Here is a 57,671-nt window from a genome sequence, read left to right as displayed (position 1 = left end):
GAAAAACCTAAAAATATTAGCCTAGAAAAAATCGAAGAGGCTATAGAAAAAGAAGGACAAAAGTTTTTTTATTTTGATAAAGATAATACACACAAACAACTCATTGCCCTTGTAAATCATTTTGAAAAAAAAGGAGTAAGCATTTATCATAGAACCGTAAAATACGGACTTGATGATAATGATTTTATGTATGAGGTACATATTCTTTGAGTGCTAAAAAACTTTTTATCCAAACTTTAGGTTGTGCGATGAATGTCAGAGATTCTGAGCATATGATCGCAGAATTAACACAAAAAGAAAATTACGCACTAACAGAAGATATCAAAGAAGCAGATCTTATTCTTATCAATACCTGTTCAGTGCGTGAAAAACCTGTGCATAAACTTTTCTCAGAAGTAGGTGGTTTTGAAAAAGTTAAAAAAGAAGGTGCTAAAATAGGAGTTTGTGGATGTACTGCATCACATTTAGGAAATGAAATTTTCAAACGTGCTCCTTATGTGGATTTTGTTCTAGGAGCAAGAAATATTTCCAAAATCACTCAAGCTATAAAAACTCCAAAATTTATGGGCGTGGACATAGACTATGATGAAAGTGAATTTGCTTTTGCAGATTTTAGAAATAGTATTTATAAATCCTATATTAATATCTCCATAGGTTGTGACAAACACTGCACTTATTGTATAGTGCCACATACTAGAGGAGATGAAATTTCCATACCTTTTAACATCATCTACAAAGAAGCTCAAAAAGCTATTGAAAAAGGCGCTAAAGAGATTTTCTTGCTAGGACAAAATGTCAATAACTATGGCAAAAGATTTAGAAACGAACATAAAAAAATGGACTTTTCAGATCTTTTAGAAGAACTTAGCACTATAGAAGGTTTGGAACGCATTCGCTTTACAAGTCCACATCCTTTGCACATGGATGATAAATTTTTAGAAGTTTTTGCCAATAATCCAAAAGTTTGCAAATCCATGCACATGCCTTTACAAAGCGGCTCAAGTGAAATTTTAAAAGCTATGAAGCGTGGCTATACTAAAGAATGGTATTTAAATAGAGCTTTAAAACTTAGAGAACTTTGTCCAAATGTTAGCATTTCTACAGACATTATTGTAGCTTTTCCAGGGGAAAGTGAAAAAGATTTTGAAGAAACTATGGATATTTTGGAAAAAGTGCGTTTTGAACAAATTTTTTCTTTTAAATACTCCAAACGCCCTTTAACAAAAGCCGCAACCATGCCTAATCAAATCGATGAAGAAACAGCTTCAAGAAGACTTAGCACCTTACAAAATCGTCATAGTGAAATTTTAGATGAAATTGTAAAAAAACAAGAAAATAAAACTTTTAAAGTTTTATTTGAAGAATTAAGAGCAGGCAATAGCATTGCTGGAAGAACAGATAATAATTTTTTAGTTCAAGTTGAAGGTAGCGAAGAACTTTTAGGGCAATTTAAAGAAGTAAAAATAACTAATGCAAAGCGTATGGTTTTATATGGGGAAATCGTTTAAAATCCATTGCTTAACATATATAATTTTCATCTTGCAATGGCTTATTTTTTTAAGCTGTAAAAAGCACTATAAAGGTGAAAAAGTTGACCGTAAAGCTGGTGTGATACTTTTTTGGCATGGAAAATTAGCACTCATGCCTTTTGCGTTTAGACATTATAGACAAAAAAATAAAAAAGCCTATGTCATGATCTCCCACCATAAAGATGGAGAACAAATTGCAAAAATCATCAAGCTTTTCGGTCTTGATACTGTAAGAGGAAGCACTTCAAGGGGTGCTAGCAGTGCACTTAGAGCTGCATTTAAAGTTTTAGAACAAAATGACGATATAGTTATCACGCCCGATGGTCCACGAGGGCCTTATCATAGTATTTCAGATGGTTCTATCATTTTGGCTCAAAAAAAAGAACTAAAGATAAGAATTTTAAACTATGAAGCAAATCGTTTTTGGAAATTTAAAAGTTGGGATAAGATGATCTTGCCAAAACCTTTTAGTAAGATTACTTATAGTCTAAGTGAACCTTTGGATATTTTATCTTTAGATAAAGAAAAAGCTAAAGAATTTCTAATAAAACAATTTGATAAAATTAGCTTAGCTGATCAATTTAAGGAATGAAATGTTATTTTTACTTAAAAAAATATTTCCACAACTTTTTATTAGTATTATTTTAGAAGATAAAAAAAATATTGTAAAAGCTTCTATTTATAGAGGAAATAAACTAATCAGTAGCAATGAAAAAACTTTTGATAAAAGCGAAAATTTACTAGAATACATAAAAAATTTAAGCAAGCATTTCTTATTTTACCACACTGCTTTATTTTTAGATGCCAAAGAACAAGGATTAATACCTAGTACAAATATTCAAGATTGTGAGCACTTTAATATAGGAAAAATCAGCTTACAGCATATTTTGTTTAATAATGCCCTTGTTTATACGGCTACCGAACATGTGGAATATTATAGCGAGCTTTTTGAAGAATATAGAGGTTTAGATTTTTTATATTCCCCTTTTGCTCTTCTTTACTACAATATACAAAAAGAAAAACAGCCTGATGATCAAATTTTACTTTATGGATTTAAGCAAGGACATCTTTTGGCAATTATTGTTGCTAAAGGCAATACTATTTTATACGGTGATTTTAAAATATTTGAGCAAGAATTAGGTTTAGAGCTTGAACTTCCATCAGAAGATAATCAAGAAATTGAAAACAACAACAATGATACTGAAGTTACCCTAGATAACTTCAATGAAGCCTTAAATAATAAATTTGATCTACTTGATCAAGAAAATAATCTTGAAACTTTGAATAATAATGATAATTTTAATCTTGATGAATTAAATCAATTTAGCAATGATATGGAACTATGCCGTTATATTATTACGAGCATTGAAAAATTTTATAATGATGATAAATATGCTGGGGTATTTATCAATGGTATTTTATTATATAGTGAATCAGATATTAACATAAGTGCTATTGATTTTTTAGAAAGTGAAACTTTTTTAGAGATAAAAACGAAACAAATCAACACCTTAGATCTTATGATAGAATTGATGCAAAAGGAGCTTAAATGACTTATAGCTTCATACAGCCAAGAAAAAAACCTATTTTCACACTCTTTGATAAAATTTGGCTAGGACTTTTTGGTTTTAGTATATTATTTATCTTGCTAGTATATTTTACATATACAATAAAAATTGCATTAATCAATAGCTCTATCGATGATGAAAAACAACAAGTTATAGTGCTTCAAAATCAAACTAAGCAAAATGAAATGCTTTATGAAATTTTATTTGATCAAAGCCAAATAGCGAAAAATTTTAACACTCAAAATCAAATTGTTAAAGAAAGCTTAAGAAATCTATTTGATATTATTGTAAAAACTGATAATATTACTCTTGAAAGTGTTGAACAAGACGAATATTCCTTAAAACTTATCGGAGTCACTCCTACAAGAGAAATGTTTACTCTACTTTTAGAAACCCCTTTAAAAAGCATCTTTGATCAAAGCTATACAACCTATTATCGCTTAGATAATGGGTGGTATCGTTTTGTTAGTATTAGTAAACAAATTCCAGGAGTTGCAGATGAAAGATAAAAGTCTAGAAGAAATTGATTTATTAAAGCTTATCATTTGCGCGTTAAGTTTTATAAGCGTTTGCACAGCCTTGATCTTATTTTTACTTTTACCGACATTAAAAAATTACAAACAAGCAAATCTTAGAGAAAATTCACAACTTGCTATCTTAAAAGCCGCTAAATCAAAATTTGACTTTAGTGAAGATAAAATATCAACTCTAAGAAGCGAAAACAACAAAAGTTTAGAGCAATTTGAGCAAAATTTTAATATAGGAAATTTTGATATTTTTTTACAAAAATATTTTCAAAATGTAAAAATTCAAGAAACTAAGCCCGAAAAACAAGAAAAATATCTAAAAAACCGCTTAGCCATTAAAGCGACAATGAACAATCCTAGAAGACTTTATGATTTTATTGATGCTCTAAAAAACTATAATAACTTAATCAAGCTTGATTATCCACTTAATCTTAAAGCAGGAGAGCAAGGCATCTCTATAGATCTTACTCTCAAAGTTTATTCAAGCTAAACTCACATCTTCGCCTTTTAAAATTTGATTCATAGTATTCATTGCACACATTTTTCCACACATGGAACATGAGTTTAAATCATCAGGGCGACGCTCATTAAACATTTTTTTAGCCTTTTCTCCATCAATAGCAAGTTTAAACATTTTCTCCCAATCTATCTCTTGTCTAGCCTTACTCATCTCATCATCTCTTGCTCTTTCTTTTGGAAGTTTAGCTATATCTCCCGCATGAGCTGCAATTTTAGTCGCAACTATACCCTCTCTAACATCTTCTAAATTTGGAAGTCTTAAGTGTTCAGCAGGTGTTACATAACACAGCATATCAGCACCGCTAGCTGCAGCCACAGCTCCTCCAATAGCACCACTAATATGATCATACCCTGCGCCAATATCTGTTACCAAAGGTCCTAAGACATAAAAAGGCGCTCCTTTGCATAAACGCTTTTCTAATTGCATATTTGCCTCTATTTCATTAATAGCCATATGCCCTGGACCTTCTATCATTACTTGAACCCCAACATCCCAAGCTCTTTGAGTAAGGAGTGACAATTCTATAAGCTCTGAAATTTGCGCCCCATCACTTGCATCGTGAGTAGAGCCAGGACGCAAAGCATCGCCCAAAGATAAAGTTACATCGTATTTTAAACAAATGTCAAGCAAATCATCATAATACTCAAAAAAAGGATTCTCAGCATCTTTCATCATCATCCAAGCATAAAGCACAGAGCCTCCTCTTGAAACTATATTTGTAAGTCTTTTACTTTGTTTAAAAATATGCGCTGCGCGAGAATTAATACCTGCATGAATTGTCATAAAATCAACCCCACTTTTAGCATGATGATATACAACATCTAAAAAGTCTTTAGCACCAATTTGTTTTAAATCTTTTTCTAAAAATCCTACCGCATCATATACAGGAACTGTTCCTATCATAGCTTTTGAAACATTAACAAGCTCGTCTCTAAAACGACTTGTTTTGCCATAATTGCTTAAGTCCATAATCGCTTCTATGTCAAATTTATGAGCAAGCTCTACTTTTTTCATTTCCTCGCTATAATCAACGCAATCATTTGAAACTCCTAAATTTACATTAACCTTAGTACGCAGTCCAAAACCTATACCATTTGGATCAAGACTTTTATGATTAATATTTGCAGGGATAATAATTTTACCGCAAGCAATATTTTCAAGCAAAAAATCTTTACTTAAATTTTCTTTTTGTGCAACAATCTGCATTTCTTTAGTAAAAATACCTTCTTTCGCATAATTCATTTGAGTTTTCATAAATTTATCCTTTAAAAAATTTGGATAAATGAAGGGTGAGTATAAATTTTTAAAGTATTGAAATTTATAAATCTTCCCGACGCTGGCATTATCCAGATCCGGTTCGGTCTAAGCTTTTAGCTTACTCTCAGCCTGTTACACAAGCTCCCGTCATTTATGTTTTAATTATACACTTTAAATATTTATTTTTGCTTTATGCGTGGCAGTCTTTGTAAAATTTATAAGTTCTTCTGTAGTTTTTATATGATAGGGAAGTTTTCCAAGGCAATATTTCAAAATTTCAGCAGCTGCCAAAGCATCATCTAAAGCCCTATGATGCGTATTTTCCACGCCCAGAAATTCTTTCAAAACCTCTAGTTTATATTTTGGACTTTCTATACAACATTGTGCAAATTCTATAGTACAAATACGACGATTAAGTAAAATGCCAAAACCACACTCATTTAAAGCCTTAGAAATAAAACTATAATCAAAACGCACATTATGTGCTACAAAAATACTGTCTTTTAAAAAAAGCCTAAAATCACTTAAAACCTTTGTTAAACTTGGAGCATTTTCCACCATCTCATAAGTAATACCCGTAAGTTCGGTTATATTTTCTGGAATTTCTTTTACTTTAACAAAACTTTGAAAGCGTCCAATTTCTTTAGAATTTTGAATTTTTACTGCTCCAATTTCTAAAATTTCCCCCTTACTTACACCGCCAGTACTTTCTATATCTACTATACAAAAAATTTCATCTTTAATTTTTGTTGTGCGTGTTTTAAGGATAAAAATATTATCTTTATTCAAAGTTAAGCCCAAACCCAAAAGCTCAAAAGTTTCCAAATCTAAATCAAAATTTTTTAATTCTTCAACTTTGGCAAACTCTTGCATCACCCAATCATAAGGCTTGCTTTGCTTGTTTAATATAGAAATAATCTGATCAATTTGCTGTAAACTCAAAATTCAAGCTTTAAAGATGAAATTGCAGTTTTATAATCATTAGAAGAAAAAATATAACTTCCAGCCACCAAAATATCAGCTCCGGATTCCTCTAAATCGCTAGCATTTAAACCATTAACACCACCATCAACCTCTATAAAAACTTTAGCATTTTTTTTATCAATCATTTGGCGTAATTCTTTGATTTTTTCATGTACCAAAGGTAAAAATTTTTGTCCACCAAATCCAGGATTAACACTCATTAAAAGCACCATATCTACAAATTCTAGCATGTGTTTAATAGAATCAATAGGAGTGTGTGGATTTAAAACAATAGCAGGATGGATTCCTTGACTTCTTATATATTCACAAAGCCTTATAGGATGAACTTCGCTTTCCATATGAAAAGAAATGAATTTTGGTTTCAAAGGGATAAAAAGATCTATAAATTTACTTACATCTTTAACCATCAAATGCACATCTAATGGCAACTTACTAATAGTTGAAATTTTTTCGATCACGCAAGGTCCGAAAGTCAAATTTGGAACAAAGTGTCCATCCATTACATCAATATGTAAAAGATCTGCACCTGCAGCTTCAATAGCTTTAACTTCTTCTTCTAATTTCAAAAAATTTGCAGACAATAAACTTGGAGCTACATACATGATCAAAACCTTAAACTATATATAAATGTGATAAATAATATTTTATCGACTTATATATTAAAAAAACTATAAATTATGGAATATTTTAAGCTTAATTTTGATAGAATCTTCATTTAAAAATTTTCATAAGGACAAGAAAATGGCAAGAGTATGTCAAATCACAGGCAAGGGTCCAATGGTGGGTAATAATGTCAGCCATGCTAACAATAAAACAAAAAGACGCTTTTTACCTAATCTCAGAACAGTTCGTGTAACTTTAGAAGATGGCACCACGAGAAAAATGAGAATCGCAGCTTCTACTCTGAGAACTCTAAAAAAACAAAATTCTAAATAATTTTGAGGATTTATTCCTCAATTTTAAAATTTCCAATTTAAAAATAAACTTTAATAAATCACTTATATAACACACATTTAAAAATTATTATTAATTTTATTATTTTTTAAGCCAAAAATATCTTTTAATAGTGTAAAATACCTTGTTAAATGAATTTTAAATTTCACTAATACAAGGAGAGTTTATGCTACATGAATATAGAGAATTAATGTCAGAGCTAAAAGGTAAAGATGCTCATTTTGATAAACTATTTGATCGTCATAATGAACTTGATGACATGATTAAAGATGCAGAAGAAGGTAGAACTTCTCTTAGCAGCATGGAAATTTCAACTTTAAAAAAAGAAAAGCTTCATGTAAAAGATGAACTTAGCCAATATCTAGCAAATTATAAAAAATAAGGCAAAACAATGTTTGGAAGTAAAATAAACCATTCTGATCTTCAAAAACTTGAAGAAGAAAATAAAAATCTTACACATAAAATTGAAAAATTTCAATCGGAAAATTTAGAATTAAAAAATAAAATTACATCATTAGAACAAGCGGCTTTAGAGTCTAAACTTAAAACAGATCTTTTAAATGTTTTATTAACTGGGGTTTTAAAAAATATTACTATTATTCAAGGCGATATGTTAGAAAATGTAAATAAGGCAGAAGTTATCTCTAGCTATTCTAAAACTTCTCTTGCTGAAATGGATGAACTTAACCATATTGCTAATTCTATCAATGCCTCTTTGAGAAATATTACAGAATCAGCCAATAAAACAAGAGATGTTGCAGGAACATTGCATAGAAGTGTAGATGAAATTACTAATGTAATTAATCTAATTAAAGATGTTTCCGATCAAACCAATCTTTTAGCTCTTAACGCTGCCATAGAAGCTGCACGCGCAGGTGAACATGGGCGTGGTTTTGCTGTTGTTGCCGATGAAGTAAGAAAACTAGCTGAAAAAACACAAAAAGCAACCACAGAAGTTGAAATGAATATCAACCTTCTAAAGCAAAATGCAAATGAAATGTATACTCAAAGTGAGCAAGTTGAAAAAATTTCTATAGATTCTAATGCTCATATTATGAGTTTTTCTGAAAAATTTACTCACTTGGTAAATGAAGCGCATTCTACTAATTCAAATGCAGTTGGTATCGCTTCAGAAGCTTTCGTATCTTTAGCAAAACTAGATCATATAGCTTTTAAATTAAATGGTTATAAAGAAATTTTTTCCAAATCAGGAAAGCAATTAGCCGATCATACATCTTGTCGCTTAGGAAAATGGCTTGCTAGCACAGGAAAAGAAAGATTTGGGCAAAATAAAAGCTTCTTAAAAATTAACGAGCCACATGAAAAAGTTCATGAAAATATGAATAATGCTATAACAATAGCAAATACAGAAGATATTAGCAAAGATATTACTCAACACAGCATAATTAATAAATGCGAAGTTGCTGAAAATGCATCACTTGATCTTTTCAATGTATTTAAAGAAATGCTTGATGAGTCAGATCATTAAAATCCCAGGTTGAACCTTTTTAAGGTTTAACCTAAATAATCTTTAATTTTCCCCACTTTTCCTTTAAAAACCACATATAAGCAAAATCAAGCAAAGGCGTTCTTATCATATTTTTACATTTTTTTTCAAAATCCTGCACCTTAACATAAACAGCTTCAATCTCTTCATCATCAACTCCACCTCCAGAAGAAATTTTATCTTTTTCATCAACTTCTGCGAAATAAAAGCTTTGCTTGCTTACACCTGAACCAAATCCTGTATAAAAATCTCCTATTTTTTCTAAATTTTTAGGAGCATATCCTAGTTCTTCTATACATTCTTCTTTTGCTATTTCCTCTAAAGATAATTTTTTATCCACAAGCCCAGAACAAAGCTCTATAGTATAGCCCATATCATCATCTTTTACATAATCTTTATCATGCATTTGATGATACCAAAGTGGTATACGAAATTGGCGTACAAAAATAAAACTTTCTAATTCTTTATGATACAAAAGCACTGAAACACTATCTTTAGATTCTATAAAATCCCAAGTGCAAAGCCTACCATTACTTTCATAAGCAAATCTCTTAGGCTTAATATAATTTGATTTTTCAAAAGAAAGTTCTTTTAAATTTTTAAACGCCATAATAAAACCTTTTATTTATTTTTCACATTGTACTTTATTTTTGCTTTTTTGAAAACATAAAGGTGATTAAAGCCTTAAAAAATTAAAAATCATATTTATAACTTAACCAAAAACTTCTTCCTTCTGTATAGTCTTGATAGCGATTTGCATATCCAGCAGGATTAGCCCCATCCCATCTTGTAACTTGCGGATCAAAGAAATTTTTATCAAAAAGATTTTACACTGCAAAACTTAAGCTAGATTGCTTATTGATTTTATAATTTATCCCTAAATCTACTATATAAAAAGGCTTATATTTTTGCCATGGCAGACTACCATTACCGCCACCTTTTGCTTTAGCTATAGTATCAAGTCTTGCTCGTGTTTTTATATAGGAACTAAATTTACCTCGCTCATAGTTTAATTTTAACATTGCTATATGTCTTGGTAAATTTTCTATTCTATCACCACCAAACCAATTTTTTGACCATCTTTGTAGCGATTATCCATAAAAGTATAACTTGAATTTAGGCTAAAACCATTGTAAGTTTTGGTATTAATGCAAATTCTATACCTTTAGTCTGCGTTTTTCCAAGATTAATAGGACGCTTACAAACAATGCCATTGCTACAATTAATATCATTATTTTGCATACCTGTTAAATCTTCACTACTGATTTGATTTGTAAAATCAGTAATAAATCCTGTAGTAGAATAATGCGCAAAATCAAATACCATAAAATCAACACCCAATTCATAATTTATACTTTCTTCTGGTTTTAAGTCAGGGTTTCCAAAATAAGCATTATTATTGGCATAATTATAATATCCATTTGTCAACTGCTTGGCAGCAGGAGTTTTATAGCCTTTTGAAACACCTCCTTTCAAGGCTATATTATCATTTAAGTGATAAACCAAATAAACCCTAGGCGTAAATTTAGAATCAAACAAATCGCTATAAATATAACGCAAACCTGTAGTAAAAATCAAATCATCGGTTATAAAATACTCATTTTCCCCATAAAGCGCAACCGTGGTTTGATCAAGATTTTTACCTCTTATTTGACTACCTGCGCTTGCTTGATCATTTTTTAATATCTCATAATCAATCCTTGCACCAAAGGTATTTACTAAATTACCGTATTGACCTAAATTCCAAGGTAAAACAACCTTACCTTCTCCTACCCAAATTTGGCTATGCAGCTCCTTATCCTTAGTGCTACCATATTGTAAATATGAGTTAGTTGAACCAAAATCATAGTTACCATCATGATTTAAAACAATATTATCCTTAAAAAGTTGTCTTTCACTTTTAATAGCCCTACTACTTGTAGAATTCACTGAAATTTCATTAATATATCGTTCTATATCAAAATATATATTATTTTTATCATCTACTGTCCAATTAAGCCTAGAACCAAAACCCAAGCTAGTAAAAGCACCTGGGCTATGACTAGCAATTTGATAATTATCAGGTCTTTGATTGTTATTATTCCAAACCGGTGTAGGCCATTTTAAATCAGAAGCTGCCTTATCATAATACTTCAACCTTGCAGAAATTGATAATGTATCTTCAATCAAAGGGGTTGCTACATAAGCATTAAAACCGCCCGCATTGCCATAGTGATTAGAGTGCTGTTGTAAAAGAGTATTAAATTCTATATTTGCTTCGATTTTATCAGGATTTTTCTTAGTGATAATATTTATCACACCGCCTACAGCATCACTGCCATAAAGTGTAGAAGCTGGACCACGTATAACCTCAATACGCTCTATCATAGACAAAGGTGGCAGATATCCTGACTCACTGCCACTAAAACCATTATCATAAAACCCATTTGCAACACTTTGACGTTTTCCATCAATTAAAACTAGAGTATAAGAACTACCAAAACCTCGTATGCTAAAATCATAAGTGCCTGTTTTATTCATAGTCACATCTACACCTGGAATATCTCCTATAGCCTCTCCTATATCCTTAATTGGCTTTTTTCAAGCTCTTCTTTTGTAATGATAGAAATACTAGCAGGCGCATCAACCAAATCTTGTTCAAAACCACTAGCACTAACCACAACATCATTAAGTTGATATTTTTCTTCTGCTTTTAACAAAGCTCCAGATAAAATTAAAAAACACAGTAAACTTTTTTTAAATTTTATATTTTTGATTTGAGTCAAATTAATTCCTTTAAAAATAATTATTTTGATATTTAAAATCATTTTTGAAGTATAAAAAAAGAATACTTTTAATTAACTTAATTTTGATAACAATTATAAATAATAAAATTATTTAAAAAAGCGAAGTAAAAGCCTAAGCCTCTTGATAGGCTCCAAGCTTTAAAATTTTCTGCATACGATTTGCAGAAAGTTCTCGTACATCAATATTTTCAAGTTCATTTAGAGATTTTTTTACATAATCAGCAATAGCTACTGCTGCAGCCTCTTTATTGCGATGTGCACCATTTGTAGGCTCATCTATAACATCATCAATTAAACCTTGAGATTTTAAATCATCAGCCGTTACCTTCATAGCCTTGGTTGCAGCTTCACTTTTTGCAGGATCATTCCAAAGTATTGCAGCACAACCTTCAGGAGAAATTACTGAAAAAACAGAATTTTTCATCATTGCAAGTTTATCTGCAACCCCTATAGCTAACGCCCCGCCACTACCGCCTTCTCCGATAACTATAGCAATGGTCGGTATTTTCAAATCACTTAATTCATATAAATTTCTAGCGATAGCTTCACTTTGTCCTCTTTCTTCAGCACCTATTCCAGGATAAGCACCTGGAGTATCTATCAAAAATAAAATAGGAATTTGAAATTTCTCTGCAAGTCTTGCTACTCTTAAGGCTTTGCGATATCCTTCAGGATGTGGCATCCCAAAATTTCTAGCGATTTTATCTTTTGTTCCACGTCCTTTTTGCTCACCAATTACAATTATTTTTTTCTCTCCTAAATAACCCATAAAACAAACAATAGCAGGATCATCTCTAAAGGCACGATCACCATGTATTTCGTGAGCGTCATTTAAAATAAGTTCAATATAGTCAAGAGCATAAGGGCGATCTGGATGACGCGCTAATTGCAAACGCTGAAAATCACTTAAATTCTTATAAGTTTTAGAAATTTCTTTTTCAAGATTTTTCTTTAAAATCGATACAGCTTCAGTATCTCCTTTAATCTGAGCATTGATAATGTCCTCGTCAATTTGCTGAATATTTTTTTCAAAATCTAAATAAGAAGCCATATTAATCTACTTTTTTAAATACAACACAGCCATTTGTGCCACCAAAACCAAAAGAATTACTCATCACCACTTTTAAATCTACTTTTCTTGATATATTTGGAATATAATCAAGATCACATTCATCATCTTTTACAAGCTGATTGATTGTAGGTGGAACTACCCCATCTCTTAAAGCCATAACACTAACAACTGCTTCAATTGCACCTGCAGCACCCAAGCAATGACCTGTTTGTCCTTTGGTGGAACTTATAAGCGGGATATTATTGCCAAAAAGCTCTTTAATTGCTGCTGTTTCATTTTTGTCATTTACAGGGGTTGAAGTTCCATGTGCATTGATATAATCTACCTTTGGATTCCCTGCCATATTTAAAGCTTTTTTCATAGCTCTTAAAGGCCCATCTAAAGTTGGTGAAGTAATATGATGCGCATCTGCACTTTCTCCAAATCCAATTAATTCAGCATAAATCGTAGCACCGCGTTTTTTAGCCTCTTCATATTCCTCAAAAACTAAAGCTCCAGCACCTTCTCCCATGACAAAACCATCTCTTTCTTTGTCAAATGGTCTTGAAGCATGCTGTGGATCTTCATTTCTAGTTGATAAAGCTTTCATTGAAGCAAAACCACCTATACCTACAGGACAAATCGCAGCTTCTGCACCTATGACTAACATCTTTTTAGCATTTCCCAAAGCTATACTTTTATAAGCTTCTCCTATAGCATGAGTTCCTGCTGCACAAGCTGTAACACAAGAAATATTTGGCCCTTTAAGTCCATGCTCTATAGAAATCAAACCTCCTAACATATTTACAAGTGCTGAAGGTATGAAAAAAGGGGAAATTTTACGCGGACCTCGCTCGGAACAAATAATGGAATTTTTTTCTATGTTAGGCAAACCTCCAATACCAGAAGCCGAAACAATGCCAAATTCTTCTTTATCTAATTCTTCACTAAATCCAGCATCCTGCATTGCTTCTCTTGCTGCTTTAATTCCAAGTTGTATGAAACGGTCAATTTTTTTTACTTCTTTGCCATCAACAACCTCTAATGGATCAAAATTTTTAACTTCAGCTGCAATTTGAACAGGAAAGTCCGTAGCATCAAAAAGAGTAATTTTATTTACTCCGCTTTCTCCATTGCAAATTGCTTTAAATGAACTTTCTTTATCTAAACCAAGGGCATTGATCATACCAATACCTGTAACTACAACTCTTTTCAAGAATAAGCTCCTTGCAAGAAAAAAAATTATTTTTTTAGATTGTCAATATAATTTACAACATCTTCAATTTTAATTAATTTTTCAGCATCACTATCTGGAATTTCTACTTCAAATTTTTCTTCTAAAGCCATAATAAGCTCTACAACATCTAAAGAATCAGCACCTAAATCTTCAATAATTTTTGATTCCATTTTAACTGCATCTGCATCAATACTTAATTGCTCTACTACTACTGCTTTTACATCATCAAATGTTGCCATTTGTTCTCCTTCAAAAAATTAAAATAAAGCGTATTTTACTATAAAAAGCTTAAAATATTTATAGTTTTTCATTATACTTGAAAATAAAATATTAAAACATAAAGGAAAAATGATGCTTTTCTCTAATTTAATCAAAGAAAATCAAAAAATTTGGGATGCTTATCTACATCATGATTTTGTTAAAAAATTAGAAGATAAAAGCCTAAAGCAAGAAAATTTTCTTTTTTATCTCAAGCAAGATTATATTTATTTGCTTAATTACGCAAAATGCTACGCAAGGTTAGCACTTAACTCAAATACTGCAAAAGAACTTCGTTTTGCTATGAAATTTCAAAATTATATAGTTGAAGGAGAAATGGAGCTTCATCGTGCAATTTTATCTCTTGGCATTAATGCAGATGAACTCGATATAAAAGATGAAAGTTTAGTCAATATAGCCTATTCGCGTTATATGTTAAGCGTAGGTGAAAATGGAGATTTTTTAGATATGTTAGTTGCTCTTAGTGCTTGCGCTATAGGCTATGCAAAAATAGGTGCTGAAATTATAAATCGTTTAAAAAATGAAAATTTAAAAGATCATCCTTACAAGGAATGGATTTTGACCTATGGAAGTGAAAATTTTCAAAATGAAGCTAAAGAATTTGAAGATTTTGTTAATTCTTATACTTCAAGTGTTAGTGCACAAAAATTCCAAAAACTCAGCGAAATTTTTCATACTGTAACACGCTTGGAAGTGGCTTTTTGGGAGCATTCTTTAAGAATGGAATTAAATCTTTAAACATGGGCTTTTTGCCCATGTTTTTATGCAATTTTACTTGCATCAATAATATTATAATCTAAACCAACCGTTTCTTTAGAAAGTCCTAATGCAAGTCCTACTAATTGTGATAAATGAATAATAGGCAATCTTGCTTTAGAATTAGTATAATCTTGAAATCTTTCTTGATAGATATCAAGCTGCATTTGACAAAGTGGACAAGGTGTTACAACACAATCAGCTTGATTTTCACTTGCATTATTGACAATTTGACTAGACATTTTTTTCACAGATTTTTCTGCAGGATAAGAAGCATGAAAACCACAACAATCAAGGCGTTTTTCAAAAGGAACTATTTTAGCCCCTAAAACTTCTACTACACTTTCAAAACTTTTTGGATTGGTTGAACTTTCTTTTTTACCGAAAGTATCTTCAGGTCTTAAACTATGGCAACCATAAAATAAAGCTACTTTTAAATTTGAAAGCGGCTTTTTCACCTTGCTTTTTAAATTATCCAAATCCTCATAAAGCTCCCACAAAAGACTTGTAATAGGCGTTGAACCTTGATATTTCATTCCACCTTTTGCTAAAAAAGTATTGATGCGTTCTTTTGCACCCTTATCAAGAGTATTTTTTGCTTTAGCTAAAGTTAGCATACAAGTACTACAAGTTGTAAGCATTGGCATTTTCATCTCTTCTGCTAAAGCAATATTTCTTGCATTAGCTACCAAAGTCGCAATAGGATCAACACACTGCGCTTGAGAAGCCCCACAACAACTCCACCCCTTAATTTCATTCAACTTCCAACCCAAAATAGGTGCAATAGCTTCAAGTGAAATTTTAGATTCTTTTGCAGCTTGAGATAAAACACAACCTGGAAAAAAAGCGTATTCTTTTTGCATATTTTACTCCTTAACAGCAGCTTCTTGTGCCGCCTTTATCATTTTAACCAAATCTTTATGCCATTCTATTTCATCCTCGCCAAAAACATGCATAGGATTCATTTTTCCTGCACGCATAAGTTTAAAAGCTATATCTGTTTTACCCATAGAACCTATAACACCCTCAGAACGCAAAGCAAGATAAATTTCATTCAAGCGTCCTGAACCTTCAACTAAATCTTTATAAAAAGCTTCAGCATGATCAGACCCTAAGCCTTCATTTAAACCTTTTTTAATCGCCATCACTCTTAAATTTGCTATATCACTTACTGAACTTATACCCTTTGGACAACGATCAGCGCACTCTTGACAATGAACACAAAGCCAAAGTCCATTCATTACGCTGGGTTTTACATGCAACATAGGATCCTTACCTCGAGAGTCCGCCGCTGCACGCCAAGCATGAGTAAAAACAAAAGGTTGCATATAATCGCTACTATCTGCTTCTAATTTATTACACTCTGAAGCACAGCTACCACATAAAATACAATCCCATTGCTTGCTAATACGATCAAATTCTTCTTGACTTTGTTTACAGTCCTTTTCCGCTGAAAATTCATTTTTTGCCACCATGGCAGGACGAATTTTTCTTAAATTTTCTATAGAAGGCTCCCAATCCACAATTAAATCAGAAATTACTCTAAAATTTCCAAGCGGAGAAATGCGTATACTTGAAGGATTATCATATTCTTTTAACAAATCTTGCATTTTAGTATCACAAGCAAGATAAGAATGCCCATTCACACGAACTGCACAAGCCCCACAAATTGCAGATTGACAAGAGGCGGTAAAATTTAAAGTAATATCTTTTGTTTTTTTGATAAAAAGCAAAAGAGAGAGCAGAGTTTTTCCTTGTATATCCTTATCATCAATATCATAACTTTGTTCATATTTTTCCTTGCCATTAAAACGATCTATGATAATTTTCATTGTACTCTTCTTCCATCAAGTGAAAACTCAGTTACCACGATATCTTTATAACTAAGTTTTAATTCATCATTTTCTAAATTTACAATGCTATGTTTTAAGAAATTTTTATCATCTCGCTTTGGATAATCTTCTCTAGTATGAGCCCCGCGGCTTTCAAGTCTATTTCTAGCTGCTAAACAAGCACAGCGAGAAAGTAAAATCAAATTACCAAGCTCTACATAATCTGTAAAAGCAGTATTCATCACTTCATTAGGATTTGGAATACGAATTTTTTCATATCTTGCTTGTATATCTTCTAAATTTTTTGCTAGAAGATCGAGTTTTTCTTGAGTTCTAAAAATCCCCATATTATCCCAATTTTGACTTCCCAACTCTTCTCGCAATTCATACATTTCTTGACCATTTCCGCCATTATTTGTAATTTCTTTAAATCTAGCCTGCCATTTTTGAGCAAGTTCATGAGTTTTTGCCCCTTTTTCAAAACTTGCATCTTTGGCATAATTTGTCGCACCAATGCCTGCTAAATGCCCCGTTACAACTGCATCGGCTAAAGAATTTCCCCCTAGTCTATTAGCTCCATGTATAGAAATACAAGAAGCTTCTCCACCTACATAAATTCCAGCAATTTTAGTACTCATATCTTCAAATTTAGCCACTTCAATTCCACCCATAGAATAATGCGCCGTTGGACGGATAGGTACAGGAGTATCTACTAAATCAATATTTTCAAAAAGCATTGCAGTGTGACGAATTTTTGGTAAATCTTTTAAAATTTTTTCTTTTCCTAAGTGGCGTACATCGCACAAAACATAAGCTCCAAGTCCCTCGCCATAACCTCTACCTTCACGAATTTCTGTTTCTATAGCACGCGCAACCACATCTCGCGGTGCAAGCTCCATTTTTTCATGGTAATTTTTCATAAAACGCTCACCACGATTATTTAAAAGATATCCCCCTTCACCGCGCGCCGCTTCTGTAATAAGAGTTCCACCATTTGCAACTCCTGTTGGGTGAAATTGTATCATCTCAGGATCTTCAAAACCAAGTCCTGCTCTAAGAGCAGCTGCCACACCATCTCCTGTGGCAATAAAAGGAGTTGAAGTTCTATTATAAAATATCCTTGTGTATCCCCCTGTAGCAATCACCAAAGCTTTGCATAACACAGGATAAATTCCACCGCTTTGTATATCTCTTAAAACGACACCCTCGCATTTTCCATCCACAACACCTATATCCAAAAGTTCATGATCCATTAAAAATTTCACACCACTACTAATAGCATCATCCAAACAAGAATGCATTAAAATATGACCTGTTTTATCTGCAGAATAGTTACAGCGTTTCTTAGAAGCTCCTCCCATTAAACGCTGAGCTACTCCACCTTGCTCATTTCTTGAAAACAAGGTTCCTATAAAATCCATATTAAAAATAGCCTTTCCAGCTAATTCGCAAAATTTTAAAGCCGCGTCTTGATCTACCAAATAAGCTCCGCCTTTAATAGTATCATAAGCATGTAATTTATAGGAATCTCCATTAGAAAAATCAGTAACTCCATTAATTCCACCCTCTGCCATACAAGTTGCGTTACGCGATGGCATCATCTTTGTAGCTACTACAACGCTTAATTTTGGATTTTCTTTTCTCACTGCGGCTGCAGCACGCAAACCTGCTCCACCTGATCCAATTACCAAAACATCGCAAGAAGGTAAATTTGCATCTTTATCCATCTTAGATGAATCATCTAAAGCATAAACTCCACTTGAACTTGCAACTAAAGCTCCTACACTAATACAGGCTGTTTTTATAAAATCTCTTCTAGAAAATTCACCCATATCATTCTCCTTATTTAAAAAAATTAATAATAATTTTTAATGTAAGTCAATCTTACATAACCGCATGCCAAAAATCCAAAAACAAACTCTCCTTTCAATATAAAATGGATTAAAAACAAATTTATAATTTAGTAAATATAAAAAAGCATAAGATAAATAATCAAAGAAGATAGATGAATATAATAAAATAAATATTAAAAAATGTTTGCAATATATCATAATCTATTCCTTGCAAATTAAACGGAATGATTATACCTTAAAAAATAACAAAAAGTTAATATTAATTAAGATAATATTTATCTTAATTAATATATAGTTAATAAAATTATCAAATCATTAAGCCTTAAAAAGCTTAAATTCTCCATTCATAAATTGCATTCTAGCGCTTAAATGATCAAGATAAAAAACTTCAAATTTTGGATTTTGCGGAGTTTCATAAAGATTTACAAGATAAGGATATTTTTTAAACATCATTTTTTTAACTTCTAAATTTGGTTCAAAAACCGCATTAGCTCTAAGTCTTAAAAAAGTCCCATCTTTTGCACAAGAACAAAATTCAATACCATTATAATTTTTTATATGCTTAAAAAGTCCTTTTGTATTTGCTGTGCAAAAATAAATTTTATCTCCCACAAGCAATGGACTTTGTATAGGACGCACTCTAGGATTTCCACAAGTTCCTAAAGTGGCTAAAAATGCTGGTGCATTATCATCTAAAAATTGTGCTATTTCTTTTAAATCCATCATTTCTCCTTACATATATAAACCACCATTGATCTTAAGCACATCGCCTGTCACATAAGAGGCATAATCACTAAGTAAAAACGCTACACAATTAGCCACTTCTTCAGGTTCTGCAAAGCGTTTTAAAGGGATATTGTCTTGATAGGTTTGTTTGATTTCATCACTTAAAACTTCAGTCATATCGCTTTTTATGAAACCTGGAGTCACACAGTTAAAGCGTAAATTTCTACTTGCTCCTTCTTTAGCAAAAGATTTAGTCATAGCTATCATTCCACCTTTACTAGCAGAATAATTTACTTGTCCAGCATTACCCATTTCTCCGACAATAGAAGCGATATTTACAACAGCACCAAAGCGTTTTTTACTCATGGTTTTTAAAGCTTCTCTACAACCTAAAAAAGCTGAGCTTAAATTCGTATCCACAACGCCACTAAAGTCCTCTAATTTCATTCTTAAAGCAAGTTTATCATTTGTAACGCCTGCATTATTTACAAGATAACTTAATTCTCCATCACTCTCAACTATAGTTTTTACACCGTTTTCAAACTCATCTTCTTTGCTTGCATCAAATTTAATCACAGCAGCAACGCCACCACTTGCAATAATTTCATCTTTTAAAGCATCTGCAAGTTCAGGTTTTGAACGATAATTGATCCAAACTTTAAGTCCAAAACCCGCCAAAGTTTTTGCGATAGAAGCACCTATTCCCTTACTTGCTCCAGTAATTAAAACATTTTTTCCACTAAATTTCATTATCTATCCTTAATAAGTTTAATTTTAAAAATTGCAATCTTAACAAATTTCTTATAAAAAAGGCAAACAAACTAAAATAAAGCCTCATTCATTTCTTTTGGAATTTCTAAGTCTAAAATTTTAAGCACGCTTGCAGCGATATTGCTAAGCCCCATATTATCTTTAATCTTTGAAACTCCCTTTGCTTGCACAAAAACAAAAACATCAAAAGTGGTGTGATTGGTAAGCAAATTTCCTTTTTCATCTTGCATAGCCTCGCAATTTCCATGATCACTTGTAATGATAAAAGCATAATCATGCTTTTTTGCACATTCTATAATCTCGCCCAAACAAGTATCCACCGCTTCGACAGCCTTTATAGCAGCATTAAAATCACCTGTATGTCCAACCATATCTCCATTTGCAAAATTTACCACTATAAAATCCTCACCCTTTTCTATGCCTTTTTTCACTGCATCACACACTTCAAAAGCACTCATTTGGGGTTTTTTATCATAAGTTTTTACCTTGGGGCTTGGGATTAAAACCCTTGTTTCATTTTCTAAAAGCTCTTCTTTTCCGCCATTAAAAAAGAAAGTTACATGGGCGTATTTTTCGGTTTCTGCGGTATGAAGCTGACTAAGCCCTGCTTTAGAAATCACTTGCGCTAAAGTATTTTCAATTTTTTCTTTTTCAAAAAGCACAGGGAGTTTAAATTTATCATCATAAACACTCATAGTAAGTAAATTTTCAAAGATTTTTTCGCGTTCAAACTCTTTAAAATCCTTAGAATTTAACACTTCAATAAGTTGTTTCATTCTATCATTTCTAAAATTGATAAAGATAATGCCATCTTCTTCTCTCATGCCCTTGTAATTCTCATTTTGAGCTGCTTTAATAAACTCATCAGTAACATTTTCATCGTAAGATTTTTGTAGGTATTCTAATAAATTTGGCACTTTATAAGCCTTACCTAACAAGCACTCATAATACTCTTTTACCCTATCCCAACGCTTATCTCTATCCATAGCATAAAAACGCCCACAAAGCGTAGCAAAATGCACGCCTAAGTTTTCACAAAATTCTTTTAAATCTTTTATGAAATTTAAGCCACTTTTTGGACTTGCATCACGCCCATCAGTGATTGCGTGAGCAAAAACTTCATTGCCATTTTTCGCACAAATTTCAAGCATGGCTTTAAAATGCGTATCCATAGAATGCACCCCGCCATCACTATAAAGCCCTATAATATGCACTCTTTTACATTTTGCTAAAAGTTTTTGCAAATTCTCATTTTTTTCAAGTTCTTTGTTTTCAATGGCTTTATTAATACGCACTAAATTTTGATAAATAATACGCCCACCTCCTATACACATATGCCCTACTTCACTATTTCCCATCTGCCCTTCTGGCAAACCTACAGCTAAACCACTCGTTTTTAGTAAAGAATTTGGGACTTCCTTAAAAAGCTTTTCATAACTTGGTTTTTTAGCTGCTTCAAAAGCATTAAACTTACTATTCTTATTATACCCTATTCCATCTGTAATAATTAAAACGCATTTTTGCTTCATTTTTCTCTCTTTTATAAGAATTTTTTTGGTTAGATTTTACTAAAATTAAACTTTTAAAAACCAAAAAGAAGGCTAGGTTTTGTATTATCTTTCAGATTTAAGTCATTATGCTTTTTTTACTTATATTAGTGTGCGTGCAGGATTTGCATTTTTTATCGCTTTATGTTTGTCTTTATTTTTAATGCCTAAATTTATTACTTGGGCAAAAGCTAAAAATGCTAGTCAACCTATTTACGAATACGCCCCAGAAACTCATAAAACCAAATGCCATACTCCAACCATGGGTGGGCTTATTTTCATCAGTTCTGCAGTAATCGCAAGTTTATTTTGTATCAAATTTGATAATATTTTTGCTATAAGTGCTTTACTTTGTTTGATACTTTTTTGTTTGATAGGACTCATAGATGATTTAGGCAAAGTTCTAAAAAAAGATAATCATTCAGGACTTAGTCCAAGAATGAAGCTTTTAGCACAAATCATCGCTGGACTTATCTGCATCTTACCTTTATATTTTAGTTCAGAGCTTAGCACGGAACTTTTTATACCTTTTTATAAACACCCTCTTTTTGATATGGAAATTTTTGCCATTGCTTTTTGGATTTTGGTTTTAATTTCTAGCTCTAATGCTGTAAATTTAACCGATGGACTTGATGGCTTAGCTACAGTTCCAAGCATTTTTTCTTTATCTACTTTAGGGATATTCTTATATTTGAGTGGAAATTTAAATTATAGTGAATATCTACTTTTGCCAAAAATTCAAGGACTTGGTGAAGTAGTGATTATTTGTGCAGCGCTAATTGGTGCTTTAATGGGATTTTTATGGTACAACTGTTATCCTGCACAAGTTTTTATGGGAGATAGTGGAAGTTTAGCTTTAGGTGGCTTTATAGGATTTTTAGCCGTTATTAGCAAAAATGAAATTTTACTTTTACTCATAGGTTTTGTTTTTGTTCTTGAAACTGTTTCTGTAATTTTACAAGTTGGAAGTTTTAAAATTTTTAATAAAAGAGTATTTAAAATGGCGCCTATTCATCATCATTTTGAAAAAGTTGGCTGGATGGAAAATAAAATTATAGTGCGTTTTTGGATGATAGCCTTACTTTCAAATTTGCTTGCACTTGCATCAATAAAGCTAAGATAATGAAAATTTCACTTTTTGGATACGGAAAAACCACACGTGCTATTGCTGAAAATTTAGTAGATAAATTTGGACCTTTTGATATTTATGATGATCATTTTACAGAAACAAAAAAAGATACACTAGGAAATTTACTTTTAAATCCTAATGATTTTGATGATAATTTAAGCGACATTGAAATTCCTAGTCCAGGTTTTCCACCAAAGCACAAACTCATTCAAGAAGCAAAAAATTTACAAAGTGAATATGACTTTTTTTACGATGTCATGCCAAAATCTGTTTGGATAAGTGGAACTAATGGAAAAACAACCACTACTCAAATGGCTACACATTTATTATCACATATTGGTGCTGTTATGGGTGGAAATGTTGGAACTCCTTTAGCAGAGCTTAATCCTTATGAAAAACTTTGGATACTTGAAACTTCATCTTTTACCCTACACTACACTCATAAAGCTAAACCTGAAATTTATGCACTTTTACCCATCAGTCCTGATCATCTTTCTTGGCATGGAAGTTTTGATAATTATGTTCAAGATAAGCTAAGCGTTTTAAAAAGAATGAATGAATGTGATGTAACAATACTGCCTAAAATTTATGCAAATACTCCAACAAAAGCTCATAAAATAAGCTATGAAGATGAAAAAGATCTAGCTGTTAAATTTGGCATTGATACGGAAAAAATTTCCTTTAAAAGTCCTTTTTTACTCGATGCTATCATGGCTTTAGCTATAGAAAAAATTCTACTTGATACTTTAAGCTATGAGCCTTTAAATAGCTTTGTAATGGAAAAAAATAAACTCGAAGAGATTAAAGACAGTCAAAATAGGCTTTGGGTAAATGACACTAAAGCCACAAATGAAAGTGCAGTAATGGCTGCGCTTAGTCGCTATAAAGATAAAAAAATCCATCTTATCATAGGGGGAGATGATAAGGGTGTAGATCTTAGCAATTTATTTGATTTTATGAAAGGATTTGATATAGAACTCTATGCTATAGGTATTAGTACCGAAAAAATGCTTGATTATGCAAAAAAAGCGAATTTGAAAGCCTATAAATGTGAAGTTTTATCTAAAGCTGTAAATGAAATTTCAAATCACTTAAGAGTCAATGAAGTAGCTCTTTTAAGTCCCGCTTGTGCAAGTTTAGATCAGTTCAACTCTTACGCAGAGCGTGGAAAAGTCTTTAAAGAATGTGTGAATAAAATTTAATTTATTTTACTTTTCATAGAAAATTTTAAATTTTATCCTTCTAGTATTTTCAAACCCCTAAAAACACCCTATTCTCTCTAAAAACCCTAACCAGCAGCAAACTCTTTTTTAAACACGATTCTAAGTATCATCTAAAACAACAATAAAAATAAACATAGGATTTATATATAAAGTAAGTAATGAAGACATTTAACAAGTCCGCAATGAGCTACTTTCCCCCTGCCAGTAAGGCGTAGTATCATCACCCACGATGTGCTTAGCTTCTTGGTTCGGGATGGAGCAAGGCGTTTCCACATCTGTATAATCACGGACATTGTTATTTAAATATTCTTTGAAAGATTGAATTTAAGAATAAAACTTAATCTTTTATTCTCTTTCTTCTTTTCTTATCTTTTATCTTTGATAAGTTTTTATATAAAATACTTAAAAAACAATGTTAAGAGCAAGTTCTAATACAAACTTTACTTGAAAGATTTCTATTAAACTCTAAATATTATCTATATTCAAAGTCTTCTTAAAAACCTTAACAAGGAAGTGATGCTTTATTAAAGATAAGCCAAACGCTCTATTAGTACTGGTCAGCTAAAGGACTTTCATCCATTACACACCCAGCCTATCAAACTAGTAGTCTTCTAGAGAGCTTAGAGAAGATTCATCTTAGAGTTGGCTTCACGCTTAGATGCTTTCAGCGTTTATCCTTTCCAAACTTAGCTACGCTGCGATGCTCTTGGCAGAACAACAGCTACACCAGTGGTTTGTTCAACCCGGTCCTCTCGTAATAGGGTCAAATCTCTTCAATCTTCTTACGCCCACGGCAGATAGGGACCGAACTGTCTCACGACGTTCTGAACCCAGCTCGCGTACCGCTTTAAATGGCGAACAGCCATACCCTTGGGACCTGCTCCAGCCCCAGGATGCGATGAGCCGACATCGAGGTGCCAAACCTCCCCGTCGATGTGAGCTCTTGGGGGAGATCAGCCTGTTATCCCCGGGGTACCTTTTATCCTTTGAGCGATGGCCCTTCCACACAGAACCACCGGATCACTAAGACCGACTTTCGTCTCTGCTTGACTTGTATGTCTTGCAGTTAAGCTGGCTTATACCTTTATACTCTACGAACGATTTCCAACCGTTCTGAGCCAACCTTTGTAAGCCTCCGTTATTATTTGGGAGGCGACCGCCCCAGTCAAACTACCCACCAGACATTGTCCCACTTGAGGATAACTCAAGCTGGTTAGCTACCCAAATAAGAAAGAGTGGTATCTCAACAATGGCTCATATACAACTGGCGTCATATACTCAAAGCCTCCCACCTATCCTGCACATTCTTATCCAAGTAGCAGTGTCAAGCTGTAGTAAAGGTCCACGGGGTCTTTCCGTCTTGCCGCGGGTAGGAGGAATTTTCACCTCCACTACAATTTCACTGGATCCCTCTTTGAGACAGCTCCCATCTCGTTACGCCATTCATGCAGGTCGGTATTTAACCGACAAGGAATTTCGCTACCTTAGGACCGTTATAGTTACGGCCGCCGTTTACTCGGGCTTCGATCAAGAGCTTCGCTAATGCTAACCCCATCAATTAACCTTCGAGCACCGGGCAGGCGTCACACCCTATACATCCTCTTACGAGTTAGCAGAGTGCTGTGTTTTTGGTAAACAGTCGGGAGGGACTCTTTGTTGTAAGTTTCCTTGCTTTCGGAGTAAATCCTAATACAAAGCTAACCACACCTTATACCGAAGATACGGTGCTATTTTGCAGAGTTCCTTAAAGAGAGTTCTTCCACGCGCCTTAGAATACTCATCCCACCCACCTGTGTCGGTTTACGGTACGGGCAACATTAGCTAAACTTAGAAACTTTTCTTGGCTCGACGGCATCAGGGGTTCTTCTATCCATCCGAAGACTTCAAAAAGCCTTTCAGTTCTCGGAGTATTGTTATACGGATTTGCCTGTACAACCTCCTACGACCTTAGACTAGCACTTCCATCCGCTAGCCCCCTTAGCCCTAAGCGTCCTTCCATCGCACACTAATGTTGGTATTGGAATATTAACCAATTTGCCATCGTCTACCCCTTTCGGACTCGACTTAGGACCCGACTAACCCTACGATGACGAGCATCGCGTAGGAAACCTTGGGTTTACGGCGTTAATGATTCTCACATTAATTATCGCTACTCATGCCTGCATGCTCACTTCTATTCGCTCCAGCACTCCTTACCGGTATACCTTCGACGCAAATAGAACGCTCTCCTACCACTTAGTAAACTAAGTCTACAGCTTCGGTACTTACTTTAGCCCCGTTATATTTTCCGCGCAAAATCACTAGACCAGTGAGCTATTACGCTTTCTTTAAAGGATGGCTGCTTCTAAGCCAACCTCCTGGTTGTTTAAGTAACTTCACATCGTTTTCCACTTAAGTAAGATTTAGGGACCTTAGCTGGTAGTCTGGGTTGTTTCCCTCTTGACGACGGATTTTATCACTCGCCGCCTGACTGCTGTGATTACATATAAGGTATTCGGAGTTTGATAGGGTTTGGTACATTGGTGTATGCCCTAGCCCATTCAGTGCTCTACCCCCTTATATTACGACACAACGCTATACCTAAATATATTTCGGAGAGAACCAGCTATCACGAAGTTTGATTGGCCTTTCACCCCTATCCACAAGTCATCCCGGGGCTTTTCAACGCCTATGGGTTCAGTCCTCCACTAGTTCTTACACTAGCTTCAACTTGCTCATGGATAGATCACTTCGTTTCGGGTCTGCAGCATCTGACTAAGCGCCCTATTCAGACTCGCTTTCGCTACGGCTTCGCGTTTGCTTAACCTTGCCAGACACCACAACTCGCAGGCTCATTATGCAAAAGGCAGTCCATCACCCTGTATTGCTACATAGGGCTCTGAATGATTGTAAGCAAATGGTTTCAGGTTCTATTTCACTCTGATCACCTCAGTTCTTTTCACCTTTCCCTCACGGTACTTGTGCACTATCGATCTGGTATTAGTATTTAGGGTTGGATCGTGGTCGACCCGGATTCAGACAGGATTCCTCGTGTCCCGCCCTACTCAGGATACTGCTAGCTAAGGTTTGTTTTTCGCATACGGGACTATCACCCTCTATGGTTATACTTTCCAGAATGTTCTGCTAAACTTACCTCTTGCACATTGCAGTCCTACAACCCCCAGTGCAAGCACTGGGTTTGCCCTCTTGCGCTTTCGCTCGCCGCTACTGACGCAATCTCTATTGATTTCTTTTCCTGAGGGTACTAAGATGTTTCAATTCCCCTCGTTCGCTCCTATATAGGTAATGTATATCTCTATACATTGGGTTGCCCCATTCGGAAATCTACGGATCAAAGCTTCTTGACAGCTCCCCGTAGCTTATCGCAGTCTAGTACGTCCTTCATCGCCTTTACCAGTCAAGGCATCCACCATTCGCTCTTAGTAGCTTACCTTTTTTACCTTTTATTATTGATTCTAAAACGCATCACTTCCTTGTTAAAGTTTTTATGATAAGACTTCTTTATCTTAAGACGGAAAGCATTCAAACACTTAATATAAAACTAAATGATTTAGTCTCAACTAAGCAGTGAGTTTGAAACTTGTCTTTAATTTATAATCCTTAAATCTAATATTCTCTTTATTCATAGAAGAGAAGACAGCTAAAAGTTAAGTTAAACTAAAGAAAAGATAAATAGGTTTTATCCTTTAACAAGTCCTGTAAAATTGTTTTTATTAAAACTTGCTTGTGACTCTTAACAATGATAATTAAAAAGAACATTTAGGTTTAAAACCTAAAGGAAGTATATATATTAACATAATCATTATAAATATAAATGCATAATGTATATGCTACTTATATCTATTAAAGTATATTCTTTTATAGTTAAAGATAAAAATAAATCTAAGTATAGAGTTTATATTTTATATTTAATCTATTTTATATACTTGCTTTAGATTTTAAAGCTTCTTTATTCAAATCTTTTTTATGGTGGGCCTAACAAGACTTGAACTTGTGACCTCACCCTTATCAGGGGTGCACTCTAACCAGCTGAGCTATAGGCCCTTAATAAATGGTGGAGAATAGCGGGATCGAACCGCTGACCTCCTGCGTGCAAAGCAGGCGCTCTCCCAGCTGAGCTAATTCCCCATAAACAATTAGCTTTATCATCAATCTTTGAAATCTAAACAAGAATCAATTGAGTTTATATATTGAAGTAATAGTTGTGAGACTTATTACTTTGTACTCTAGAAAGGAGGTGATCCAACCGCAGGTTCTCCTACGGTTACCTTGTTACGACTTCACCCCAGTCGCTGATTCCACTGTGGACGGTAACTAGTTTAGTATTCCGGCTTCGAGTGAAATCAACTCCCATGGTGTGACGGGCGGTGAGTACAAGACCCGGGAACGTATTCACCGTAGCATGGCTGATCTACGATTACTAGCGATTCCGGCTTCATGCTCTCGAGTTGCAGAGAACAATCCGAACTGGGACATATTTTATAGATTTGCTCCACCTCGCGGTATTGCGTCTCATTGTATATGCCATTGTAGCACGTGTGTCGCCCTGGGCATAAGGGCCATGATGACTTGACGTCGTCCACACCTTCCTCCTCCTTACGAAGGCAGTCTATTTAGAGTGCTCGGCCGAACCGTTAGCAACTAAATACGTGGGTTGCGCTCGTTGCGGGACTTAACCCAACATCTCACGACACGAGCTGACGACAGCCGTGCAGCACCTGTCTCTAAGTTCTAGCAAGCTAGCACCCTCTTATCTCTAAAAGGTTCTTAGGATATCAAGCCCAGGTAAGGTTCTTCGCGTATCTTCGAATTAAACCACATGCTCCACCGCTTGTGCGGGTCCCCGTCTATTCCTTTGAGTTTTAATCTTGCGACCGTACTCCCCAGGCGGTACACTTAATGCGTTAGCTGCATTACTGAGATGACTAGCACCCCAACAACTAGTGTACATCGTTTAGGGCGTGGACTACCAGGGTATCTAATCCTGTTTGCTCCCCACGCTTTCGCGCCTTAGCGTCAGTTGAGTTCCAGCAGATCGCCTTCGCAATGGGTATTCTTGGTGATATCTACGGATTTTACCCCTACACCACCAATTCCATCTGCCTCTCCCTCACTCTAGACTATCAGTTTCCCAAGCAGTTTAATGGTTAAGCCATTAGATTTCACAAGAGACTTGATAATCCGCCTACGCGCCCTTTACGCCCAGTGATTCCGAGTAACGCTTGCACCCTCCGTATTACCGCGGCTGCTGGCACGGAGTTAGCCGGTGCTTATTCCTTAGGTACCGTCAGAATTCTTCCCTAAGAAAAGGAGTTTACGCTCCGAAAAGTGTCATCCTCCACGCGGCGTTGCTGCGTCAGGGTTTCCCCCATTGCGCAATATTCCCTACTGCTGCCTCCCGTAGGAGTCTGGACCGTGTCTCAGTTCCAGTGTGACTGATCATCCTCTCAGACCAGTTAAGCGTCATAGCCTTGGTAAGCCATTACCTTACCAACTAGCTGATACTATATAGTCTCATCCTACACCGAAAAACTTTCCCTACTCAACTTGTGTTAAGCAGGAGTATAGAGTATTAGCAGTCGTTTCCAACTGTTGTCCTCTTGTGTAGGGCAGATTAACTATACCTTACTCACCCGTGCGCCACTAATCCACTTCTAGCAAGCTAGAAGCTTCATCGTTCGACTTGCATGTATTAGGCACGCCGCCAGCGTTCACTCTGAGCCAGGATCAAACTCTCCATAAAAATTATAGATAGTTTAATCTTTTTCTTCAAAGAAAAAGTTATGAAAGATTAAAAGAAAAACTTTTAATCTTTTTAATTATTAGATTGAATAGATTTTACATAATTACTTATGCCTAAATCTTTCTGGCTCAATCGATCACTTATTTAGATTTCAAAGATTGACTAATAAGATTTGAATAACAATACTAAGTTAAAAGAACAAAACAAAAAATCATTTTTAAAAGAAAAGTTTTTAAATTAAAAAACAAGATTTATAAAAAAGCTTTTAGTTTATAAGACAAAAACCAAAAGAGTTAATTTATAAAATCTACTAAGCTAGTGAAACTTTATAATTTAAAAGATTTTAAGTCCTTTTTTCAAAAAAAGGAAATGAAAGTATAACCAATTAAACTTAAAAGTGTATTAAACAAAGGATTAAATAGTATAAATATTTGTGTAAGTATTTATATAAGTATTTGGTGGGTTTAAAAATGGGGGGGGGGTTATATTTTAGAGCACTCGTAATTTTTATTTTTTATATTAACAAATTGACTTTTAAGTGTTTTAAAATCTGGAATATAAGCATAACCACTAAGCGTATCTATAACGATACAAAGAGCATGCTTTTTTGATAACAAACGTATAATGCAATCTGAATTATTCTTTGCTAAAGTTTTTTCATAGGTATAATTGGCATTTTTTAACGGAGAATATACTCTGCCCATTTCATCAAATACTAATCTAGTAAATCCTGAACAAGATCCTTTGAATTCAACCTTTTCTATTCCGAATCTTTTTGTAAGATTAAATCTTTGTGTAGTTTTTTCATCATCTTTACTAATAACTCCACTTTGACCTGAATTCATTAATTTGTTATGATTGATTACATCAACAGCAATTTCTCTATCTATATTGATTTCAGTTTTACCTAAATTAGCATTTCCATCGCCATTTTTATCCAAGAAAATAGTATATGTTTGATCATAACCTGTGGCAGCTGATTTTATAAAATAAATCTGCCACCTACTTTTAAACCACTCTCTTTTTGCGATAGCCAACTCATCAACTCTTATACCTTCTTGCATCATGGCTAAACTTTGGGTATATTGGATATCATTAAGAATTTGTATTGCGCCTTCTAGTAAATTGTCTTTTTTTAAGTAAAGACTGCCTAAATTAAAAACTATACCTAAAATAAGAATTATAAACACAAATTCTAACAAACTGAAAGCTTTAATCATAGTTTAAAATCTGATATACTTTTTCATATTTTCCAAGTTTTACTTTAACAATTTTTTTGTCCATATCATACTTATCGGCTTGTTTTAAAGCTTTTAAATAAAACTTATTGCTATTTTTTATTCCATAAAATCGCAATCTTTTTTGCAAACTTGGGGCTGTTGCAAGCTCTAAAACATCTTGTTTTTTTAATGCTAGCGCCAATTCTTTAGCAAAATGATAATTATTGGCAAAATGACGATTTGGATTGTTTATAAAATAATACAATAATTGATTAGCGACGATTAAAAAGTAACAAAATATCAAAAAAATTATAGAACATTCTATAAAGATTTTATACCTTAATCGAAAAACTGGTAATCTCACCCTATAACTTTGCATTAAAGTTTTTATAAGCAAAGGAGTGCAAATAACACAAAAAGGCAAAAAATCATCTAAAAAAAGTTTTTGTCTTAAAGAAAGCAACAAACAAAATACAAATGTTACGCTCATTAAAAACCATAATAAATTTTTATATTTCTGAAAAGTCAAACGATAAATAGTATAAAAAAAATACACAAAAACCAAAGGAGAAAAACATGCAGCAAAAATTCCTAAAGTATCTAAAAAATAACCTCTTGGACGACCACCTGTATCAAAACCATAAAAACTGATACTTGCTCCAAACAAAACAAGAGATAAGGTAAATAAAATAGCATTTCTTTTATAAATCCCAAAAAAGAAAAAAGTTAAAAATAAAATATTAAAAGATTTATCAACAAATAATACTATAATCAATAATATATAAAAAAGCCATTTTTTTTCATATTCGTAAGCACATAATATAGCAAGGGTTAAAAAAATCACCAAAGATGCGGCATTAACCAGTAAAGCACTTGCAACAGTACCCGGCAATAAAACAAATAACAATAAAGAAAAAAAAGCATCAATTTTAGTTTTAGTATATTTTAAAGCTAGCAAATACAAAAGCAAACAACTTAAAAAATGAAAAAATAAAAAAGGAAGCCTTAAACCAAAATCATTTTGCCCAAAAATAAAAGTTCCAAAATGAGATATATAATAAAGCAAACTATGGGAAAAAATAAGTGATTTACCCTGCTCACCAAAATAAATATCAGCTTCATCAGCACTAATACTCAGTGTTGAAATTCCATAAAGCAAAGCCAACAAATCAAGACTAAGTAAAATGATGATAAGTTTATAATTTTTGATTTTTTCCATAATGAAAATTTTACAAAATTAAACTTAAAATATCAATGCAAATCATACAAATATCAAATATCTTAAAAATTAACATCAAATTGATTTTAGTTTTTATAAGTATAATTTTAAACAAAAAAGGCAAAAATGCAAACTATTGATCAAATTTTTCAAACACAAATCGATATTAAAAAATCTACTTTCTTATCTTTTCTTTGCCCTTTTAAAGATTTTAAATTTTTAATAGAAACACTAAAAAAAGAACATCCAAAAGCCGTTCATTTTGTCTATGCTTATCGTGTTTTAAATGATTTTAATCAAATTGCAGAAGATAAAAGTGATGATGGAGAGCCTAAAGGAACTTCTGGAATGCCAACTTTAAATGTTCTAAGGGGCTATGATCTTATCAATGCGGCTTTAATCACTGTAAGATATTTTGGCGGTATAAAACTTGGTACAGGGGGACTTGTAAGAGCCTATAGTGATGCGGCAAATGCCGTGATCAATAATTCTTCTTTGCTTTCATTTGAATTGAAAAAAAATATAACCATTGCTATTGATTTAAAAAATTTAAATCGTTTTGAACATTTTTTAAAAACTTATTCTTTTAATTTCACAAAAGATTTTAAGGATTGCAAAGCTATATTACATATCAAATTAAATGAAAAAGAGGAGCAAGAATTTGAAATTTTTTGTAAAAATTTTGCACCTTTTGAAATAGAGAAATTATAAATTCTTGCAAGTAAATACAAAAGCTCCAAAATGGAGCTTTTGATTAAATTGCGTTCAATAAATCATTTAACAAAGTATTATTCTTACTTTGTTCATTTGCACCTTGTTGCGCAAGATCATTGTGAACGCTAGCACTTTGAGCTCTCATAGACAACTCGCCTTCATTTTGTCTAAAACGATAAGCGTAAACATTTGACATTTGAGCATAATTACTTAAATTTGAATTTGAGTTTTGCGCATTGCTTTGAAAACTATTGCTAGAATTTAAAGCATCTCCGCTTGACTTCTCATTCGCCTTATTTAATATATCCATAAAATCAGAATTTCCAGATGAAGAATAATCTTCAACCTGTTTATCCACCTGTTTATACTGACCACTAATAGCATCGTATTCATACGAGCTGATCGTTCTATAATTTACCTGCATAGCTTTCTCCTTTCAAAATATGCAAAAACTATACAAGCAAAAAGTATTCCTTTTTTTATGTAAAAATTAATGTTTTTCAATCATGATGAGTAGGCAAATGCTCCACATCAAGCTCATTATTGGCTATAAATTCTTCCTTGGCTTTTTTACAGTTTTCATCACGCATTTTGCGGTATTCATTGCGAATCGTGATTTCTTTATCGCTTAGAGGTCTATCTTCTAAAAAACTGATATGAAAATAAGTATCATCGCTCTTTGAATAAGTTTTATAAAAATCTATATAATCAAAATAATCCTTGCCATTATCAAACTCTACGACTTCTTCTATATAAATCGTAGGCCCAAAACCCTTGTGATTTTGCGTATAGTGCCCAAAACCTGCGCTGTATTGAATTCTAAATTTAGCCATCATTTTCTCCTAAAAATTCTTGATAAGTTCCACGAAAATCTGTAAGCTTACCATTTTCTAAATGCCAAATTCTATTAGCAAAAGCAGAAACTAACTCCCTATCGTGGCTGATACAAAGCACTACACCTTTGAAATTATACAAAGCTTCACCTAATGCAATAATACTTTCAAGATCTAAATGGTTATCAGGTTCGTCTAAAAGCAAGAAATTCGGACGCTCTAGCATTAAACGAGAAAGCATTAAACGATGTTTTTCACCCCCACTTAAACTTGCTGCCATTTTTTCTTGATCGCTGCCACTAAAAAGCATTCTACCTAAACACTTGCGGATTTCATCTAGATCTTTAAATTTTTCACTCATCAGCCATTCATAAAGTTTCAAATTTTCACAAATTAAATTACTTGCATCTTGAGGAAAATATCCAAGCTCTATAGTTGCCCCAAGATGTATAGATCCACTATCTGGATTTATAGCATTGGCGATGATTTTTGCCAAAGTACTTTTGCCCACACCATTTGCCCCGATCAAAGCGATTTTATCATTTTTTTCTATTTTTAGCTCCAAATTTGAAAACAATTGTTTATCATAAGCCTTGCCTATACCTTTAAATTCTAAAACTTCATTACCTATTTCACGATTGGTTCTAAAAACTATGCTAGGATCTCTACGGCTTGAAATTTTAATCTCTTCAAGCTCTAGTTTTTCAAGTGCCTTAGCACGGCTTGTGGCTTGTTTTGCCTTAGAAGCATTTGCGCTAAAACGGCGAATGAAATTTTCTAATTCTTCTCTTTCTTTTAAGGTTTTATCACGTTTAAGCTCAGCTTGTTTTGCCAAAAGCGTTGAAGCCATATACCAATCATCGTAATTTCCCGCAAAATCACGAATTTGTTTAAAATCCACATCTAAAATCCTTGTGCAAATTTTATTTAAAAAATGTCTATCATGAGAGATAACAACCAAAGTTCCTTCATGTCTTAAAAGCTCATTTTCAAGCCAAAAAATCGCCTCTAAATCAAGGTTATTTGTAGGCTCATCTAAAAAAAGCACATCCGCACCCAAAAACAAAACTTGAGCTAGTAAGACTTTAAATTTATCCGCACTTTGCAAGGTGCTCATCAAAGCATCAAAATCTTTAATCTTTAAAGAACTTAAAATTTTTTCACAACGCGTTTCACAATCATAATTTGGATCTTCTTCAGCCGTTATTATCTCAAGCTCACCTAAACGCTCATTGATCTCATCTGTAAATTCCTCGCTCATATAAAGCTTTTCTTTTTCTTTTAAGGCCTCATATAAACGCTTATTTGCACACATCACTGCATCTTTGATGGTGTAGTTTTCAAAAGCAAATTGATCCTGTCCTAAAACTGCGATTTTTAAACCTTCATCAAATACTATTTCACCACTACTCGACTCAATTTCTCCTGAAAGAATTTTCAAAAAAGTCGATTTTCCCGCACCATTAGCACCGATAAGTCCGTATCTTTGTCCTCGAACAAGTTTTAAATTAACATTTTCAAATAAAAGCTGATTTGCAAAACGCATAGTAAGATTTTTTACTTCAACCATGATTTTCCTTAAATTTTTTACTTATAAAAATTTTTAAGAAATTGTATCAAAAAAAAGACTTGAAATTAATTAAGTATAAATTTTATATAGACAATGAAAATAAAATTTCATTGTCAAAATAAATTAATAATCTAAAAGTTCTACAAAAACTTGCTTTTTATCATCACTAAATCTAGCACTATAAGAAATTTGAGTTTCGTATTCCCCTCCATCAAATAAAACTCCTTTTAAAGTACCTCTTGAATATTTTTCTCGCATTTCATTAGGCATTTGTGGATAAGTAAATTTTAACTGACCCATACAAAAACTAGTTTTTTTATCCTTGCTATCTTTGGTTATAAAACTTTCAAAAGAAGTATAAACCACTTCATTGGCATAATCTTTCAAATCAAGCAAAGGTTTAAAATGCGCCCTTAAAACCCCAAGCGTATCTGTAGATAATGCAGCCTCTAAATCCCTTATATCCATACCATTAGAATTTATCCTTAACGCCCTTAAGGATTGTTCATTTAAACCGTATTCAACATAAACCCATTCATCATTATCCAAAATACTTTTTAGTGTAAGCTTAACATCTTCATCATCGCATTTTGGCTTATTGTTAAAACATCCTGTAAATAAAAAAACAAACATCAAACTTAATAAAATATTTTTCATTATTTCTCCATTATTATTTTAATAAATTCTATGATTTCATCATTTTTAGCACCATCTTGCCCCAAAAGACTTTTTAGTAAATCCGAGCTAAGCTGTGGAGGAAATATAAGATAAGAATTTATTGGAAAACCATTTGATTTTAAGCCTATGCAAAATTGTTCATCTTTATTTGTGTATGCTTTTCCTGCAACAATTTGATAGGTATCTTTCTCATAAAGTAAGGTAGGCTCTACTTCAAAAGGTGTATATTTTTCACTCATTTTCATCTCCATTCTTTCATTGGTTTTAAAATAAAATAATCATCACTGTATGATATTTGCAATTTTTTCATAATTTTGTTTGCGAAGTTTTTTACCTACTAAAAACATATCTACAATCCACCAAATAGTCCAATTGACTATCACTAATATATATGCTATGTTCTGCAAAGATTTACTTGCAACAATATTAAAAATTATTGGAATAATCACAAATGCTAAACGCACAAAACCTAAAACCATATCACCTATCATAAAACGCCCTACTCCAAAAGGGCCAAATAAAAAAGTTCCTACCCAAAACACCAAAGTAGGGCTTTTTAGTTTAAGCATAGGAAGTTGATTTAACACATCTTTTTTTTCTTTCTTCGCTTAAGCGTTCAAATTTTTCTTTTAGCGTAATTGCCGCTAAACCATCTCTTGGTAACTTATCGCCAATATTAGAAAGAACTGAATTAAAATCCATAACTTCTCCTTGAAAATTAAAAAATATCTCGAATTATTCCATACTATAACTTAATTAATATTGAAATATTAAATATATTTTATATAAAAGATTGAATATTTCAAGTGTTTTTAATAAAGAAATTTTAATGTAAAATTTTTTAAAGGCTAAATTTTTAAGGTAAAAAATGACAAAAAAGAGCAAGCGTGATATGGCATATGAACTAGACATTGATGTTAGCACTTTATATAATTGGAGAAAATATAAACCCAATTTATATCGTATTGTTATGCTTGGCTTTAAATTTGATGAACTTTTAGAAAATAGCAAAAAAACTCATGAAGAATTGCTTCATATAGAACAAACCATACAAGATGAAATTGCTAAATTTAAATAAAACCCGCTTTTAAGCTTTTTTCTATACAATTATCACTTTTATTAAAATCAAGGATTTGAAATGTTTTTATTAGATTTTTTAATATCATTGAGTTTTATTTTTGAAATTTCAGCTCTTGTGCTATCCTTTTACTTTAAAAATTCAAAAATTTTCTTTTTGACTTTAGTATTACTAGGAGCTAAGCTGCCTTATTTTTATACAAGTTTTTTTCAAGCTAATTTATTTGTGGCTTTGTTTTTACCTATGATTTTTACTCTATTTTGCCTTGGAAAACATCATGTTTTAATTTTAAATAAAAAAAATATCGCCTCAATTACAACCCTTATTTTCATAGGCGTTTTAAGCATCATTTTACCTAGAAATACTACTTTCAATAGCGCTGGTTTAGAATTCCATTTTATTACATTAAATTTTTTTAAACCTGTGAGTGAATTAGGATTTTTATTTTTTTTAGTCGGCTTAATACTCATTTTTATCAAAACTTTTAAAACTAAAGAATATTATCTTCTTATCGCATTTTTTGCTGCATATTTTCAGTTTTTATTCCAAGAAGGAACAGGAATAAGATATTTTGAATTTGCAAGTTTGGTTTTTTGTTTTTATCTTTTAAATCACGCTTATAGGTTAGCTTTTTTTGACACCTTAACAAAGCTACCCAATGAAAAAAGCCTTACACGCTTTACAAAAGGAAAAAACAACTATATCATTGCCTTGCTTCATTTTAATGAACTAAAAGATACCAAAGAAAGCTATACCAAACTCATTTTAAAACAAATTGCAAAAATTTTAAAACGCTTTAGAGCAAAAATTTTTATCGTAGAAAATGATTTTATTTTAATTTTTAATGATAAAAATCAAGCTTTAAATCATCTTGCTTTTTTAGAATCCACCTTGAAAAACACGGAATTTAATTTAGAAAATGAAAATTTTAAACCGGATTTTAAATTGATTTGGCAAGAAAGTGAAGAAAATTTGGATAAAAATTTACAAAGTCTAAGAGCAAGACTCTTAGACTAAAAAATTATTTTTCGTTCGCTTCAACTTCGATATTTAAATTAATATCATCACTTAAAGTAATAGTTGAAGTACTTGTTGCAAATTTAAAATCAGAGCGTTTGATTTTTCCATTTAAAGAAAATCCTATTTTTTCTTTTCCATCTTTGCCTTTAGCTACACCGCCGATTTCAGCATCTAAAACGATATCTTTAGAAACTCCAGCTATAGTTAAAGTTCCTGTCATTTTGCCTTTTTCATTATCGATTTTTTCATATTTTTTCATTGTAAAAGTCATATCAGGATATTTTTTTACTTTGAAAAAATCATCTTGTTGTAAGTGATTATCTCTTGTTTGATTTTCTGTATTTACAGATGCGATTTTTATAGTTACATCAAGCTTTTTAAATTCAGCACTCGCAGGATCAAAATCAATCACCGCAGAATAATCTTTGAAATTTCCTTTTACATTGCTAATTTGTAAATGTTTGATTTTAAAACCTACATCTGTATGTGCTTTATCTAAAGTATATTCTTTAGCAAACAAACCTGTGCTTAACAAAGACACCGCAACCAATGAACTCAATAAAACTTTTTTCATTTTTTTCCTTTTTTATAGTAATTTTCAATATAAAAATTTTATTAGATAAAACATAACAAATCATTAATAAAAATCAAAAAATTTTACTATTTAAAAATTTTACAAATTCTTCAAATTTAGGCAAATCAAGCTTTATTGTTTCTCTTTGCTGTTTTCCCCACATACACTCTGGAAAAAACGCATCTTCTTTAAATCTTGCCATAACATGAAAATGCACCCTTGGCACATAATTTGCAAAAGAGGCGATATTGATTTTTTCAGGTTTGTAAAATTCTATCATAGCCTTTTCACAAAGTAAAATTTTTTCAAAAAGTTCCTTTTGCAACTCTAAAGGACAATCGCTAAATTCTTTATAAATTTCTTTAGTAAAAATTTTAAGCCAAGGCACTTGAGCCTCCTCTTTCTCTATATAAATCAAATCATTTTCATAAATCATTACATTCCTTTGAAATTGTATTTATGATTATTTTACAAAATTTATCAAATTTTTAAGTCAAAATGCGTTAAAATTCCTAAAAATTTAAAAAACAAAAAGGAGGATAAATGCAAATTAGTTCAAGTTATAACTCTTATGATTACTACTCTAGCAAACCTTCTTTTGATAAAACAAATCAATCTGATTCCACTCAAAAAGATGAAAAAAATCTTAGTGAAAATAAAGATGATAAAGAAAAAAATGGCGAACAAACCCAAATGGTTAATGGCGTAGAGCTAAGCCAAAAAGAAGTAGCTCAAGTTCGCGAACTCCAAAGTATCGATAGAAATGTAAAGGCTCATGAAGCTGCGCATCAAGCAGCGGGTGGCGGCTTAGCAGGTGCTGCAAGTTTTACTTATACAAGAGGCCCTGATAATCAAATGTATGCTACAGCGGGTGAAGTTCCTATCAGCATGCAAAAAGGAAACACACCAGAAGAAACTATAGCCAATGCAAGACAAATCGCAGCAGCAGCTATGGCTCCTGCTGATCCTAGCCCACAAGACTATAAAGTTGCAGCAAATGCTGCAAAAATGGAATTTGAAGCAAGAGCTGAAGCAATGAAGCTTAAAGCCGAAGAAGCCAAAGAAAAAGAAGAAGAAAATAAAGAAAAAGATGACAAAAATTCAGAAAATAGCTTAGAAAAAACAGATAAAGATTCAAAAAACAACGATAAAAATTCAAATTTTGATAAAGACTTTAAAAATTTTGTTGCTAGAACTTATCAACAAAACTCACAAAATAACGACATTAAATTCAATATCGCATCTTAAAATTCTTAATTTAAATAAAAAATTTCCTTATAAAAACGATGACTTGAATTTGTATGTTAAGATATTTAACATTTTTTCTTTTTTATAATTTAAATTTTTGCATTTTCAAGCTTTTATATCTATACTTTTTGGTGCAGAATTTAAAGAAAGAATTTTATTAAATTCTCCTGCATCATCATCACTAAATTTCACACCAAAAAGAATTTCTAATTCTTTGCTAGTGCTAAATTTACCTTCTAATAGTTTTTTTACAAGCTCGTTTCTTGTATTATCATCTTTGTAAGTTTCTTTGTTTTTACTTTCTGCTTGTATAGGTTTGAAAGCTTCTTTGTCTTCTTTTTGATTGTTTTTATTAGTTAAGAACCTATCTATATCTTCTTGAGTAAGTGGCTTACCAAGTTCATTAAAGAATTGTTTTTCTCTTTGTGCCCTTTCAGCACCCCATATTTTCTCAAATTCATTCATACTTGTAAGAGTTTTTAAAAGATCAACTTTTCGTTTATGAAGTGCGGACAAATCTACGCCTTCTGTAAGATAGTCTGTGCCAAATTTATTAAGTATTTTTATTTCATCCTTGCTTAGTCTATCTTCCATATATCTTTTATATAAAGAGTTTTCTACTTCTTTTACATCAGGAGATCCATTATAGCCATTTTCTTCTTTAAATTTTTCAAGATCTCCAAATTTTTTTATTATGGATTCATAATAAGCATCATCATCATTTTTAAGCACAGTTTTTTTATTGCTTGTGTTATTATTTGGATAATTGATATTTGTATATTGAGTATCAAAATTTACCATAGAAAACCCTTTTTTTATGATATTTTATTAAAATAATCTTGGATTCCAACCACCAAGAGCAGACTACATTTGCCTTTTTGTATAATTGTAGTTTAAATAAGAATTTACACCATTAATCATTTTTGCCTTCCTTGATATTATACTATATCGGAAGAAAATTAAAAATTTATAATCTTGAGAGTTTTCAAAAACTCTCAAGTTATTATCAAGCTAAGCTTTTTCCACTTTTATGATACTTTAAAATACCTTCAGCACAGCGATAAGCCAAAGCTCCTACAGTATCAGTTGGATTATATCCACTATTGTGTTGGAAATTTCCTGCTCCTACAACAAAAAGATTATCCGCATCCCAGTGTTGTAAATAAGTATTAACCACACTAGTTTCTCTATCTGCACCCATGGTTGTTCCACCTGTGTTATGAGTAGATTGATAAGGCACAACGCTATAATCCTTAAGATAAGCACCTTTTTTGATTGATTTTACTCCTTGCATTCTTTTTGCTACCTCAGCTGTTTTATCTGTGATAAATTTATGCAAAGCTCTATCTTGATCGGTGAAATTATAAGTTAAGCGTAAAAGTGGCATACCAAAAGCATCTTTATAAGTTGGATCAAGACTTAAATAATTATTCTTATGAGGCAAAGAAGCACCTTGTCCTGCTACGGTAATAGCTCTTGTGAAATTATAGTTTAATGCTTTTTTAAATTCAGCACCCCAAGTTGGAGCTCCTGCTGGAAGTGGGGCTGATTGTATAGGGCGAGTTCCAAGCTGAACGCTATAAATCATAGCTCCATGAAGGAATTTTTCCTTAGAATGATCAAAATTATCTCCGTTAAAATCATCACTCGTAGTTCCCAAAGCACCTGAACCCATGAAGGTGTTAAATTGCTCATCAAAGAAAGCTGTTGTACCCATGTTCATTTGATAACAATAATTTCTACCTAAAGTTCCTCTACCTGTTTTTGGATCGTATTGCTCACCTATGTTGCTTACCATTAAAAGCTTAGCATTGTTAAACATATAACTTGTAAGCACAACTATATCAGCAGGTTGAATATACTCTTTCATCGTTCTAGTATCGACAAATTTTACCCCCGTTACTTTTCCGTCTTTTTTAAGAATTTGCGTTACATTGCTATAAGTGCGTATAGTGTATTTACCTGTGCTCATAGCCTTTGGAATTACTGTGTTTAAAGGACTTGCTTTTGCGCCATACTCACAACCAAAACGCTCACAATACGCACAGTATTGACAAGGAGCTAAATCTTGACCATCAGGGTTTGTATAGCCACCTTTAGAATTTGAAGCTGGCAAACGATAAGTGTGTAAATTTGAACTTTTTGCTGCACTTTCAAATCGTTTAAGCATTTTAGTATTTTCAAGAGGTTCTTGTGGATAAGGACTGGATCTAAAAGCTCCCATTTTTTCCGCTAAAGGATTTGACTCACCTGATACCCCACAGGTTTTTTCAAATCTATCATAATAAGGCTCCATATCCTTATAAGTCACACCCCAATCTTGCAAGGTATAATCATTACCTAATTTATTACCATATCTTTGTTTGCTTAGGGTTTGAATTTCAAAATCATAAGGCATAAACCTAAAAGTCCAACCATTCCAATGCACCCCTGCACCGCCAACATTATTACCCAATAAAAACGAACCCATTTTACGATAAGGCAAGGCTAAACCACTAGGATCATGGCGAAAAGTCACAGTGTCTTTCGAGCAATCTTGCATCAAACCATAATTAATCCCGTATCTCCACTCATCATGGATAAAATTAAAATTTTCAGTACTTTGCATATGTCCGCGTTCTAAACTAAGTACATTCAAACCTGCTTTAGTAAGCTCTGCAGCCACTATACCTCCAGTCCATCCTGCCCCAACTGTTACCACATCTACTTTTTTTAATACTTCAGCCATTTTAACTCTCCATATCTGCTAAACTCATAGGTTCAATGTTAAAAAATTCATCACTTGCAATTTTATCCACATAGCTCATTTGTGCGCCTGGATATTGCATCATTCTCCAACCATTTTTATTATCATTTCCGCCATAAATTGGATCAGCTAAAACTCCAGCTACTGTCATATCTCTTAAAAGAGTGAAAAAATAAGAAGATTTAAAACCCGTAGTTTGAATTTTTCCTTTTTCAAAATCGCTTAGAATTTTATCCTGATCTCCACCTTTAAGCAGAGAAAAAGATTTTTTATAACGCTTTTGAGCATTTTCTTCAAGAGCATGCACACCTTCTAAAAAAATATCTTTGCGTTGCATAGGAGTTTGATAGCCTTGTTCAGCTTTACCCTCAATGAAAGGTCCTTGCATATATTCTCTATCATTATAACCATAAGCACTAGCTAGCTGATTATCGATAAAATAAGGTACGCCTAAACCTATAGCTCCTTCTCCTTGCTCATCTTTAGGATAAATTCTTTCACAGGCTGCACTTAAGGTATCAAATTCAGTTTGAGTTTGAAAAAACATTCTACCTCTAACTTTATTTGATTTTCCTTGTGAAGCTTGATGCGAATGCGTAAGTTCTGCTGCCTTTAAAACAGCACCGCCACCTATAGTACTAGCTGCTACTACAGAACCACCTAAAAGCCCTAGTTTAAAAAAGCTTCTGCGATCAATAATATTGTCTTGCATTACTTCTCCTTGATAATAATTTAAACAAGACTATATTAGCCCTATTAATATAAATTTAACTTTAAAAAGCGATAAATTTTGTGTTATTCTTAATTTTATTTAAGAATATCTTTGAAAGTAATGAAAATAGAACTTTTAATAAAGCTCTATATCTTTAGAATTAAGTTCTTTATAAGCTGCACAAGCTTCTTGATGTTTTTGATCACAAGCCATACCAAAATATCTTTTTGCCTTTGTTAAATCTTGTTTTTCTAGTTGATTATAGCGTCCTAACAAATAACAAGACTCACCAAAACCTAAAGTGCAAGATTTAGAATAAAAAGCAAGGGCAGATTTTACACTTGCTTTAACAAGCTCTCCTTTATCATATAAAGACCCTAATTGATAACAAGCTCTTGCATTTTTTAAATCACAAGATCTTTTATAAAAACTTGAGGCCATTTGTCCATCTTTTTCTTTTTCATAAAATAAAGCTATATTATTACAACTTAACGATTCTCCTAAAGTACAAGCTTTATTAAAAGCCAAAAGAGCTTCATTTTTATAACCTTGATTTTGCAAAAGCAAAGCCATATTAGAACACGCACTTGCTAAACCCAATTTACAAGCTTTATCATAAAATTTATAAGCTTGATTTAAATCCTTACTCATACCCTTAGCACTTTCGTACATAAAAGCTAAAGAAAAACAAGCTTTAGAAATATCTTTTTCACAAAGGCTTTTAAAAATTTCATAAGCTTTATCAAATTTATTTGCTTCATAAAGTTTTAAACCTTCTTCTAATTCACTTAATGCAAGTAATGAATTAAAAAATAAAAATAAAGCTAAAAATATTCTCATTAATCTTCCTTTATACTTTCTCTAACATTTAAAATCTGTACTCTTCTTTTTTGAAGTTCTGCTTTTTTAAGATCTAAAAATTTATTTTTTTCTTGGATTAAATTTTGACTTTGTTCTAAAAAATTTTTTGCAATTTTTGTCAAAATAGGCTTATTAATAAGCAAAGTTTCAAACTCATAAACATTTAATTCATTTAAAACTCTTTCATAAATTTCGCTTTTTTTAGGATAAAAAAGTACGAATTCAGAACTATCAAGCTCATAAAGAACACGACTTTCATTGATTTTACGACTAAAAAATGCAAGGCTTAGTTTCGTAGCATTTTCATAATTTGTAAAAGCCTTAAGATTTAATTTTTCAAAAAATAAATCAAGCTCTAAAATACTTTTAAATAAAAGCTCCTTAAAATCTTTCAAAAAGTACTCATCACTTGCATTGCAAAAAGCTCTTAATTCACTAAAATTTTTATCACTTTGGAAAATGTGATCTTTTTGTATGTTTGAAAATTCTGCTTTAAAAAGCAAAATTTCTCTTTCAAGTATGTTTATAAAATCTTTTAATTTCATCTTGATTTCTTCAAAAGATTTATAAAGTTCATTTTTGATTTTTTTAAACTCTTTACTCATCACATCACTATTATAAAACATCGCCAAAAAAGCATCGTCGCTTGAAATATAAGGCGCTTTATAATCATATCTTGTGTATAAATCTTTCTTTAAAAATCCTTTGCTTTCTTTGTAAAAATAAGCATCTTTTTCCTTAACACTTGCAAAAATTTCACTAGAAATTCTTTCGCTAATGCTTTTAAGCTGTTCTAAAATCTGATGATTTAAAATTTCAATCTCTTTTAAAAAAAATTCATACGCTAAAAGTAAATGCTTTTCATAACTTTGAAATTGATTTAATAAACGATCAAAAATACCTACAAAAAGTTGGTTTTCATCTTCTAAAATTTCGCATAAATTTAAAATTTTTCTTTTAACAAATTTTTCTTTTAAAACTGTTGTATCTAGCTGAGTTAAAAAATCAAGCAAAGATTGAAAATTAGATTTTTCATAGCTTTGCTCATCTTTAGCCTCTTTGCAAGAAATGGCAATAAGCTCATTAAAATATTTTAAAAACACACTTTTTGCATAATTTAAAACATTATCTAGCTCTTCTGTGCTTAATTTATCTTTTTGATTTAATACACAAATGCTATTTTCTCCTAAAAGTTCTAAATTTGCTTTTATGGCATCTTCTTCACTTTTTTTACCTGCATTATCAATCAAACTTAACCAAATCGCTCCATGAATATTTTTAAGCTCATCAAGAGTTGTTAAAGTATCATTTTCATTTGCATTTAAACCTGGAGTATCTACAAGAGTGATTTTTTCAAGTAAAGGAATGGGTGCAAAAATATGCAAACTTTTTGCTTGTTTTACTTCATTTCTTTGATCCGTATAAAAGGCTAATTTTTCTATATTTGTGATAATATCACTTCCATCTTCAAATTCTACTCTTAAAAAATATTCTTTTGCATAGCGTAAAAAAGTAGGTTTAAAAGTAACAGGAACAACACCCGTAGGCAAACAATCACGCCCTAAGATCAAATTTAGCAAACTTGATTTACCACTTGAAAACTGCCCTATAATAGCGATATTAACATTCTTATCCAAAGAAAACACAAGCTCTTTTAATTCATTTTCTAAAGCATAACTTGCGTGCATAAAAGGCTCGTTAAGTTCCTTGCAAAGCTCTTGAATACGCCCTTTAAAACTATCATCAAAACTCACACTATAAGTATTTTCATAGGCTTTTATAAAATCATTTAAAAGATTAATCTGCATTTAAAAGCCCCATTTCAAGTTGTTTTAATTTTTCAATTTTTTCTAAATTTTCTTTAAAAGAATTTAAAATATTGGCATCTTGATTTTTCAGACTCTGTAAAACTTTTTCAAGACTTTCTAATTTTGATTTTTGATTTTTTTCATAATGTTTTAATTTATCATTTAAAAACTCAAAAAATGCTCCATTGATATTTAAAGAGTTTAAAATTTCGCTCATTTTAAATTCTTTAAAAGTATCAAAAATAACCGTATCTAAATTCGTTTCAAGCTCATATAAATCTGATTTTAGATTGCTTAATTTTTCAATTTTCAATCTTAAAAGTGCAAATTTTTCGCTTTGAAAAATACTATCTATATTTTTTGAAATTCCATCTTTAAAACCTTCAAAACCATTATCAAAATCATCTTTTAAAAAATCATATTTTAAAGATAAATTTGTTTTAAGCTCCTCGATTTTTTTAATATTTTCAAATTTAATTTCTCTTAAAATATCATTAATCCCATCTTTTGTGGTAATATCAACTATATTTAAAATACGAGAAAGATTAAGCTTTTGTGCATTATTTTTCAAATATTTAAACTCATCTATCAAACGTTCTTTTAATTTTTTAGCCAAAAGTAAAACAAGATTATCTATGCCACTATCTATATTTTTAAGTTTTGCAACGGAATTTGAAATTTCATCTTGTGCTTCTTTTAATAAGATATTTTGCTTTTGAAGTTCAAGTAAAAGCTTTTGATTTTCTTCACTTACACCTTGTTTATTCTCCTTAATAAGACGATTTTGCATTTCATATTCGCTTAGAATATTTTTAAGTTCCAAATGTAATTCTTTTTTGTAAGCTCTTAAGGCAATCTTGCTTTTTTCTCCTGCATAAAGCTCGTTAAAAAGATAGTTTTCAAATTCTTGCATACCACTTTTTTGCAAACTTTCCTTAGGTGCTAAACCTTTATAAAAATCACTTGCCATTTTAGCACTCACACATAAAAAATCAATCTTTTCCACCAAATTTTCATCTAAATCTACAAGTCTTGATTTTAAGCTTTCCTTGGTATAAACAATGACTTCTTCTAAATCCTTTTTGCTTAACAAATCCGCTTTAGTTAAAACAATTAAAAACTTACTCAGCCTTGAATTTAAAAGACAATGCACCAAAAAGTCTGCATCTTTTTGAGTCAAGCTTTGAGAAGCATTCATTAAATGAATTAAAAAATCACTTTCTCTAAGATACTCATTTGTAACAATTTCTCTTTGAACTACAACATCATCAAGTCCTGGAGTATCAACTATGGAAATATTATTTTTTAAAAATTCTAAATGACTTTTAATTTCTATTTTTTTAATTAAAGCTGAAATTTTATTTTTAGCTGAACTGAAATCTTTAAGCTCACAAAGTGCGATATTTTGTATTAAAGGTTTAACTTTGATAAAATCCTCTATATTTACACTCTTATCCAGCTTGTCAATAAATTCTTTTAAATCTGCATTAAAGTGCGAACTTTCAAGTATATTTTGCCATTCTTTCTTATCCCAAAAATATATCTTTGCTTCTTCGCTCTTACCATAACTTAATACTGTTAAATTAGCTGTTTCAGGTATGTTTGAAACGCCTAAAAAATCTTCTTTTAAAAGAGCATTTAAAAGGCTTGATTTTCCTGCATTCATCACGCCAGTGATGGCTATATTAAACTCTAAATTTTGAAATTTTTCCAAAGTTTTTTGAAGTCTTGATTTTAAATTTTCATCAAAACTTAGCTTTTGAAGCTCTAAATTAATGGTGTTTAATTCTTTAAAATCATTTTGAAATAAAGCTTTTTGATCTATACTTTGAACTTTTTCTTGTGAAATAAAATCAAATATTTCAGTATTTTTTGAAATTTTTTCTAAAATTTTTAGAGCCTTAAGCAAATCTTGCTTTGAAATAAAACCTGATTTAAAAAAATTTAAAATACAAATTTGAGCATTTTGTATACTAAAAATATCCACTCTTAAATCAATTTTTTTGCAAAGCTCTTGAAATTCTTTTAAGAGAAAATATCTTTCATAATTGTCTTTATTGACACTTAAAATAATCGCACACTCGGCCGTATCAAGTTTGCTTTTATCTTGAAATTTAGCATCAAAATTTAAAAATTGAAGTTCATTTTGCCAAATTTTTTGGAATAATTCTTTCATAATCTTCCCCTTAAAAAGGGGAAAGATTTATTTGTTTCTTTGAGCGACAAGTTGTTTTCTCATATAAGCGATTTTACTTTGCAAAGGTAATTCTTTAGGGCAATTATCTTCACAAGCAAGCAATGACATACAACCAAAAACACCATCATCATCGCCTACTAATTCATAAAAATCTTCCACACTTCTATGGTCATGCGGATCTTGTAAATATCTAGCTGTTCTTAAAAGTCCTGTAGCAGCTATGAAATTTGGGCGCATAAGTTTAGTTGCACAAGAAGCTACACAAATTCCACACTCTATACAACGATCAAGTTCAAAAGTTTCATCCGCAACTTCTGGCTCAATGCGTTCTTCAAGTTTAGAAATATCAGTTTCTTTTTCATTATGCACCCAGCTTTCAACACGCTTACACATGTCTTCAAACCACTCGCCTGTATTCACGCTTAAATCTTTAATATGCCTAAATGCAGGCATAGGCATAAGCTCTATCACTCCATCAGGATAATCTTTAGTTAAAGTTTTACAAGCAAGTTTTGGCACTCCATTAATCATCATTGCACAAGATCCGCAAATCCCTGCACGACAAACAAAGTCAAAACTCAGATCCGCATCCATTTTTTCACGGATCAAAGTCAAACATACAAAAACCGTCATAAAAGGAGTTTCTTCAAGCTCATAAGTCACAAAATGTGGTTTAGAAATTTTGCTTAAAGGATTATATTTAAATGCCTTTATTGTCAATTTTCTACTCATAATCAACTCCTATTCTTTGGTTTGGTGCTTTATATTTAGCTTGTAATTCATAAGGCATTAAAGCGTTTTGAATTTCATAACGACCTTTGCCTTCAGCTTCCATTTTTTCACGTATTGCATCCACTTCAGCTTGGCGTTTTTCACTTAAAGGATTTTCTATAATATTTCCTTTAGCTCCATATCCACGGAATGCTGGTGGAATTTCCATTTTCATAATATCAAGCTCTTCATATTCTATGCGTGGTAATGTTTCGCCTTCTACCCAAAAAGTATTGGTTCTTTTCATCCAATTTAAATCATCTCTTTTTGGATAATCTTCCCTATAATGCGCCCCACGACTTTCTGTTCTTAAAAGCGCTCCATAAGCTACACAAAGTGCTATTTTTAACATTCTTGGTACTCTATACGCTTCTTCAAGCTCTGGATTTGCACAATCAAGCTCTTTACAATGCACTTTAACATCTTGAGAATCTTTATAAAGTTTTTCAAGTTCATCTACTGCTTCTTTCAAACCTTCACCTGTTCTAAAGATAGCTACCTTATCCCACATGATTTCTTTCATTCTATTTTTGATTTCAAAAACATTATGTTTACCTTCTTTATCTACTAAAGATTTTAAATATTGATACTCTTTAGTTAAGAAGTCTTTTACTACATTTGTGTCAATTACTTCACCATTATTTTTACAATAATCTGCAAAATAATCTCCCACTATCATACCTGCTACAACAGTTTCAGCACATGAATTTCCACCTAAACGATTAAATCCGTGCATATCCCAGCAAGCTGCTTCTCCACAAGCAAAAAGTCCTTCTAGCCATTGACTTTCACCTGTTGGTTTAGTTCTAATTCCACCCATAGAATAATGCTGCATTGGAAGAACTGGCGCCCAACCTTTTGGACCTTCATCTGCTGGATCAATACCATTGAAAGTTTTGCAAATATCTTGTACATCGCGGAGATTTTTTTCCACATGAGCACGACCCAATATAGAAATATCAAGCCATAAATGATCCCCATAAGGGCTTTTTACACCTTTGCCTTTACGAATATGTTCCATCATTCTACGACTTACCACATCACGGCTTGCAAGTTCTTTTTTCTCTGGTTCATAATCAGGCATAAAACGATATCCATCCACGTCACGTAAAATTCCGCCATCGCCACGACAACCTTCAGTAAGCAAAATACCGCTTGGTACAATAGGAGTTGGATGAAATTGCACTGCTTCCATATTTGAAAGTCTGCAAAGCCCTGTTTCAAGAGCGATGGCTGCACCCGTTCCTTCGCAAATTACCGCATTTGTAGTTTGTTTATAAATTCTACCATAGCCCCCTGTTGCTATCATGGTTCCTCTTGCAATATAAGCAATGAGTTGTCCATTAGTTAAATCTCTAGCGATCACACCTAAGCATTTTTTACCATCATGGATAATTCTTACTGCTTCCATTCTATCAATGATTTTTACTTGATGTTTAATAGCTTCATTTGCTACACCATAAAGCATACAATGCCCTGTTGCATCTGCGATATAGCAAGTTCTCCATTTTTTAGTTCCACCAAAATCTCTAGCATTAATAAGCCCGTGCGCTTCTTCTTTTTCTTCAATCACAGTTTTTTGTGCATTGATTACAACAGTTCTTGGACCTTTAGTAACTCTAGTCCAAGGCACACCCCAAGCCGCAAGTTCACGCACTGCTTTTGGTGCAGTTTGAGCAAACATTCTTGCTACTTCTTGATCACAGCCCCAATCACTTCCCTTTACTGTATCTGCAAAGTGAAGATCTTCATTATCACCCTCACCTTTTGCCCCATTTGCTAAACTTGCCTGCATACCTCCTTGCACCGCTGCAGAGTGAGAACGCTTCACTGGACAAATACTTAAAAGTGTTACACTTTGGCCACTCTTTGCTACTTCAATAGCCGCTCTAAGACCTGCTAATCCTCCGCCTATTACTAAAGCATCACTATATTGTATATTCATAATTTGCTCCATTGTAGTTTTTTATCATCGCAGTAGTTTGGGTTTGATTTTGGTAGTTTTCATAACCTATTTTTATAAATGCTGCAAGACTTAATACACCTAAAACTAGGAAGAAAATGCTGATTATCCATTTAGCAGTTTTAAGCTTTTTACGACTTTCTTTTGCATTTTTTCCTTCAAACCAACCCCATTTAACACAAAGTCTGTAAAGACCTATACTTCCGTGAAGCTCAACACACACTAAAAGAACAGCATAAAAAAGCCACATAAAATGACTTACAACCCTATCTCCTGACATATCACCACTAATTTTATCTGCATTGGTTACAATAAAAATAAGATGAGCAGAACCTAAGAAAAACATAATAAAACCTGTAAAAGCTTGAACCCACCATAACGAAGTATCGCTGTGATTCATTTTTTTACTGTGTGTTCTTAGTATTTGATACTGGCGATAATTAATAGGAAATTTTCTCATTGCAAGTAAAGCATGAACGAAAAAAACCACTAAAACACAGGCGGCTAAAAATGAAGTAAGATAACTCATAACAGGATTATCATAAACAAATTTTAATTCTAAAAAATGGACCACAGAATTAAAAAAATCCTCACTGACTAAAATTGTAGAAACAAAAAGCATATGCACCCACATAAAAAGACCTAAAAAAAGCCCTGAAGCACTTTGGATAAAGTCTAATTTCGCAGGCATTTTACTTTTTTTGCCCTCAATGCTCTTACCCAAATAACCTTCGATAAGCTCACGCATCTTTACTCCTTTGTAAAAAGAAATTAAAAAAAATCCATTTCATTATATTACAAAAGTCTTTAAGATAGATTAAATATTTACTTTTTTAAACTTTATACAAATATAAACTAACAAAGCTGTTATAAACATTATAAAACTTAAAATTTGCCCCATACTCATACCCCATAAAACAAAACCTATACCAAAATCAGGCTCGCGATAAAATTCACATATAAATCTTGCCAATGAATAAGCACCAGCATAAACAAGAATCAATTCCCCTTGAAAACTTTGCTTAAATCTTGCTAAATAAACTATAATAAAAACAACAATACCTTCTAAAAATGCTTCATAAAGTTGCGATGGATGACGCAATACTCCATCAACATAAATTCCCCAAGGCACATTTGTAATGCGACCAAAAAGCTCTTGATTTAAAAAATTTCCTATACGACCAAAAACATAAGCCAATGGAACACTTAAAGCGACCAAATCAAGAAAAATCCAAGGATTTGTTTTATATTTTTTGCAAAACAATAAAGTAGCTATCAAAAATCCTATAATTGCTCCATGATAACTCATACCTCGAATACCTACAAATTCACCATTAATATAAGGATTAAAAATTTGCCAAGGATGAGTAATATAATACATAGTATTTGCATCATAAATCAAAATATATCCAAGCCTTGCACCTAAAATAACCCCTATTTCAACCCATATAAAATAACTATCCAAATGTTTTTCATTAATGTCTAGTTGAAATTTTCTTACAAAAAATTTAGCCAAAAGCAAAGCCAAAAGCAAAGCTATAACATACATAATGCCATACCAATGCACCTTTAAACCAAAGATGCTAAAAGCTATAACATTAAAATTTGAATAAATATGCTGCCAAAATTCCATATATCTTTCCTAATTTTCTTTTATAAAAATATAACAAAAAAACTTTAACTTGCTATAATTAACACAAACACATTAAATAAAGGTAAAAAATGAAAAAATATATTTTACTTGCTAGTAGTATGTTAATTTTAGCAGCTTGTGGGGGTACAAGCAGTAATTTTGTCAATGTTTCTATGCCAAATTTTAAACCCCAAGTTCCAACAAAGGTTGAACCTATTGATTCTGGAGTAAGCATTGCTCTTGAGCCTATTAATATAGAACAAAATAACAATTATTCTGATTATTTTGAAAATTCAGTGCTTAAAATTCGCATAGAAAAAGAAATTGATCTTTTAAAACAAAATTTAGAAGAGCAGATCAAAACCATCGCTCAACTAAAAGGCTATAAAATAGTTACTACTAATCCAGACTACACTCTTAAAAGTTCAATCAGTATTTATACGGAAGAAAAAAATGCACAAAAAACAAGCAATTTTATGAGTGGAGATTATGTAAAATCCAATTTAGGTATAAATTTTAAAGGTAAAATAGATTTTATAGATGCACACAATCCACAAAATTCAACCAATCTTTCAAGTAGCACCAAACTGGATTCTTTAGTTGCGCTTAACTATCCTATTAAAAATGATGATGGAGTTAATATGTTTAAAACTACTATCTCTACCGTACCAACTCAACTCAATAAAGGTTTAGAGCAACCTGCTTTTGAAATTGATAAAAGTTTTTTAGCTTTTTATAAAAATACATTAAATACACTTTATAACAATCTACCAAAAGCAACAGACATAGGCAAAACTATACCTAATACAAACAGTGGTTTTAATAGTTTTGATGGCGATGCTACCTTTGAAGAAAGCTTACCTCAAACAAATTCTAATCAAAATAATACAATTGAAAACACGCCTACACAAAATATTCCTACAAATCCATCTTCAACAAATCAAAATAATCAAAGTAAAAATCAAGATGGGGTAGAAATATTTGAATGATAAAACTTGTGGGAAAATTAAACTTTCTCACACAAAAAATAAGATTTTCTTATACAAGAAAAATAACTATCATTCTACTTTAAAATCAATGCCTGTTGCATTGCATTTTTTATCATCTCTCTTTTATCTTGTATTTCAAAAAAAAGTTCAAAAGCAAAAACTCCTTGCCATAAAAGCATATCAAGTCCATCTTTAATTTTTAAATGATACTCTTTACACAATCTATAAAAAGGTGTTTCTCTGCCATAAATTACCTCAAAAGCAAATTTAGCTTTAGGTAAAATTCTATCTAAAAGCTCTCTATCACAAGGTAAATTTTCATCTTTTAATCCAGCAGAAGTTGAATTTATAACCAAATCAAAGTCAAAATCTTGCAAGTTTTTATAAAGATAAGTTGGATAAGCTAAAAAATCTTTAAATCTTTCTTTACTACGATTAGCTATATACACTTCTACGCCTTTTTGTTTTAATGCATAAGCAAGCGCCAAAGCTGTACCTCCAGCACCCAAAATCAAAGCTTTTTTTATATTATCAAAATCCTTAATAGCTTCTAAAAAACCTAAAGCATCAGTATTATAAGCGTAAATTTTATCTTCTTTTAAGCATAAAGTATTTGCTGAGCCAATATTTCTAGCAAAATCATCCTTCACATCAGCAATATCTAAAGCTTTTTCCTTAAAAGGCAAAGTAATATTAGCTCCACTAAGTCCTAATTTAAAAAAATCTTCTCTTAAACAGTTAGCATTTCTTAAATGATAGCGTGTATAAATGCTATCAAGCCCTAAGGCTTTAATAGCATTATTATGCATTCTAGGCGATTTAGAGTGAGAAATAGGATCGCCTATAACTGCTAAAAATTTCATTTTAAAGTAAAAGAAAAAGCATCTTTTGCAATATCCTTACGGATTTTAGCAAGTTCTGCTGCAATATCTGCCTTTTCAAATGGTCCTATTAAAACCTTGGTAATTTCTTTACCTCCAACTGTAGTTTTATAAAGTTTATAATCATAACCTTTTTGCTTTACAGAAGCAAGTTCTTTTGATTTTTGATCCAAATTACTTACTGAGAAAATTTGCACATAAATACCCGATGCCAAACCACTTGGATGTACAGGTTTAGCATCAACATTTTTAAATAAATCATTTGCATTTTGTTCTTTTTTAGGGGTTTGTTTTGCACTTTCTTTTTCTTTTTTTACAGCTATTTGTTTTTTTGCTTCTTCTTTAGGTTTTGCAGTTTGTTTTACTTCTTGTTTAGGAGCACTTGCTTGTGGAGTGGTATTTTCTGAAGTAGTTGCTGTTGGTTCTGCTGGAACTTCTTGATCAGGCATAGCAAAATTTGTGCTATCATTGTTATTTAAACTAGAGGTTGTTGTATTTTGAGTTGTATTTTGTTCATCTTGAAATTGTTTTCTTAATGCCTCAAATTGATCTTCTGCTGAAGTATTATCTGTAATTGGCATACTTTCAAAAGAAGTATCATTGTTATTGTCTTGAGTTGCTATAGGTTCACTTGGCAATACACTTTGATTTTGCGTATTTTCATCACCACTACCATTAATAAGCTTCATAACTATCATGATAGCTAAAAACAAAATAACTAAAGCAATAACTCGTAAAAGAATTTTTTTTACTTTTTCACTTTTATTACTTTTTTCTAAAATAATATCATCAAATTCATTTTTTTGATTTTCCATAATTTGTCCTTTCTTACATATGCTTAGACCAAGAACTTCCTCGTTCTTTTTGATAAACCTCATAAGGCAATATTAAAATATTAAATTCCCTAGGTACATCCATGCTAGGAAACACCTTCCATTCTACTGGCATTTTACTTGCAAACATCATTGAAAGTTTAGACGCTAAAGAATAACCTTCGTTTAACGCCGTGTGTCCTTTGTGAATATAAAGATGTAAATGTCCTGGAGTTTTAGTCTTATAGGCTGTGAAATTTATAAAACCTTCTTCTCTTAAAATAAGTTGTGCACGGTGATAAAATCTTTCAGCATTAAAACCATTATAATCAAAGACAATATTTTCTACTTTATTATCTTTTGTTATTAAATCATGAGCGACAACAATTTTTTTAGCAGCGTGTTCTCTCATGACATTTAAATTTAAAGGAGCATCAACTCTTTCAAATTTATCAAAAAATAAGCGACCTCTATGTGTAATTTTATTTACAATTTTATCGCGTCTTATATAATAATGATCGCCAATTATTTTAATTAGCGACATATCCATTGGTGAAATCAAAACATAGCCCTTTCATAAATAATAAAATTACTTGCAAGTTTTTTTAATTCTTGTTTAATATTCTCTTGTAATTTTTCATTATTAATATCATCTAAAATATCTGCAATATAATTTGACACAATTTCCATTTCTTTTTCTTTAAAACCTCTGGCAGTAAGGGCTGGAGTTCCAAGTCTTAATCCACTTGTGATAAAAGGACTTCTAATCTCTCCTGGAACGGTATTTTTATTTGCAGTAATACCTGCATTTCCAAGAGCTAAATCTGCATCTTTTCCACTAAATTCACGATCTAAAAAACTCATTAAAACAAGGTGATTATCCGTTCCATCGCTAACAAGTTTAAATTTTCTATCCATTAAAACATTAGCTAAAACTTGAGCATTGGTTCTTACTTGTTTTGCATAAACTTTCCACTCATCGCTAAGATTAAATTTAAATCCTACTGCTTTTGCAGCAATTACATGCATCAAAGGACCACCTTGAATACCTGGAAAAATGGCAGAATTAATTTTTTTAGCAAGCTCTTCATCATTTGTCATAATAATACCACCTCTTGGGCCACGCAAAGTTTTATGCGTAGTTGAACTTACTACATGAGCGTGTGGAAAAGGACTTGGATGTTCGCCTGCTACAACAAGACCTGCAATATGTGCTATATCAGCAAAAAGATAGGCGCCTACTTCATCAGCGATTTCTCTAAATTTAGCAAAATCAATCACTCTTGCATAAGCACTAGCTCCACAAACTATTAATTTTGGCTTTTCTTTTTTAGCAATTTCTCTTACTTTTTCATAATCAATTCTTCCATCAAGTTCTACGCCGTAAAAACAACTTTCGTACATTTTACCCGAAGAACTTACTTTTGCACCATGAGTTAAATGTCCACCATGACTTAAATCCATTCCTAAAATTTTATCACCTGGATTAATCAAAGCCGCATAAACACCTTGATTAGCTTGAGAACCTGAATTAGGCTGAACATTAGCAAATTTACAATTAAAAAGTTTTTTACATCTTTCAATAGCTAGAGTTTCAATCTCATCAACAAATTCACAACCACCATAATATCTTTTACCTGGATAACCTTCTGCGTATTTGTTCGTCAAGATACTTCCCATAACTTCCATTACTTCAGGTAAAGTGAAATTTTCACTCGCTATCATTTCAAGACCTTCGCATTGACGCTCTAACTCTTTGTTTGTTAAATCAAAAATTTCTTTATCAAACATTTCTAAACTCATTCTTTCTCCTTTAGTTCTGATTTTAATGGACGCATTGCAGGAAACAATATCACATCACGAATGGATTTTTTATTTGTCAAAAGCATAACAAGTCTATCTATACCTATGCCCTGCCCTGCCGTTGGAGGCATTCCATAACCCAAAGCATTTACAAAATCTTCATCCATTTCACAAGCCTCTTCATCGCCTGCATTTTTAGCTTCAATTTGTTTTAAAAATCTCTCATATTGATCAAGAGGATCATTAAGCTCATTAAAACCATTTGCCAATTCTCTTCCGCAAATAAACAACTCAAATCTCTCAGCAATCTGAGAATCCTCATCGCTACGTCTTGATAAAGGACTTATGGAAATAGGAAAATCAATCACAAAAGTAGGATTGATCAATTTTTCTTCCACATAATTGTCAAAAAGTTCAGCTTGCAAATGTCCAAGTTCAAGCTTTTCATTCGCTTCAAAACCATCTGCTTTTAATTTAGTAAGAATTTTTTCCTTATCTTCGATTAAATCCCTATCTAAACCACCATACTTACAAAGTGCGTCTTTATAGGTTATTCTTTCAA

Annotated in this window: 55 protein-coding genes, 2 tRNA genes, 3 rRNA genes, 2 pseudogenes and 1 riboswitch (2 of these 63 running past the window's edge); of the genes and pseudogenes, 17 read left to right on the top strand and 45 right to left on the bottom strand. The window is 32.1% G+C overall.

The genetic code is table 11. The features are described from left to right. The 6 genes in view from FBF21_RS02475 to FBF21_RS02450 are tightly spaced (at most 1 nt apart) and all read left to right on the top strand, a layout consistent with a single transcriptional unit that may run on beyond the window. Positions 1-210 carry the 3' portion of an HP0268 family nuclease gene (locus FBF21_RS02475; RefSeq protein WP_002851103.1) on the top strand. It extends 33 nt beyond the left edge of the window, so the window shows 210 of its 243 coding nt (coding positions 34-243); the start codon falls outside the window, past its left edge; its stop codon occupies positions 208-210. Beyond that, positions 207-1,508 (top strand): tRNA (N6-isopentenyl adenosine(37)-C2)-methylthiotransferase MiaB, encoded by a 1,302-nt coding sequence (miaB, locus tag FBF21_RS02470; RefSeq protein WP_002869524.1) that lies wholly within the window; start codon positions 207-209, stop codon positions 1,506-1,508. The genes FBF21_RS02475 and miaB overlap by 4 nt, the downstream gene beginning before the upstream one ends. Further along, on the top strand, positions 1,492-2,121 hold the full coding sequence (locus FBF21_RS02465) for a lysophospholipid acyltransferase family protein (RefSeq protein ID WP_032596753.1): 630 nt from the start codon (positions 1,492-1,494) through the stop codon (positions 2,119-2,121). Before miaB ends, FBF21_RS02465 begins: the two co-directional genes overlap by 17 nt. A 1-nt stretch (position 2,122) precedes the next feature. Beyond that, a complete protein-coding gene (locus FBF21_RS02460) occupies positions 2,123-3,082 on the top strand; it encodes a hypothetical protein (RefSeq protein WP_002869523.1) in 960 nt (319 codons plus the stop codon). Beyond that, complete coding sequence (locus tag FBF21_RS02455; RefSeq protein ID WP_002858498.1) at positions 3,079-3,606, top strand: hypothetical protein; 528 nt, start codon at positions 3,079-3,081, stop codon at positions 3,604-3,606. The genes FBF21_RS02460 and FBF21_RS02455 overlap by 4 nt, the downstream gene beginning before the upstream one ends. Further along, positions 3,596-4,114 carry a hypothetical protein gene (locus FBF21_RS02450; RefSeq protein WP_002868197.1) on the top strand — a complete coding sequence of 173 codons (519 nt, stop codon included), beginning with the start codon at positions 3,596-3,598 and terminating at the stop codon, positions 4,112-4,114. Before FBF21_RS02455 ends, FBF21_RS02450 begins: the two co-directional genes overlap by 11 nt. Here the strand turns inward: FBF21_RS02450 and thiC are convergent. The 3 genes from thiC to rpe all read right to left on the bottom strand — a co-directional run bounded on the left by thiC (position 4,106) and on the right by rpe (position 6,987). Further along, positions 4,106-5,398 (bottom strand): phosphomethylpyrimidine synthase ThiC, encoded by a 1,293-nt coding sequence (gene thiC, locus FBF21_RS02445; protein WP_002867618.1) that lies wholly within the window; start codon positions 5,396-5,398, stop codon positions 4,106-4,108. The genes FBF21_RS02450 and thiC overlap by 9 nt on opposite strands. Positions 5,399-5,454: 56 nt before the next feature. Continuing rightward, a riboswitch (TPP riboswitch) is annotated at positions 5,455-5,559 on the bottom strand. A 13-nt stretch (positions 5,560-5,572) separates the two neighbouring features. Then, a complete protein-coding gene (locus FBF21_RS02440; RefSeq protein WP_002869522.1) occupies positions 5,573-6,343 on the bottom strand; it encodes a 3'-5' exonuclease in 771 nt (256 codons plus the stop codon). After that, on the bottom strand, positions 6,340-6,987 hold the full coding sequence (gene rpe, locus FBF21_RS02435) for a ribulose-phosphate 3-epimerase (RefSeq protein WP_002859889.1): 648 nt from the start codon (positions 6,985-6,987) through the stop codon (positions 6,340-6,342). The genes FBF21_RS02440 and rpe overlap by 4 nt, the downstream gene beginning before the upstream one ends. A 139-nt stretch (positions 6,988-7,126) precedes the next feature. On the opposite strand from rpe, the gene rpmB reads away from it, so the two are divergent. The 3 genes from rpmB (at position 7,127) to FBF21_RS02420 (ending at position 8,828) form a co-directional block, all read left to right on the top strand. Then, on the top strand, positions 7,127-7,321 hold the full coding sequence (gene rpmB / locus FBF21_RS02430) for a 50S ribosomal protein L28 (RefSeq protein WP_002854974.1): 195 nt from the start codon (positions 7,127-7,129) through the stop codon (positions 7,319-7,321). A gap of 184 nt (positions 7,322-7,505) precedes the next feature. Further along, positions 7,506-7,721: a YdcH family protein gene (locus FBF21_RS02425; protein WP_002855201.1), complete on the top strand. Its 216-nt coding sequence runs from the start codon at positions 7,506-7,508 to the stop codon at positions 7,719-7,721. Between the two features lie 9 nt (positions 7,722-7,730). Then, positions 7,731-8,828, top strand: coding sequence for a methyl-accepting chemotaxis protein (locus FBF21_RS02420; protein ID WP_002869521.1), 1,098 nt, complete (start codon positions 7,731-7,733; stop codon positions 8,826-8,828). Between the two features lie 31 nt (positions 8,829-8,859). On the opposite strand, the gene FBF21_RS02415 is transcribed toward FBF21_RS02420, so the two are convergent. The 5 genes and pseudogenes from FBF21_RS02415 to acpP all read right to left on the bottom strand — a co-directional run bounded on the left by FBF21_RS02415 (position 8,860) and on the right by acpP (position 14,159). Continuing rightward, on the bottom strand, positions 8,860-9,456 hold the full coding sequence (locus FBF21_RS02415) for an NUDIX domain-containing protein (protein ID WP_002859887.1): 597 nt from the start codon (positions 9,454-9,456) through the stop codon (positions 8,860-8,862). Between the two features lie 82 nt (positions 9,457-9,538). Continuing rightward, positions 9,539-11,611, bottom strand: a pseudogene (locus FBF21_RS02410) (TonB-dependent receptor). A 133-nt stretch (positions 11,612-11,744) separates the two neighbouring features. Next, positions 11,745-12,683: an acetyl-CoA carboxylase carboxyl transferase subunit alpha gene (gene accA / locus FBF21_RS02405; protein WP_002869520.1), complete on the bottom strand. Its 939-nt coding sequence runs from the start codon at positions 12,681-12,683 to the stop codon at positions 11,745-11,747. 1 nt (position 12,684) lies between these two features. Continuing rightward, positions 12,685-13,899: a beta-ketoacyl-ACP synthase II gene (locus FBF21_RS02400; RefSeq protein WP_002869519.1), complete on the bottom strand. Its 1,215-nt coding sequence runs from the start codon at positions 13,897-13,899 to the stop codon at positions 12,685-12,687. Between the two features lie 26 nt (positions 13,900-13,925). Beyond that, positions 13,926-14,159, bottom strand: a complete 234-nt coding sequence (gene acpP / locus FBF21_RS02395) for an acyl carrier protein (protein ID WP_002854831.1) — start codon at positions 14,157-14,159, stop codon at positions 13,926-13,928. Between the two features lie 109 nt (positions 14,160-14,268). On the opposite strand from acpP, the gene tenA reads away from it, so the two are divergent. Then, positions 14,269-14,937 (top strand): thiaminase II, encoded by a 669-nt coding sequence (gene tenA, locus FBF21_RS02390; protein ID WP_079263671.1) that lies wholly within the window; start codon positions 14,269-14,271, stop codon positions 14,935-14,937. Positions 14,938-14,960: 23 nt separating this feature from the next. Here the strand turns inward: tenA and sdhE are convergent, their stop codons facing one another. The 7 genes from sdhE to gpmI form a co-directional block, all read right to left on the bottom strand. Beyond that, positions 14,961-15,818, bottom strand: a complete 858-nt coding sequence (sdhE, locus tag FBF21_RS02385) for an 8-methylmenaquinol:fumarate reductase membrane anchor subunit (protein WP_002870130.1) — start codon at positions 15,816-15,818, stop codon at positions 14,961-14,963. A gap of 3 nt (positions 15,819-15,821) precedes the next feature. Continuing rightward, positions 15,822-16,787 carry an 8-methylmenaquinol:fumarate reductase iron-sulfur subunit gene (sdhB, locus tag FBF21_RS02380; RefSeq protein WP_002870131.1) on the bottom strand — a complete coding sequence of 322 codons (966 nt, stop codon included), beginning with the start codon at positions 16,785-16,787 and terminating at the stop codon, positions 15,822-15,824. Then, on the bottom strand, positions 16,784-18,619 hold the full coding sequence (gene sdhA, locus FBF21_RS02375; protein WP_002870132.1) for an 8-methylmenaquinol:fumarate reductase flavoprotein subunit: 1,836 nt from the start codon (positions 18,617-18,619) through the stop codon (positions 16,784-16,786). The genes sdhB and sdhA overlap by 4 nt, the downstream gene beginning before the upstream one ends. 336 nt (positions 18,620-18,955) lie before the next feature. After that, positions 18,956-19,366, bottom strand: a complete 411-nt coding sequence (locus FBF21_RS02370) for a pyridoxamine 5'-phosphate oxidase family protein (protein WP_072223319.1) — start codon at positions 19,364-19,366, stop codon at positions 18,956-18,958. A 6-nt stretch (positions 19,367-19,372) separates the two neighbouring features. Then, positions 19,373-20,116 (bottom strand): 3-oxoacyl-ACP reductase FabG, encoded by a 744-nt coding sequence (fabG, locus tag FBF21_RS02365; RefSeq protein WP_002870134.1) that lies wholly within the window; start codon positions 20,114-20,116, stop codon positions 19,373-19,375. Continuing rightward, positions 20,106-20,204, bottom strand: a complete 99-nt coding sequence (locus tag FBF21_RS09430) for a hypothetical protein (protein WP_002869268.1) — start codon at positions 20,202-20,204, stop codon at positions 20,106-20,108. The genes fabG and FBF21_RS09430 overlap by 11 nt, the downstream gene beginning before the upstream one ends. Next, positions 20,188-21,666, bottom strand: a complete 1,479-nt coding sequence (gpmI, locus tag FBF21_RS02360; protein WP_002875788.1) for a 2,3-bisphosphoglycerate-independent phosphoglycerate mutase — start codon at positions 21,664-21,666, stop codon at positions 20,188-20,190. Before gpmI ends, FBF21_RS09430 begins: the two co-directional genes overlap by 17 nt. A gap of 79 nt (positions 21,667-21,745) precedes the next feature. On the opposite strand from gpmI, the gene mraY reads away from it, so the two are divergent. Continuing rightward, complete coding sequence (gene mraY / locus FBF21_RS02355; protein ID WP_002870136.1) at positions 21,746-22,807, top strand: phospho-N-acetylmuramoyl-pentapeptide-transferase; 1,062 nt, start codon at positions 21,746-21,748, stop codon at positions 22,805-22,807. Next, the gene (gene murD / locus FBF21_RS02350) at positions 22,807-24,015 is read left to right on the top strand and encodes a UDP-N-acetylmuramoyl-L-alanine--D-glutamate ligase (RefSeq protein ID WP_002859877.1); all 1,209 of its coding nucleotides are present in this window, start codon (positions 22,807-22,809) and stop codon (positions 24,013-24,015) included. Before mraY ends, murD begins: the two co-directional genes overlap by 1 nt. Positions 24,016-24,210: 195 nt before the next feature. Here murD and rrf read toward each other — a convergent pair. The 7 genes from rrf to FBF21_RS02315 form a co-directional block, all read right to left on the bottom strand. Beyond that, positions 24,211-24,327: ribosomal RNA gene (gene rrf, locus FBF21_RS02345) — 5S ribosomal RNA — on the bottom strand. 235 nt (positions 24,328-24,562) lie between these two features. Beyond that, positions 24,563-27,469 (bottom strand): 23S ribosomal RNA (locus tag FBF21_RS02340). Positions 27,470-28,003: 534 nt separating this feature from the next. Then, positions 28,004-28,080: transfer RNA gene (locus FBF21_RS02335), tRNA-Ile, on the bottom strand. Between the two features lie 8 nt (positions 28,081-28,088). Beyond that, positions 28,089-28,164 (bottom strand) — tRNA-Ala (locus FBF21_RS02330). Positions 28,165-28,266: 102 nt separating this feature from the next. Then, positions 28,267-29,779: ribosomal RNA gene (locus tag FBF21_RS02325) — 16S ribosomal RNA — on the bottom strand. Together the 16S, 23S and 5S rRNA genes with 2 tRNA genes alongside form the textbook arrangement of a ribosomal RNA operon. 482 nt (positions 29,780-30,261) lie before the next feature. Next, positions 30,262-30,999 carry a hypothetical protein gene (locus tag FBF21_RS02320; RefSeq protein WP_002870313.1) on the bottom strand — a complete coding sequence of 246 codons (738 nt, stop codon included), beginning with the start codon at positions 30,997-30,999 and terminating at the stop codon, positions 30,262-30,264. After that, positions 30,992-32,218: a membrane protein gene (locus FBF21_RS02315; protein WP_002870314.1), complete on the bottom strand. Its 1,227-nt coding sequence runs from the start codon at positions 32,216-32,218 to the stop codon at positions 30,992-30,994. The genes FBF21_RS02320 and FBF21_RS02315 overlap by 8 nt, the downstream gene beginning before the upstream one ends. A gap of 126 nt (positions 32,219-32,344) precedes the next feature. Between FBF21_RS02315 and FBF21_RS02310 the strand changes: the two genes are divergently transcribed. Then, entirely contained in the window at positions 32,345-32,929 is a 585-nt protein-coding gene (locus tag FBF21_RS02310; protein WP_002860257.1) for a YigZ family protein, read from the top strand. Positions 32,930-32,972: 43 nt separating this feature from the next. Here FBF21_RS02310 and FBF21_RS02305 read toward each other — a convergent pair whose 3' ends face one another. From FBF21_RS02305 to FBF21_RS02280, 6 genes and pseudogenes are all read right to left on the bottom strand, one after another. After that, complete coding sequence (locus tag FBF21_RS02305) at positions 32,973-33,356, bottom strand: hypothetical protein (RefSeq protein ID WP_002870315.1); 384 nt, start codon at positions 33,354-33,356, stop codon at positions 32,973-32,975. A 76-nt stretch (positions 33,357-33,432) separates the two neighbouring features. Next, entirely contained in the window at positions 33,433-33,768 is a 336-nt protein-coding gene (locus FBF21_RS02300) for a hypothetical protein (protein WP_002859498.1), read from the bottom strand. Continuing rightward, positions 33,758-35,335 carry an ABC-F family ATP-binding cassette domain-containing protein gene (locus FBF21_RS02295; RefSeq protein WP_002796878.1) on the bottom strand — a complete coding sequence of 526 codons (1,578 nt, stop codon included), beginning with the start codon at positions 35,333-35,335 and terminating at the stop codon, positions 33,758-33,760. The genes FBF21_RS02300 and FBF21_RS02295 overlap by 11 nt, the downstream gene beginning before the upstream one ends. Before the next feature lie 123 nt (positions 35,336-35,458). Next, positions 35,459-35,992, bottom strand: a complete 534-nt coding sequence (locus tag FBF21_RS02290) for a hypothetical protein (RefSeq protein ID WP_002860259.1) — start codon at positions 35,990-35,992, stop codon at positions 35,459-35,461. Then, positions 35,992-36,252: a hypothetical protein gene (locus tag FBF21_RS02285; protein WP_002867938.1), complete on the bottom strand. Its 261-nt coding sequence runs from the start codon at positions 36,250-36,252 to the stop codon at positions 35,992-35,994. The genes FBF21_RS02290 and FBF21_RS02285 overlap by 1 nt, the downstream gene beginning before the upstream one ends. 42 nt (positions 36,253-36,294) lie before the next feature. Continuing rightward, a pseudogene (locus FBF21_RS02280) lies at positions 36,295-36,715 on the bottom strand (hypothetical protein). 166 nt (positions 36,716-36,881) lie between these two features. Between FBF21_RS02280 and FBF21_RS02270 the strand changes: the two are divergent. Together FBF21_RS02270 and FBF21_RS02265 are read left to right on the top strand one after the other, a co-directional pair. Beyond that, positions 36,882-37,091, top strand: coding sequence for a transcriptional regulator (locus FBF21_RS02270; protein ID WP_002778401.1), 210 nt, complete (start codon positions 36,882-36,884; stop codon positions 37,089-37,091). A 60-nt stretch (positions 37,092-37,151) separates the two neighbouring features. Further along, positions 37,152-38,108 (top strand): membrane protein, encoded by a 957-nt coding sequence (locus FBF21_RS02265; protein ID WP_002859494.1) that lies wholly within the window; start codon positions 37,152-37,154, stop codon positions 38,106-38,108. Positions 38,109-38,112: 4 nt separating this feature from the next. Here the strand turns inward: FBF21_RS02265 and FBF21_RS02260 are convergent, their stop codons facing one another. Then, positions 38,113-38,685: a YceI family protein gene (locus FBF21_RS02260; protein ID WP_002869915.1), complete on the bottom strand. Its 573-nt coding sequence runs from the start codon at positions 38,683-38,685 to the stop codon at positions 38,113-38,115. 73 nt (positions 38,686-38,758) lie between these two features. Beyond that, positions 38,759-39,121, bottom strand: coding sequence for an HIT family protein (locus FBF21_RS02255; RefSeq protein WP_002855609.1), 363 nt, complete (start codon positions 39,119-39,121; stop codon positions 38,759-38,761). Between the two features lie 107 nt (positions 39,122-39,228). Between FBF21_RS02255 and FBF21_RS02250 the strand changes: the two genes are divergently transcribed. Further along, a complete protein-coding gene (locus FBF21_RS02250; RefSeq protein ID WP_002859493.1) occupies positions 39,229-39,933 on the top strand; it encodes a putative metalloprotease CJM1_0395 family protein in 705 nt (234 codons plus the stop codon). 105 nt (positions 39,934-40,038) lie between these two features. Here the strand turns inward: FBF21_RS02250 and FBF21_RS02245 are convergent, their stop codons facing one another. The 10 genes from FBF21_RS02245 to lgt form a co-directional block, all read right to left on the bottom strand. Then, positions 40,039-40,734, bottom strand: a complete 696-nt coding sequence (locus tag FBF21_RS02245) for a hypothetical protein (protein ID WP_058001632.1) — start codon at positions 40,732-40,734, stop codon at positions 40,039-40,041. 205 nt (positions 40,735-40,939) lie between these two features. After that, the gene (locus FBF21_RS02240; protein WP_002869914.1) at positions 40,940-42,661 is read right to left on the bottom strand and encodes a GMC family oxidoreductase; all 1,722 of its coding nucleotides are present in this window, start codon (positions 42,659-42,661) and stop codon (positions 40,940-40,942) included. Between the two features lies 1 nt (position 42,662). Continuing rightward, the gene (locus tag FBF21_RS02235) at positions 42,663-43,391 is read right to left on the bottom strand and encodes a gluconate 2-dehydrogenase subunit 3 family protein (RefSeq protein WP_002855611.1); all 729 of its coding nucleotides are present in this window, start codon (positions 43,389-43,391) and stop codon (positions 42,663-42,665) included. A 135-nt stretch (positions 43,392-43,526) separates the two neighbouring features. Then, positions 43,527-44,231: a tetratricopeptide repeat protein gene (locus FBF21_RS02230; protein WP_002860264.1), complete on the bottom strand. Its 705-nt coding sequence runs from the start codon at positions 44,229-44,231 to the stop codon at positions 43,527-43,529. Continuing rightward, positions 44,231-46,060, bottom strand: a complete 1,830-nt coding sequence (locus FBF21_RS02225; protein WP_002874540.1) for a dynamin family protein — start codon at positions 46,058-46,060, stop codon at positions 44,231-44,233. Before FBF21_RS02225 ends, FBF21_RS02230 begins: the two co-directional genes overlap by 1 nt. After that, a complete protein-coding gene (locus tag FBF21_RS02220) occupies positions 46,050-48,236 on the bottom strand; it encodes a dynamin family protein (protein ID WP_002874539.1) in 2,187 nt (728 codons plus the stop codon). The genes FBF21_RS02225 and FBF21_RS02220 overlap by 11 nt, the downstream gene beginning before the upstream one ends. 27 nt (positions 48,237-48,263) lie before the next feature. After that, a complete protein-coding gene (locus FBF21_RS02215) occupies positions 48,264-48,989 on the bottom strand; it encodes a fumarate reductase iron-sulfur subunit (protein WP_002874538.1) in 726 nt (241 codons plus the stop codon). Further along, positions 48,982-50,973, bottom strand: a complete 1,992-nt coding sequence (locus FBF21_RS02210) for a fumarate reductase flavoprotein subunit (protein ID WP_002874537.1) — start codon at positions 50,971-50,973, stop codon at positions 48,982-48,984. Before FBF21_RS02210 ends, FBF21_RS02215 begins: the two co-directional genes overlap by 8 nt. Further along, positions 50,957-51,739 (bottom strand): fumarate reductase cytochrome b subunit, encoded by a 783-nt coding sequence (locus FBF21_RS02205; protein WP_002874536.1) that lies wholly within the window; start codon positions 51,737-51,739, stop codon positions 50,957-50,959. The genes FBF21_RS02210 and FBF21_RS02205 overlap by 17 nt, the downstream gene beginning before the upstream one ends. Positions 51,740-51,808: 69 nt before the next feature. Beyond that, positions 51,809-52,624, bottom strand: a complete 816-nt coding sequence (lgt, locus tag FBF21_RS02200; RefSeq protein ID WP_002854600.1) for a prolipoprotein diacylglyceryl transferase — start codon at positions 52,622-52,624, stop codon at positions 51,809-51,811. A gap of 89 nt (positions 52,625-52,713) precedes the next feature. Between lgt and FBF21_RS02195 the strand changes: the two genes are divergently transcribed. Then, entirely contained in the window at positions 52,714-53,613 is a 900-nt protein-coding gene (locus FBF21_RS02195) for a membrane lipoprotein lipid attachment site-containing protein (protein WP_002859484.1), read from the top strand. Between the two features lie 74 nt (positions 53,614-53,687). Here FBF21_RS02195 and FBF21_RS02190 read toward each other — a convergent pair whose 3' ends face one another. The 5 genes in view from FBF21_RS02190 to lysS are tightly spaced (at most 13 nt apart) and all read right to left on the bottom strand, a layout consistent with a single transcriptional unit that may run on beyond the window. Then, on the bottom strand, positions 53,688-54,476 hold the full coding sequence (locus tag FBF21_RS02190) for a shikimate dehydrogenase (RefSeq protein WP_002858718.1): 789 nt from the start codon (positions 54,474-54,476) through the stop codon (positions 53,688-53,690). Beyond that, positions 54,473-55,309 (bottom strand): SPOR domain-containing protein, encoded by an 837-nt coding sequence (locus FBF21_RS02185; protein WP_002869928.1) that lies wholly within the window; start codon positions 55,307-55,309, stop codon positions 54,473-54,475. The genes FBF21_RS02190 and FBF21_RS02185 overlap by 4 nt, the downstream gene beginning before the upstream one ends. Before the next feature lie 13 nt (positions 55,310-55,322). After that, on the bottom strand, positions 55,323-55,868 hold the full coding sequence (locus FBF21_RS02180) for a DUF1882 domain-containing protein (RefSeq protein WP_002859481.1): 546 nt from the start codon (positions 55,866-55,868) through the stop codon (positions 55,323-55,325). Beyond that, positions 55,865-57,109 (bottom strand): serine hydroxymethyltransferase, encoded by a 1,245-nt coding sequence (locus FBF21_RS02175; RefSeq protein WP_002869929.1) that lies wholly within the window; start codon positions 57,107-57,109, stop codon positions 55,865-55,867. The genes FBF21_RS02180 and FBF21_RS02175 overlap by 4 nt, the downstream gene beginning before the upstream one ends. Further along, positions 57,106-57,671, bottom strand: the 3' portion of a protein-coding gene (lysS, locus tag FBF21_RS02170; RefSeq protein WP_002869930.1) for a lysine--tRNA ligase. Its footprint extends 940 nt past the window's final position; 566 of the gene's 1,506 nt are visible here — the last part of the coding sequence; the start codon falls outside the window, past its right edge — the gene reads right to left on this strand; its stop codon occupies positions 57,106-57,108. Before lysS ends, FBF21_RS02175 begins: the two co-directional genes overlap by 4 nt.

The organism is Campylobacter sp. CFSAN093238 (genome assembly GCF_012898015.1).
Taxonomy (GTDB): Bacteria; Campylobacterota; Campylobacteria; order Campylobacterales; family Campylobacteraceae; genus Campylobacter_D; species Campylobacter_D jejuni.
This window is presented reverse-complemented; position numbering and strand designations above follow the sequence as displayed.

What these genes read in the sequence shown, in the direction of transcription:
- FBF21_RS02465 (WP_032596753.1), top strand. Translation starts at nt 1,492, where the DNA reads ATGGGGAAATCGTTTAAAATCCATTGCTTAACATATATAATTTTCATC.
- FBF21_RS02460 (WP_002869523.1), top strand. Translation starts at nt 2,123, where the DNA reads ATGTTATTTTTACTTAAAAAAATATTTCCACAACTTTTTATTAGTATT.
- FBF21_RS02455 (WP_002858498.1), top strand. Translation starts at nt 3,079, where the DNA reads ATGACTTATAGCTTCATACAGCCAAGAAAAAAACCTATTTTCACACTC.
- FBF21_RS02450 (WP_002868197.1), top strand. Translation starts at nt 3,596, where the DNA reads ATGAAAGATAAAAGTCTAGAAGAAATTGATTTATTAAAGCTTATCATT.
- thiC (WP_002867618.1), bottom strand. Translation starts at nt 5,398, where the DNA reads ATGAAAACTCAAATGAATTATGCGAAAGAAGGTATTTTTACTAAAGAA.
- rpe (WP_002859889.1), bottom strand. Translation starts at nt 6,987, where the DNA reads ATGTATGTAGCTCCAAGTTTATTGTCTGCAAATTTTTTGAAATTAGAA.
- rpmB (WP_002854974.1), top strand. Translation starts at nt 7,127, where the DNA reads ATGGCAAGAGTATGTCAAATCACAGGCAAGGGTCCAATGGTGGGTAAT.
- FBF21_RS02425 (WP_002855201.1), top strand. Translation starts at nt 7,506, where the DNA reads ATGCTACATGAATATAGAGAATTAATGTCAGAGCTAAAAGGTAAAGAT.
- FBF21_RS02420 (WP_002869521.1), top strand. Translation starts at nt 7,731, where the DNA reads ATGTTTGGAAGTAAAATAAACCATTCTGATCTTCAAAAACTTGAAGAA.
- FBF21_RS02415 (WP_002859887.1), bottom strand. Translation starts at nt 9,456, where the DNA reads ATGGCGTTTAAAAATTTAAAAGAACTTTCTTTTGAAAAATCAAATTAT.
- accA (WP_002869520.1), bottom strand. Translation starts at nt 12,683, where the DNA reads ATGGCTTCTTATTTAGATTTTGAAAAAAATATTCAGCAAATTGACGAG.
- acpP (WP_002854831.1), bottom strand. Translation starts at nt 14,159, where the DNA reads ATGGCAACATTTGATGATGTAAAAGCAGTAGTAGTAGAGCAATTAAGT.
- tenA (WP_079263671.1), top strand. Translation starts at nt 14,269, where the DNA reads ATGATGCTTTTCTCTAATTTAATCAAAGAAAATCAAAAAATTTGGGAT.
- sdhE (WP_002870130.1), bottom strand. Translation starts at nt 15,818, where the DNA reads ATGCAAAAAGAATACGCTTTTTTTCCAGGTTGTGTTTTATCTCAAGCT.
- sdhB (WP_002870131.1), bottom strand. Translation starts at nt 16,787, where the DNA reads ATGAAAATTATCATAGATCGTTTTAATGGCAAGGAAAAATATGAACAA.
- sdhA (WP_002870132.1), bottom strand. Translation starts at nt 18,619, where the DNA reads ATGGGTGAATTTTCTAGAAGAGATTTTATAAAAACAGCCTGTATTAGT.
- FBF21_RS02370 (WP_072223319.1), bottom strand. Translation starts at nt 19,366, where the DNA reads ATGATGGATTTAAAAGAAATAGCACAATTTTTAGATGATAATGCACCA.
- fabG (WP_002870134.1), bottom strand. Translation starts at nt 20,116, where the DNA reads ATGAAATTTAGTGGAAAAAATGTTTTAATTACTGGAGCAAGTAAGGGA.
- FBF21_RS09430 (WP_002869268.1), bottom strand. Translation starts at nt 20,204, where the DNA reads ATGAGGCTTTATTTTAGTTTGTTTGCCTTTTTTATAAGAAATTTGTTA.
- gpmI (WP_002875788.1), bottom strand. Translation starts at nt 21,666, where the DNA reads ATGAAGCAAAAATGCGTTTTAATTATTACAGATGGAATAGGGTATAAT.
- murD (WP_002859877.1), top strand. Translation starts at nt 22,807, where the DNA reads ATGAAAATTTCACTTTTTGGATACGGAAAAACCACACGTGCTATTGCT.
- FBF21_RS02320 (WP_002870313.1), bottom strand. Translation starts at nt 30,999, where the DNA reads ATGATTAAAGCTTTCAGTTTGTTAGAATTTGTGTTTATAATTCTTATT.
- FBF21_RS02315 (WP_002870314.1), bottom strand. Translation starts at nt 32,218, where the DNA reads ATGGAAAAAATCAAAAATTATAAACTTATCATCATTTTACTTAGTCTT.
- FBF21_RS02310 (WP_002860257.1), top strand. Translation starts at nt 32,345, where the DNA reads ATGCAAACTATTGATCAAATTTTTCAAACACAAATCGATATTAAAAAA.
- FBF21_RS02305 (WP_002870315.1), bottom strand. Translation starts at nt 33,356, where the DNA reads ATGCAGGTAAATTATAGAACGATCAGCTCGTATGAATACGATGCTATT.
- FBF21_RS02300 (WP_002859498.1), bottom strand. Translation starts at nt 33,768, where the DNA reads ATGATGGCTAAATTTAGAATTCAATACAGCGCAGGTTTTGGGCACTAT.
- FBF21_RS02295 (WP_002796878.1), bottom strand. Translation starts at nt 35,335, where the DNA reads ATGGTTGAAGTAAAAAATCTTACTATGCGTTTTGCAAATCAGCTTTTA.
- FBF21_RS02290 (WP_002860259.1), bottom strand. Translation starts at nt 35,992, where the DNA reads ATGAAAAATATTTTATTAAGTTTGATGTTTGTTTTTTTATTTACAGGA.
- FBF21_RS02285 (WP_002867938.1), bottom strand. Translation starts at nt 36,252, where the DNA reads ATGAGTGAAAAATATACACCTTTTGAAGTAGAGCCTACCTTACTTTAT.
- FBF21_RS02270 (WP_002778401.1), top strand. Translation starts at nt 36,882, where the DNA reads ATGACAAAAAAGAGCAAGCGTGATATGGCATATGAACTAGACATTGAT.
- FBF21_RS02265 (WP_002859494.1), top strand. Translation starts at nt 37,152, where the DNA reads ATGTTTTTATTAGATTTTTTAATATCATTGAGTTTTATTTTTGAAATT.
- FBF21_RS02260 (WP_002869915.1), bottom strand. Translation starts at nt 38,685, where the DNA reads ATGAAAAAAGTTTTATTGAGTTCATTGGTTGCGGTGTCTTTGTTAAGC.
- FBF21_RS02255 (WP_002855609.1), bottom strand. Translation starts at nt 39,121, where the DNA reads ATGATTTATGAAAATGATTTGATTTATATAGAGAAAGAGGAGGCTCAA.
- FBF21_RS02250 (WP_002859493.1), top strand. Translation starts at nt 39,229, where the DNA reads ATGCAAATTAGTTCAAGTTATAACTCTTATGATTACTACTCTAGCAAA.
- FBF21_RS02245 (WP_058001632.1), bottom strand. Translation starts at nt 40,734, where the DNA reads ATGGTAAATTTTGATACTCAATATACAAATATCAATTATCCAAATAAT.
- FBF21_RS02240 (WP_002869914.1), bottom strand. Translation starts at nt 42,661, where the DNA reads ATGGCTGAAGTATTAAAAAAAGTAGATGTGGTAACAGTTGGGGCAGGA.
- FBF21_RS02235 (WP_002855611.1), bottom strand. Translation starts at nt 43,391, where the DNA reads ATGCAAGACAATATTATTGATCGCAGAAGCTTTTTTAAACTAGGGCTT.
- FBF21_RS02230 (WP_002860264.1), bottom strand. Translation starts at nt 44,231, where the DNA reads ATGAGAATATTTTTAGCTTTATTTTTATTTTTTAATTCATTACTTGCA.
- FBF21_RS02225 (WP_002874540.1), bottom strand. Translation starts at nt 46,060, where the DNA reads ATGCAGATTAATCTTTTAAATGATTTTATAAAAGCCTATGAAAATACT.
- FBF21_RS02220 (WP_002874539.1), bottom strand. Translation starts at nt 48,236, where the DNA reads ATGAAAGAATTATTCCAAAAAATTTGGCAAAATGAACTTCAATTTTTA.
- FBF21_RS02215 (WP_002874538.1), bottom strand. Translation starts at nt 48,989, where the DNA reads ATGAGTAGAAAATTGACAATAAAGGCATTTAAATATAATCCTTTAAGC.
- FBF21_RS02210 (WP_002874537.1), bottom strand. Translation starts at nt 50,973, where the DNA reads ATGAATATACAATATAGTGATGCTTTAGTAATAGGCGGAGGATTAGCA.
- FBF21_RS02205 (WP_002874536.1), bottom strand. Translation starts at nt 51,739, where the DNA reads ATGCGTGAGCTTATCGAAGGTTATTTGGGTAAGAGCATTGAGGGCAAA.
- lgt (WP_002854600.1), bottom strand. Translation starts at nt 52,624, where the DNA reads ATGGAATTTTGGCAGCATATTTATTCAAATTTTAATGTTATAGCTTTT.
- FBF21_RS02195 (WP_002859484.1), top strand. Translation starts at nt 52,714, where the DNA reads ATGAAAAAATATATTTTACTTGCTAGTAGTATGTTAATTTTAGCAGCT.
- FBF21_RS02190 (WP_002858718.1), bottom strand. Translation starts at nt 54,476, where the DNA reads ATGAAATTTTTAGCAGTTATAGGCGATCCTATTTCTCACTCTAAATCG.
- FBF21_RS02185 (WP_002869928.1), bottom strand. Translation starts at nt 55,309, where the DNA reads ATGGAAAATCAAAAAAATGAATTTGATGATATTATTTTAGAAAAAAGT.
- FBF21_RS02175 (WP_002869929.1), bottom strand. Translation starts at nt 57,109, where the DNA reads ATGAGTTTAGAAATGTTTGATAAAGAAATTTTTGATTTAACAAACAAA.